General features: G+C 71.5%; 41 protein-coding genes and 1 pseudogene (1 of these 42 running past the window's edge). 14 read left to right on the plus strand and 28 right to left on the minus strand.

The genetic code is table 11. The annotated features are described in order from the left end of the window. Nucleotides 1-211: 211 nt before the first annotated feature. Nucleotides 212-1,276, minus strand: a complete 1,065-nt coding sequence (gene hemE, locus ACFWP3_RS24055) for a uroporphyrinogen decarboxylase (RefSeq protein WP_384224602.1) — start codon at nt 1,274-1,276, stop codon at nt 212-214. Between the two features lie 91 nt (nt 1,277-1,367). Here hemE and ACFWP3_RS24060 point away from each other — a divergent pair, with 91 nt between their 5' ends. The 6 genes from ACFWP3_RS24060 (at nt 1,368) to ACFWP3_RS24085 (ending at nt 9,098) form a co-directional block, all read left to right on the plus strand. Further along, nucleotides 1,368-2,024, plus strand: coding sequence for a DUF3000 domain-containing protein (locus ACFWP3_RS24060; RefSeq protein ID WP_384224605.1), 657 nt, complete (start codon nt 1,368-1,370; stop codon nt 2,022-2,024). A 274-nt stretch (nt 2,025-2,298) separates the two neighbouring features. Beyond that, nucleotides 2,299-2,961 (plus strand): response regulator transcription factor, encoded by a 663-nt coding sequence (locus ACFWP3_RS24065; RefSeq protein ID WP_069922445.1) that lies wholly within the window; start codon nt 2,299-2,301, stop codon nt 2,959-2,961. A gap of 124 nt (nt 2,962-3,085) precedes the next feature. Beyond that, on the plus strand, nt 3,086-4,369 hold the full coding sequence (locus tag ACFWP3_RS24070; RefSeq protein ID WP_384224607.1) for an HRDC domain-containing protein: 1,284 nt from the start codon (nt 3,086-3,088) through the stop codon (nt 4,367-4,369). Between the two features lie 244 nt (nt 4,370-4,613). Next, nucleotides 4,614-5,840, plus strand: a complete 1,227-nt coding sequence (locus ACFWP3_RS24075) for an acetyl-CoA C-acyltransferase (RefSeq protein WP_069922442.1) — start codon at nt 4,614-4,616, stop codon at nt 5,838-5,840. After that, nucleotides 5,837-7,966: a 3-hydroxyacyl-CoA dehydrogenase NAD-binding domain-containing protein gene (locus tag ACFWP3_RS24080; RefSeq protein ID WP_384224610.1), complete on the plus strand. Its 2,130-nt coding sequence runs from the start codon at nt 5,837-5,839 to the stop codon at nt 7,964-7,966. Before ACFWP3_RS24075 ends, ACFWP3_RS24080 begins: the two co-directional genes overlap by 4 nt. A 91-nt stretch (nt 7,967-8,057) precedes the next feature. Then, nucleotides 8,058-9,098: an LCP family protein gene (locus ACFWP3_RS24085; protein WP_384224612.1), complete on the plus strand. Its 1,041-nt coding sequence runs from the start codon at nt 8,058-8,060 to the stop codon at nt 9,096-9,098. A 1-nt stretch (nt 9,099) separates the two neighbouring features. On the opposite strand, the gene ACFWP3_RS24090 is transcribed toward ACFWP3_RS24085, so the two are convergent. From ACFWP3_RS24090 to ACFWP3_RS24115, 6 genes are all read right to left on the minus strand, one after another. Continuing rightward, nucleotides 9,100-10,596 (minus strand): amino acid permease, encoded by a 1,497-nt coding sequence (locus ACFWP3_RS24090; RefSeq protein ID WP_384224614.1) that lies wholly within the window; start codon nt 10,594-10,596, stop codon nt 9,100-9,102. A gap of 116 nt (nt 10,597-10,712) precedes the next feature. Continuing rightward, complete coding sequence (gene dxs / locus ACFWP3_RS24095; RefSeq protein WP_384224617.1) at nt 10,713-12,629, minus strand: 1-deoxy-D-xylulose-5-phosphate synthase; 1,917 nt, start codon at nt 12,627-12,629, stop codon at nt 10,713-10,715. A gap of 251 nt (nt 12,630-12,880) precedes the next feature. After that, complete coding sequence (locus ACFWP3_RS24100) at nt 12,881-14,194, minus strand: sugar ABC transporter permease (RefSeq protein WP_384224619.1); 1,314 nt, start codon at nt 14,192-14,194, stop codon at nt 12,881-12,883. Next, nucleotides 14,191-14,979: an ATP-binding cassette domain-containing protein gene (locus ACFWP3_RS24105; protein WP_069922436.1), complete on the minus strand. Its 789-nt coding sequence runs from the start codon at nt 14,977-14,979 to the stop codon at nt 14,191-14,193. The genes ACFWP3_RS24100 and ACFWP3_RS24105 overlap by 4 nt, the downstream gene beginning before the upstream one ends. Nucleotides 14,980-15,149: 170 nt before the next feature. After that, on the minus strand, nt 15,150-16,262 hold the full coding sequence (locus ACFWP3_RS24110; protein WP_384224622.1) for a sugar ABC transporter substrate-binding protein: 1,113 nt from the start codon (nt 16,260-16,262) through the stop codon (nt 15,150-15,152). A 118-nt stretch (nt 16,263-16,380) separates the two neighbouring features. Then, entirely contained in the window at nt 16,381-17,595 is a 1,215-nt protein-coding gene (locus ACFWP3_RS24115) for an ROK family protein (protein WP_384224624.1), read from the minus strand. A gap of 625 nt (nt 17,596-18,220) precedes the next feature. Between ACFWP3_RS24115 and mgtA the strand changes: the two genes are divergently transcribed. Beyond that, on the plus strand, nt 18,221-20,941 hold the full coding sequence (mgtA, locus tag ACFWP3_RS24120; protein WP_384224627.1) for a magnesium-translocating P-type ATPase: 2,721 nt from the start codon (nt 18,221-18,223) through the stop codon (nt 20,939-20,941). A gap of 28 nt (nt 20,942-20,969) precedes the next feature. Beyond that, on the plus strand, nt 20,970-21,692 hold the full coding sequence (locus tag ACFWP3_RS24125; protein WP_384224629.1) for an MgtC/SapB family protein: 723 nt from the start codon (nt 20,970-20,972) through the stop codon (nt 21,690-21,692). 30 nt (nt 21,693-21,722) lie between these two features. Here the strand turns inward: ACFWP3_RS24125 and ACFWP3_RS24130 are convergent, their stop codons facing one another. From ACFWP3_RS24130 to ACFWP3_RS24150, 5 genes are all read right to left on the minus strand, one after another. Then, nucleotides 21,723-22,658 (minus strand): carbohydrate ABC transporter permease, encoded by a 936-nt coding sequence (locus ACFWP3_RS24130; RefSeq protein ID WP_384224632.1) that lies wholly within the window; start codon nt 22,656-22,658, stop codon nt 21,723-21,725. Between the two features lie 13 nt (nt 22,659-22,671). Then, complete coding sequence (locus ACFWP3_RS24135) at nt 22,672-23,616, minus strand: carbohydrate ABC transporter permease (protein WP_384224634.1); 945 nt, start codon at nt 23,614-23,616, stop codon at nt 22,672-22,674. A 19-nt stretch (nt 23,617-23,635) separates the two neighbouring features. After that, nucleotides 23,636-25,060, minus strand: coding sequence for an N-acetylglucosamine/diacetylchitobiose ABC transporter substrate-binding protein (gene ngcE / locus ACFWP3_RS24140; RefSeq protein WP_384224691.1), 1,425 nt, complete (start codon nt 25,058-25,060; stop codon nt 23,636-23,638). Between the two features lie 313 nt (nt 25,061-25,373). Beyond that, the gene (gene acnA / locus ACFWP3_RS24145; protein WP_384224637.1) at nt 25,374-28,103 is read right to left on the minus strand and encodes an aconitate hydratase AcnA; all 2,730 of its coding nucleotides are present in this window, start codon (nt 28,101-28,103) and stop codon (nt 25,374-25,376) included. A gap of 140 nt (nt 28,104-28,243) precedes the next feature. After that, nucleotides 28,244-29,248 carry a LacI family DNA-binding transcriptional regulator gene (locus tag ACFWP3_RS24150; protein WP_384224639.1) on the minus strand — a complete coding sequence of 335 codons (1,005 nt, stop codon included), beginning with the start codon at nt 29,246-29,248 and terminating at the stop codon, nt 28,244-28,246. Between the two features lie 432 nt (nt 29,249-29,680). On the opposite strand from ACFWP3_RS24150, the pseudogene ACFWP3_RS24155 reads away from it, so the two are divergent. The 4 genes and pseudogenes from ACFWP3_RS24155 to ACFWP3_RS24170 all read left to right on the plus strand — a co-directional run. Continuing rightward, nucleotides 29,681-30,013: pseudogene (locus tag ACFWP3_RS24155) on the plus strand (amidohydrolase family protein); the annotation flags it as partial. A gap of 74 nt (nt 30,014-30,087) precedes the next feature. After that, nucleotides 30,088-31,119 carry an amidohydrolase gene (locus ACFWP3_RS24160; protein ID WP_384224642.1) on the plus strand — a complete coding sequence of 344 codons (1,032 nt, stop codon included), beginning with the start codon at nt 30,088-30,090 and terminating at the stop codon, nt 31,117-31,119. A gap of 163 nt (nt 31,120-31,282) precedes the next feature. Further along, the gene (locus ACFWP3_RS24165) at nt 31,283-32,812 is read left to right on the plus strand and encodes a helix-turn-helix domain-containing protein (RefSeq protein WP_384224644.1); all 1,530 of its coding nucleotides are present in this window, start codon (nt 31,283-31,285) and stop codon (nt 32,810-32,812) included. A gap of 192 nt (nt 32,813-33,004) precedes the next feature. Next, on the plus strand, nt 33,005-34,387 hold the full coding sequence (locus tag ACFWP3_RS24170; protein ID WP_384224646.1) for a cytochrome P450: 1,383 nt from the start codon (nt 33,005-33,007) through the stop codon (nt 34,385-34,387). Here the strand turns inward: ACFWP3_RS24170 and ACFWP3_RS24175 are convergent. Both ACFWP3_RS24175 and ACFWP3_RS24180 read right to left on the minus strand, forming a co-directional pair. Continuing rightward, complete coding sequence (locus ACFWP3_RS24175) at nt 34,332-35,435, minus strand: amidinotransferase (RefSeq protein WP_384224693.1); 1,104 nt, start codon at nt 35,433-35,435, stop codon at nt 34,332-34,334. The genes ACFWP3_RS24170 and ACFWP3_RS24175 overlap by 56 nt on opposite strands. Nucleotides 35,436-35,566: 131 nt before the next feature. Beyond that, nucleotides 35,567-37,120 carry an MFS transporter gene (locus tag ACFWP3_RS24180; RefSeq protein WP_384224648.1) on the minus strand — a complete coding sequence of 518 codons (1,554 nt, stop codon included), beginning with the start codon at nt 37,118-37,120 and terminating at the stop codon, nt 35,567-35,569. An 83-nt stretch (nt 37,121-37,203) separates the two neighbouring features. Between ACFWP3_RS24180 and ACFWP3_RS24185 the strand changes: the two genes are divergently transcribed. Further along, nucleotides 37,204-39,387, plus strand: a complete 2,184-nt coding sequence (locus tag ACFWP3_RS24185) for a prolyl oligopeptidase family serine peptidase (protein ID WP_384224651.1) — start codon at nt 37,204-37,206, stop codon at nt 39,385-39,387. 62 nt (nt 39,388-39,449) lie between these two features. Here ACFWP3_RS24185 and ACFWP3_RS24190 read toward each other — a convergent pair whose 3' ends face one another. From ACFWP3_RS24190 to ACFWP3_RS24210, 5 genes are read right to left on the minus strand one after another with little or no spacing between them, the layout of a single operon-like run. After that, on the minus strand, nt 39,450-40,442 hold the full coding sequence (locus tag ACFWP3_RS24190) for an ABC transporter ATP-binding protein (protein ID WP_384224653.1): 993 nt from the start codon (nt 40,440-40,442) through the stop codon (nt 39,450-39,452). Continuing rightward, nucleotides 40,439-41,464, minus strand: coding sequence for an ABC transporter ATP-binding protein (locus tag ACFWP3_RS24195; protein WP_384224655.1), 1,026 nt, complete (start codon nt 41,462-41,464; stop codon nt 40,439-40,441). Before ACFWP3_RS24195 ends, ACFWP3_RS24190 begins: the two co-directional genes overlap by 4 nt. Further along, nucleotides 41,464-42,450, minus strand: a complete 987-nt coding sequence (locus ACFWP3_RS24200) for an ABC transporter permease (RefSeq protein WP_384224658.1) — start codon at nt 42,448-42,450, stop codon at nt 41,464-41,466. Before ACFWP3_RS24200 ends, ACFWP3_RS24195 begins: the two co-directional genes overlap by 1 nt. Further along, entirely contained in the window at nt 42,447-43,634 is a 1,188-nt protein-coding gene (locus tag ACFWP3_RS24205; protein WP_384224660.1) for an ABC transporter permease, read from the minus strand. Before ACFWP3_RS24205 ends, ACFWP3_RS24200 begins: the two co-directional genes overlap by 4 nt. Nucleotides 43,635-43,655: 21 nt before the next feature. Further along, entirely contained in the window at nt 43,656-45,401 is a 1,746-nt protein-coding gene (locus tag ACFWP3_RS24210) for an ABC transporter substrate-binding protein (RefSeq protein ID WP_384224663.1), read from the minus strand. 547 nt (nt 45,402-45,948) lie between these two features. On the opposite strand from ACFWP3_RS24210, the gene ACFWP3_RS24215 reads away from it, so the two are divergent. Beyond that, nucleotides 45,949-46,518: a hypothetical protein gene (locus tag ACFWP3_RS24215; RefSeq protein ID WP_384224665.1), complete on the plus strand. Its 570-nt coding sequence runs from the start codon at nt 45,949-45,951 to the stop codon at nt 46,516-46,518. A 232-nt stretch (nt 46,519-46,750) separates the two neighbouring features. Here ACFWP3_RS24215 and ACFWP3_RS24220 read toward each other — a convergent pair whose 3' ends face one another. The 9 genes from ACFWP3_RS24220 to ACFWP3_RS24260 form a co-directional block, all read right to left on the minus strand. After that, on the minus strand, nt 46,751-47,464 hold the full coding sequence (locus ACFWP3_RS24220; protein ID WP_384224668.1) for a GntR family transcriptional regulator: 714 nt from the start codon (nt 47,462-47,464) through the stop codon (nt 46,751-46,753). Between the two features lie 54 nt (nt 47,465-47,518). Continuing rightward, a complete protein-coding gene (locus ACFWP3_RS24225) occupies nt 47,519-48,439 on the minus strand; it encodes an ornithine cyclodeaminase family protein (protein WP_384224696.1) in 921 nt (306 codons plus the stop codon). 107 nt (nt 48,440-48,546) lie between these two features. Then, nucleotides 48,547-49,566: a proline racemase family protein gene (locus ACFWP3_RS24230; protein ID WP_384224671.1), complete on the minus strand. Its 1,020-nt coding sequence runs from the start codon at nt 49,564-49,566 to the stop codon at nt 48,547-48,549. Then, a complete protein-coding gene (locus ACFWP3_RS24235; RefSeq protein ID WP_384224674.1) occupies nt 49,563-50,567 on the minus strand; it encodes a proline racemase family protein in 1,005 nt (334 codons plus the stop codon). The genes ACFWP3_RS24230 and ACFWP3_RS24235 overlap by 4 nt, the downstream gene beginning before the upstream one ends. A gap of 18 nt (nt 50,568-50,585) precedes the next feature. Continuing rightward, nucleotides 50,586-51,449 carry a dihydrodipicolinate synthase family protein gene (locus ACFWP3_RS24240; RefSeq protein ID WP_384224699.1) on the minus strand — a complete coding sequence of 288 codons (864 nt, stop codon included), beginning with the start codon at nt 51,447-51,449 and terminating at the stop codon, nt 50,586-50,588. A gap of 168 nt (nt 51,450-51,617) precedes the next feature. Continuing rightward, nucleotides 51,618-53,090, minus strand: a complete 1,473-nt coding sequence (locus tag ACFWP3_RS24245; RefSeq protein WP_384224702.1) for an FAD-dependent oxidoreductase — start codon at nt 53,088-53,090, stop codon at nt 51,618-51,620. A 361-nt stretch (nt 53,091-53,451) separates the two neighbouring features. Then, a complete protein-coding gene (locus ACFWP3_RS24250; protein ID WP_384224677.1) occupies nt 53,452-53,763 on the minus strand; it encodes a (2Fe-2S)-binding protein in 312 nt (103 codons plus the stop codon). A 515-nt stretch (nt 53,764-54,278) separates the two neighbouring features. Beyond that, a complete protein-coding gene (locus ACFWP3_RS24255) occupies nt 54,279-55,415 on the minus strand; it encodes an NAD(P)/FAD-dependent oxidoreductase (RefSeq protein ID WP_384224680.1) in 1,137 nt (378 codons plus the stop codon). A 69-nt stretch (nt 55,416-55,484) separates the two neighbouring features. Continuing rightward, a protein-coding gene (locus ACFWP3_RS24260; RefSeq protein WP_384224683.1) for a collagenase crosses the window boundary here: on the minus strand, nt 55,485-57,671 show its 3' portion. It continues 237 nt past the right edge of the window; only the last 2,187 of its 2,424 coding nucleotides appear in the window; its start codon lies beyond the right edge, outside the window — the gene reads right to left on this strand; it ends in the stop codon at nt 55,485-55,487.

Here is a 57,671-nt window from a genome sequence, read left to right on the forward strand (position 1 = left end):
GCGGGGGGTCCCCTTTTGGGGGCGGGGGTTTTTTTTTAAAACTAATTTTGCCGCCCGGGGGTTGTGGGGGGGGGGGGGGGGCCCCCGGGGGGGGGGGGGGGGGGGGGGGGGGGGGCCCCCCCCCCCCCCCCCCGCCACCCCGCCGCCGTGCACCCGGACTCCGTCCGGTACGTCTCCTCGACCGGGTCCGCGGCCTCGGGAGGCCTTCGGCTCAGCGGGCCGTCTTGGTGTGGACGTAGTCCACCAGGCGGGTCAGGGCGTCCGGGTCCGTCGTCGGGAGGACGCCGTGGCCCAGGTTGAAGACGTGGCCCTCCAGGCCGGCGGCGGCCGCGAGGACCTCGTCCGCCTTGGCCTCGACGGCCTCGGTGGTGGAGAAGAGCACGGCGGGGTCCAGGTTGCCCTGGAGTGCCTTGCCCGGGCCGACGCGGCGGACGGCCTCGTCCAGCGAGACCCGGTAGTCGACGCCCATGACGTCCGCGCCGGCCTCGCCCATCAGGCCGAGGAGCTCGCCGGTGCCCACGCCGAAGTGGATGCGCGGGACCCCGTACGAGGCGACGGACTCCAGGACCTTCGCCGAGGCCGGCATCACCGAGCGGCGGTAGTCCGCCGGGGAGAGCGCGCCGACCCAGGAGTCGAAGAGCTGGATCGCGGAGGCGCCGGCCTCGATCTGGACCTTGAGGAAGGCGGAGGTGATCTCCGCGAGGCGGTCCAGCAGGTCCGCCCACAGCTCCGGGTCCCCGTACATGAGGGCCTTGGTGTGCTCGTGGTTCTTGGAGGGGCCGCCCTCGACCAGGTAGCTCGCGAGGGTGAAAGGCGCGCCCGCGAATCCGATCAACGGCGTGGCGCCCAGTTCACCCGTGAGCATGCCGATCGCCTCGGTGACGTACGTGACGTCCTCAGGGGTGAGGTCGCGCAGCTGTGCGAGGTCCTCGCGGCGGCGGATCGGCTGGGCGACGACCGGGCCGACGCCCGGCTTGATGTCCAGGTCGACGCCGATGGCCTTGAGCGGGACGACGATGTCGGAGAAGAAGATCGCCGCGTCCACGTTGTGGCGGCGGACGGGCTGGAGGGTGATCTCGGTGACCAGGTCGGGCCGCATGCACGACTCCAGCATCTGGGTCCCCTCGCGCACCTTGCGGTACTCGGGGAGGGAGCGCCCGGCCTGCCGCATGAACCACACCGGGGTGTGCGGCACCGGCTCCCGCCGGCACGCCTTCAGGAAGGCGGAATCGTACGTCTGACTCGGCTGGCCCGTGGGGCGGTCGTTGGCGCTCACGACCCAAATCTTCGCACGTATGAAGAGTTGCCCGGCCCGGTGCGGGTGTCCCTGCGCCGTACGGGCGCCCGTTCCGCCTAGTCTTCCCCGCATGGCTGCGGCTCAGGGACGATTTTCAGATGGCGCTGACGGTATGGACAGCGCGGAGGAGAGCTCCGTCCCGCTCCCGTTCCGGCGGGCGGTCGACGGCTTGAAGAAGGCCCGGCTGCGTCCGGGGATCGAGATCGACCCCACCAAACCGCCCCAGAGACTCGCACCGTACGCCTACGCCCTGGAGGCGGCGGTCGTGGACGGCGAGGAGGACCTCGCCGACGGCCGGCTCATCCTGCTCCACGATCCGGCCGGGCACGATGCCTGGCACGGGACCTTCCGGCTGGTGACGCTCGTACGGGCGGAGCTGGAGCCGGAGATGGCCGTGGACCCGCTCCTGCCCGAGGTGTGCTGGTCCTGGCTGACCGGGGCGCTGGAGGCGCGCGGGCTGGCGTACGGGGAGGCGAGCGGGACCGTGACCATGGCGAGCTCGCACTACTTCGGCGGGCTCGCGGAGCGGCGCCCGGCCACGCAGATCGAGATCAGAGCCTCCTGGACGCCGCGCGAGGGCGTGGGCGGGGTGCCGGACACCTCGGCGCACCTGGCGGCCTGGTGCGAGCTGCTGTGCCAGATCGCGGGGCTGCCGCCGGTGGGGCCGACCGACAGCGTCACGGGCGTGGTCTCCCTGCCACAGCGGCGCGGTCCGCACCACCCGTAGGGCAGGGGCCGTCCGGCCGACGGGCCGGTCCCGACGGCGGCGAACGCGTGGGCGAACCCCGGCACGGAGTGTCGGAACGGGGCGTCCGTTGCGGGCTTCTGATCACCCTATGATCGATCGTGCGTCCGAATTGCCCGAATTGTTACTCACCAAATCGTGATCATTCCCTAAAGCCGGGCGGGTGACGTGCCGAAGGAGTCAGTGACCATCCGCACGGTTCGCACCGGCTTCCTTCCCCGAGCCGGCCGTCCCGCCACTCCCCCAGGAGGCCTAGGTGTCCGTTCTTCTCGAGCAGCCCGCAAGCCTGGTCGCCTACCGCCCGAACAAGCCGACGGCCATGGTCGTCGTGGCCGACCCGCGCGTCCGTTCCACCGTGACCCGCCATCTGTGGGCCCTCGGAGTACGTGACGTGATCGAGGCGTCGTCCATCGCGGAGGCCCGCCCCCGCGTCGGCAGCCCGCGCGACATCTGCGTGGCCGACGTACACCTGCCCGACGGTTCCGGTCTCACCCTGCTCTCCGAGACCCGCGCCGCGGGCTGGCCGAACGGCCTGGCCCTGTCCGCCGCCGACGACATCGGCGCCGTACGCAACGCCCTCGCGGGCGGGGTGAAGGGCTACGTCGTCACCGGCACGCGGACCAACATCGGGCTCCCCAGCCGGCCCGGCGCCGCCCCCATCGGCGCTGCCGCCGCCCGTATGCACCGCCGCCCCCCGGGTGCCCCGAGCCACCCGGGCGGCTACCGGGAGCTCTCCGGCCGCGAGGTCGAGGTCCTGCGCCTCGTCGCGGAGGGCCAGTCCAACAAGGCCATCGGCGTCTCGATGGGCCTGTCCGCCCTGACCGTCAAGTCCCACCTCGCCCGGATCGCCCGCAAGCTGGGCACCGGCGACCGGGCCGGGATGGTCGCGGTCGCCCTGCGGACCGGGATCATCCACTGACCCGACTCCGAGGCTCCCGGGCGAATGCCGGGGAAACCCCGGGAAACGTCCGCCTTCCCCTCCCGCGCCCGTCGACGGATCGTTCCGGCGACGGGCGCGTCGCATCCACGGATACCCTTGACCGGTGACCGACGCCCAAGAGACCGCAGCAGACCTGCGCACCACCACCGGGGGCGGCCCCCCGGACGATGTCGTCAGTTCGTCCGATGGGCCGCCGATTCCGTTGCTGGAACCCCGTGAGGGGATCCCCCCGGTCGTCGCCGACGCCGACTCCCTCGCCGAAGTGGTCGCGGCCTTCGCCGCGGGCACCGGCCCCGTGGCCGTCGACGCCGAGCGCGCCTCCGGATACCGCTACGGCCAGCGCGCCTACCTGGTGCAGCTGCGCCGCGAGGGCGCGGGCTCCGCGCTCATCGACCCGGTGGGCTGCCCCGACCTCTCCGCACTCGGCGAGGCCCTGTCCGGCACCGAGTGGATCCTGCACGCCGCCACCCAGGACCTGCCGTGCCTGCGCGAAATAGGCATGGTGCCCACCTCCCTGTTCGACACCGAGCTGGCCGGCCGCCTCGCCGGCTTCCCCCGGGTCGGACTGGGCGCGATGGTCGAGAGCGTGCTCGGCTACGCGCTGGAGAAGGGCCACTCCGCCGTCGACTGGTCGACCCGCCCGCTCCCCGAGCCCTGGCTGCGCTACGCGGCCCTGGACGTGGAGCTGCTGGTCGACCTGCGGGACGCGCTGGAGAAGGAGCTGGACCGGCAGGGCAAGCTGGAATGGGCCCACCAGGAGTTCGAGGCCATCGCCGCCGCACCGCCCGCGCCGCCGCGCAAGGACCCGTGGCGCCGCACCTCCGGCATGCACAAGGTGCGCCGCCGCCGTCAGATGGCGGTCGTGCGCGAGCTGTGGGAGTCGCGGGACCGGATCGCCCAGCGGCGCGACGTGTCCCCCGGCAAGGTGCTGGGCGACGCCGCGATCGTCGAGGCCGCCCTGGCTCTGCCGGCGAACGTGCAGACCCTGTCAGCCCTCCCGGGCTACGGGCAGCGCATGGGCCGGCGCCAGCTGGAGCAGTGGATGGCCGCCGTGGACCGGGCCAAGGCCCTGCCCGAGAACGAGCTGCCGCAGCCCGGGGCGACCCCGGCCGGTCCGCCGCCCCCGCGCTCCTGGGCCGACAAGGACCCGGCGGCCGCGGCCCGGCTGTCGGCGGCCCGCACGGCCGTCTCGGCGCTGGCGGAGGAGCTGAACCTGCCCCAGGAGAACCTGATCACCCCGGACACCGTCCGCCGGGTGTGCTGGGAGCCGCCGCAGCGGCTCGAGGCGGACGCCGTGGCCCAGGCCCTGGCCGGCTACGGCGCCCGCCCCTGGCAGATCGAACAGGTCACCCCGGCGCTGGTCACGGCCCTGGCCGCGACCGCCTGACCCGCGTCACCGCCCGCAGAAGACCCCCGGCCCGCGCCGGGGGTCTTCTCGTTTCCCGCTCACGGCAGGGGCGGCGGGGGCCCGCGGCGGCGGCCTGGGCAGTGTGACCTTCGCCGCTCCTCGGGGAGGGGGTGTGCACACGGGTTACCCGCAAGTAGCATGGGCCGGGTGAGCGGGCGCTCAGCAATGCGTGCCGAGCCGCCCCCGCGCAGCAGTGCACACCCGCACCTGGAGGAGAGCCAACGTGCCTCGTACCGTCAGGGACGTCGTCTTCGTCGACGGCGTCCGCACCCCGTTCGGCAAGGCGGGCCCGAAGGGCATCTACAACGGGACCCGCGCCGACGACCTCGTCGTGAAGGCGATCCGGGAGCTGCTGCGCCGCAACCCGGACCTGGACCCCAAGAAGATCGACGAGGTCGCCATCGCCGCGACCACGCAGATCGGCGACCAGGGCCTCACGCTGGGCCGTACCGCGGGCATCCTCGCGGGCCTCCCCCAGTCCGTCCCGGGCTACTCGATCGACCGCATGTGCGCCGGCGCGCTGACCGCCGTGACCGCCGTCGCGGGCGGCGTGGCCTTCGGTGCGTACGACGTCGCCCTCGCCGGCGGTGTCGAGCACATGGGCCGCCACCCCATGGGCGAGGGCGTCGACCCGAACCCGCGCTTCGTCTCCGAGAAGCTGGTCGACGAGTCCGCCCTGTTCATGGGCATGACCGCCGAGAACCTGCACGACCGGTACCCGACGATCACCAAGCTCCGCGCCGACGAGTACGCCGTGCGCTCGCAGGAGAAGGCCGCCAAGGCGTACGCCGACGGCAAGATCCAGCAGGACCTGGTGCCGATCTCGGTGCGCAACACCAACGAGGCCGCGGGCGAGACGGGCTGGGGCCTGGTCACCACCGACGAGCCGATGCGCCCGGGCACCACCCTGGAGAACCTGGCGAACCTGAAGACCCCGTTCCGTACGCACGGCCGGGTCACCGCGGGCAACGCCGCCGGTCTCAACGACGGTGCCACCGCCGCGATCATCGCGTCCGAGGACTTCGCCCGCGAGAACAACCTCCCGGTCAAGATGCGCCTGGTCTCGTACTCCTTCGCGGGTGTCGAGCCCGAGGTCATGGGCTACGGCCCGATCCCGGCCACCGAGAAGGCCCTCGCGCAGGCCGGCCTGTCCATCGAGGACATCGGCCTCTTCGAGATCAACGAGGCCTTCGCGGTCCAGGTGCTGGCCTTCCTGGAGCACTACGGCATCGCCGACGACGACGCCCGCGTGAACCAGTACGGCGGCGCCATCGCCTTCGGCCACCCGCTGGCCTCGTCCGGCGTGCGCCTGATGACTCAGCTGGCCCGCCAGTTCGAGGAGCAGCCGCACGTCCGCTACGGCCTGACCACCATGTGCGTCGGCTTCGGCATGGGCGCCACGGTCATCTGGGAGAACCCGAACTTCAACGCCGAGGGAGACTCCAAGTGAGCACCACCGCTGAGCTCCTGAAGGGCGCGGCCGAGCTGTTCCCGGACGAGGTCGTCACGTCCGCGCACGTCCGCCACCTGGACCTGCCGTTCGGCGCCGGGCGCTTCGCGCTCATCACGCTGGACAACGGCTTCGACCACACCAAGCCGACCACCTTCGGCCCGCAGTCCCTCGCCAACCTGAACGCGGCGATCGACCAGGTCGAGCAGGAGGCCACCGCCGGCTCCATCGTCGGCGCGGGCATCACCGGCAAGCCGTTCATCTTCGCGGTCGGCGCCGACCTCAAGGGCGTCGAGCTGCTGAAGAAGCACGACGAGGCGCTCGCCATCGGCAAGGGCGGCCACGACGTCTTCAAGCGCCTGGCCGCGCTGGCCGTCCCGACCTTCGCCTACTACAACGGCGCGGCGATGGGCGGCGGTGTCGAGGTCGGTCTGCACTGCACCTACCGCACCGTCTCGAAGGCCATCCCGGCCTTCTCGCTGCCCGAGGTCTTCCTCGGCCTGGTTCCCGGCTGGGGCGGCTGCGCCCTCCTGCCGAACCTGATCGGCGCCGAGCGCGCGGTCTCGGTCATCATCGAGAACTCGCTCAACCAGAACCGCCAGCTCAAGGGCAAGCAGGTCTTCGAGCTCGGCATCGCCGACGCGATCTTCGAGGGCGCGGACTTCCTGGAGCAGTCGCTCCTGTGGACCGCGCGCGTCCTCACGGGCGAGACCGAGGTCGTGCGCGCCGAGGTCGACCGCGGCGAGGCCTGGGACGCGGCCGTCGCCAAGGGCCGCTTCATCGCGGACTCCAAGGTGCATGGCGCCGCTCCGGCCGCCTACCGCGCGCTGGACATCATCGCCGCGGCCAAGGACGGCGACCTCCAGGCCGGCTTCGACGCCGAGGACACGGCCCTGGCCGACCTCATCATGGGCGGCGAGCTGCGCTCGGGCATCTACGCCTTCAACCTGGTCCAGAAGCGCGCCAAGCGCCCGGCCGGTGCCCCGGACAAGTCGCTGGCCCGTCCGGTCACCAAGGTCGGCGTCGTCGGCGCGGGTCTGATGGCCTCGCAGCTGGCGCTGCTGTTCCTGCGCCGCCTGGAGGTGCCGGTGGTCCTCACCGACATCGACCAGGAGCGCGTGGACAAGGGCGTGGGCTACGTCCACGCCGAGATCCAGAAGCTGCTCGGCAAGGGCCGCATCAACCAGGACAAGGCCAACCGCCTGACCGCCCTGGTGACCGGTGTCCTGGACAAGGCCGAGGGCTTCGCGGACGCGGACTTCATCATCGAGGCCGTGTTCGAGGAGATGTCCGTCAAGCAGAAGGTGTTCGCGGAGGTCGAGGCGGTCGCCCCGGCGCACGCGATCCTCGCCACCAACACCTCCTCGCTGTCGGTGTCGGAGATGGCCTCCAAGCTCCGGCACCCGGAGCGCGTGGTCGGCTTCCACTTCTTCAACCCGGTCGCGATCCTCCCGCTGCTGGAGATCGTCCGCGGTGAGCAGACCGACGACGCCTCGCTGGCCACGGCCTTCGGTGTCGCCAAGAAGCTGAAGAAGACCGCGGTCCTCACCAAGGACGCCCCGGCGTTCGTCGTGAACCGCATCCTGACCCGCTTCATGGGCGAGATCCAGAACGTCATCGACGAGGGCACCCCGGTGGTCACGGCGGAGAAGGCCATCGAGCCGCTCGGCCTGCCGATGTCCCCTCTGGTGCTGCTGGAGCTCGTGGGCCCGGCGATCGGTCTGCACGTCTCCGAGACCCTGAACCGCGCCTTCCCGGAGCGCTTCACCGTCTCCCCGAACCTGGCGGCCGTGGTCAAGGCCGGCAAGCGCGGCTTCTACGTCTACGATTCCGGCAAGCCGGAGCTGGACCCCGAGGTCGCCGCCCTCCTCGTCCAGGGCGACGCCGTCCTGACGGAGGAGCAGGTCCGCGACCGCGTCCTGGACGCGGTGGCGCAGGAGATCGGCCTGATGCTGGAGGAGGGTGTCGTGGCCGAGGCCCAGGACATCGACCTCTGCCTCATCACGGGCGCCGGCTGGCCCTTCCACCTGGGCGGCATCACGCCGTACCTGGACCGCGAGGGCGTCTCGGAGCGCGTGAACGGCAAGAAGTTCCTCGCCCCCGGCATCGCGAGCGTCCCGGCCTAGTCCGGGTCGCGGACCGGTAGCGCACGGCGTGGCCCGCCCCCTTCGGGGGGCGGGCTTCGGCCGTTCGAATATCTGTCTAAGATTCACCCCCATGACGGACACGCACGCGCGGCCCAGGCGCCGCCGACGCCGCATTCTGCGGATCACCCTGCTGCTGGTAGCCGTGCTGATCCTGGGCTCGGCCGGGGCCGGCTGGTGGGCGTACAGCCACCTCGACGGCAACATCTCCAGCGTCGACCTGGATCAGGCGATCGGCGACAACCGGCCGCCGAAGGTGGTCGCGAACGCGCAGAACATCCTGGTGCTCGGCTCCGACTCGCGGGCCGGAGCCAACGGCGACCTCGACCACGGCGACGTCGGCGGGGCCCGCTCGGACACCGCGATGCTGGTGCACATACCCGAGGGCCGGGCCAAGGCGACCGCGGTGAGCATCCCCCGCGACACGCTGATCACCCGGCCCGAGTGCAAGGACCGCGACGGCAAGACCGTGCCGTCGGCGAAGCGGGTCATGTTCAACTCCGTCTACTCGCTCGCCGGTCCGGCCTGTGTGGTCAACACCGTGGAGCAGCTCTCCGGAATCCGCGTGGACCACTTCGTCGAGGTGGACTTCGCCGGCTTCAAGGGGCTGGTCGACGCGCTGGGCGGGGTCACCGTCACCCTCGACAAGCCGATGAGCGGCGCCAAGGGCGGCCTGAAGCTGGACGTGGGCACGCACCGGCTGAACGGCTCCGACTCGCTGAAGTTCGTCCGTACCCGCTACGGCTACGGGGACGGCAGCGACCTCGGACGCATCGGGCTCCAGCAGCAGTTCATGATGGCGATGCTGTCCGAGATAAAGAAGCAGGACGCCTTCGGGAACCCGGCGCGCCTCTACAAGCTCGCCGACGCCGCGACCAAGTCGCTGACCACCGACTCCGACCTGGCCTCGCTCACCGCGCTCTCCGACTTCGCGCAGAGCATGAAGGGCGTGGACCCGGAGACCATGGAGACGATCATGCTGCCGGTCGCCTACGACAAGGTCGACCCCAACCGCGTGGTCGTGGCCGAGCCGCAGGCGACCCAGCTGTGGGAAGCCCTCCGCAAGGACCAGAAGATCCCGGCCTCCGCGAAGGACTCCCCGGCGAAGGGCTGAGCTAGTACTTGGCGTCGGGGCCGCTGCGGCCCAGCCGGCTGTGGCTGCGTCCGTACGCGTAGTAGACGATGATGCCGAGCGCCATCCAGGCGGCGAAGCGCGCCCAGGTCTCGGCCGGCAGGTTGAGCATCAGCCAGACCGAGGCGGCGATCGACAGGATCGGCACCACGGGCACCCACGGGGTGCGGAAGGACCGGTGCAGGTCGGGGCGGGTGCGGCGCAGGATGATCACGCCGAGCGCCACGACCACGAAGGCGAAGAGCGTGCCGATGTTCACCAGCGTCGCCAGTTCGTTGATGCTGGTGAACCCGGCGACGATCGCGATGACCACGCCGAGCAGGATCGTCGGACGGTACGGGGTGCGGAACTTCGGGTGGGTCACCGAGAAGAAGCGCGGCAGCAGGCCGTCGCGGCTCATGGCGAAGAACACGCGGGTCTGGCCCAGCAGCAGGATCATGCAGACCGTGGTGAGGCCCACCGCGGCGCCGAAGCTGATGATGCCGCCGTACACGGGATGCCCGGCGGCCTTGAACGCGTCCGCCAGGGGCGCGCTCACCGACAGTTCGCTGTAGTGCTGCATGCCGGTGACCACGAGCGAGACCGCCACGTACAGCACGGTGCAGATCAGCAGCGAGCCGAGGATGCCGCGCGGCATGTCCCGCTGCGGCAGCTTGGTCTCCTCGGCGGCCGTGGCGACCACGTCGAAGCCGATGAAGGCGAAGAACACCACGGAGGCCGCGGTGAAGATGCCCATGATGCCGAAGTTGGTGGGCTCGTAACCGAAGATCAGCTGGACCAGCGGGGCGTCGAGCCCCGCGCCGCCCTCCTGTTTGACCGCCTCCGGGATGAAGGGCTTGTAGTTGCTGCCCTTGATGAAGAACAGGCCCGCGAAGATCACGATGAGCACCACCGTGACCTTGATCGCGACGACCAGGGCCGTGATCCGGGCGGACAGCTTCACCCCGACCACCAGGACCACGGTCAGCACCAGCACGAGGATGAAGGCCAGCAGGTCGAAGGTGCCGCCCTTGACGTCCGGCCCCTGGAGCGCGACGGGCAGATGGATGCTCGCGTTGTCCATGAGCGAGCGGACGTACCCGGACCAGCCGACGGCGACCACCGCCGTGCCCAGGGCGAATTCCAGTACGAGGTCCCAGCCGATGATCCAGGCCGGGAGCTCGCCGATCGAGGCGTAGGAGAAGGTGTAGGCCGAACCGGCGACGGGGACGGTCGAGGCGAACTCCGCGTAGCAGAGCGCGGCGAGCGCGCACACCACGCCCGCGGCGACGAAGGCCAGGGCGGTGGCGGGGCCGGCGGTCTCCTTGGCCACCTTGCCGGTGAGGACGAAGATGCCGGTGCCGATGATGACGCCGACGCCGAAGACGGTCAGGTCCCAGGCCGAGAGCGACTTCTTGAGCGAATGCTCCGGCTCTTCGGTGTCCCGGATGGACTGCTCGACCGACTTGGTGCGGAATGGACTGTTCAGATCCGTACTCACCAACGCACCTCCGAACAAGGTGACGCACGCGAACGGGCCGGGAGGCCCACCCCTTCAAGGGTGATCTCCCGGCCCGTGCCGTGCAACCGCGCGTCGACCCAGTGGCCGATAGCCGTCTAGTCGACGGCGGCGGCCGGCTCGCTGTCGTAGCGCCCGTCCAGCTTGGCCACCAGGCCGGTGACCTGCCGGGCGATGTCCGGAGCGGTCAGTCCGATTTCGGCCATGACCTCCTTGCGGGAGGCGTGGTCGAGGAAGCGCTGCGGGATGCCGAAGTCGCGCAGCGGCACGTCGACGCCCGCGTCCCGCAGGGCTTGCGCGACGGCGGAGCCGACACCGCCGGCCCGGCTGTTGTCCTCGACCGTGACGACCACGCGGTGGCGGTCGGCGAGCGGGGCCAGCGCCTCGTCCACCGGCTTGACCCAGCGGGGGTCGACGACGGTGGTGGAGATGCCCTGCTTGTCCAGCAGATCGGCGATCTCCAGGCACATCGGGGCGAGTGCGCCGACCGAGACGAGCAGCACGTCCGGCCGGGTGACCTCGGGGGCCGGTACGCGCAGCACGTCCATGCCGCCGATGCGGCCGACGGCCGGGACGGCCGGGCCGACGACGCCCTTGGAGAAGCGCACCACGGTCGGCGCGTCCTTGACCTGGACGGCCTCGTTCAGCTGGGCCCGCAGCTGCTCCGCGTCGCGCGGGGCGGCCAGCCGCAGGCCGGGGACGACCTGGAGGATGGACATGTCCCACATGCCGTTGTGGGAGGCGCCGTCGGTGCCGGTGACGCCGGCGCGGTCCAGGACGAAGGTGACGCCGCACTTGTGCAGGGCCACGTCCATCAGGACCTGGTCGAAGGCGCGGTTGAGGAAGGTCGCGTACACCGCGAAGACCGGGTGGGCGCCGCCGGTGGCCAGACCCGCCGCCGAGGTGGCGCCGTGCTGCTCGGCGATGCCGACGTCGAAGATCCGGTCCGGGTAGGCGTCCGCGAACTTCTTCAGGCCGACCGGCTGGAGCATGGCCGCGGTGATCGCGACGATGTCCTTGCGCTCCTTGCCGAGCTTGACCATCTCGTCGGCGAAGACCGAGGTCCAGCTGGCCGCGTCGGTGGAGACCGGCAGGCCGGTGTCCGGGTGGATCACGCCGACCGCGTGGAAGCGGTCCGCCTCGTCCTGGACGGCGGGCTCGTAGCCGCGGCCCTTCTGGGTGAGGCAGTGCACGATGACCGGGCCGCTGAAGCGCTTGGCGCGCGTGAGGGCGGACTCCAGGGCCTCGATGTCGTGGCCGTCGATGGGGCCGATGTACTTCAGGCCCAGGTCCTCGAACATGCCCTGCGGGGCGATGAAGTCCTTGAGGCCCTTCTTGGCCCCGTGCAGGGTCTCGTAGAGCGGCTTGCCGACGACCGGCGTGCGCTCCAGGAGGTCCTTGCCGCGGGCCAGGAAGCGCTCGTAGCCGTCCGTGGTGCGCAGGGTCGCCAGGTGGTTCGCGAGGCCGCCGATGGTGGGGCCGTACGAGCGCTCGTTGTCGTTGACGACGATGACCAGGGGGCGGTCCTTGGCGGCGGCGATGTTGTTCAGCGCCTCCCAGGCCATGCCGCCGGTCAGCGCGCCGTCGCCGATGACGGCGGCGACGTGGTGGTCCTCGCGGCCGAGCACCTCGTTGGCCTTGGCGATGCCGTCGGCCCAGCCCAGCACGGTGGAGGCGTGCGAGTTCTCGATCACGTCGTGGTCGGACTCGGCGCGCGAGGGGTAGCCGGACAGGCCGCCCTTGGAGCGCAGGTTCCCGAAGTCCTGGCGGCCGGTGAGCAGCTTGTGGACGTAGGCCTGGTGGCCGGTGTCGAAGAGGACCTTGTCCTTGGGCGAGTCGAAGACCCGGTGCAGGGCGATCGTCAGTTCGACCACCCCAAGGTTGGGGCCGAGGTGCCCGCCGGTCTTGGAGACGGCGTCGACGAGGAAGGACCTGATCTCTGCGGCGAGCTGGTCGAGCTCCTCCTGGCTGAGCCGGTCCAGATCGCGCGGTCCCTTGATGCGGGTCAGCAGCACCCGTGCCTCCTTGCAGTTGCTTGCTGGTCTGTCGAGTCTAATGTTCCGTCGGCGGGCGCGGTCATCGGGCCGTCCCGGCTGGGTCACACCTTTGTCATACATGTACGCACCGCCACGGGGTCACACATCACAAACGGGCGTATACCCGCACAGGCGTACGCGGCCGCGCACGCACGGATGCCCGGCGCCACGCGAAGTGGCACCGGGCACTGTGACGGGTCTTACCGGCGACCCGGGCGACCGGGCAGGCGTCAGGCCCGTCCGGCCGTCTTCTGGGTCTTGCGCGTGACCGAGTCGATGACCACGGTGGCCAGCAGTACGGCACCCGTGATCATGTACTGGATCGGAGTCGCGATTCCCTCCAGGGCCAGACCGTACTGGATCGAGGTGATGACCATGACGCCGAGGAGGGCGTTCCAGGTCCGGCCCCGGCCGCCGAAGAGGCTGGTGCCGCCGATGACGGCCGCCGCGATCACGTTCATCAGCAGGTCGCCGGCGCCGGCGCTCTGGTTGGCCGCCGCGATCTTGGAGGCCCAGAAGAGCCCGCCGATGGCGGCGAAGGTGCCGGCGATGGCGAAGACCGCGATGCGGATGCCGGTGACGTTGATGCCCGCGCGGCGGGAGGCCTCGACGCTGCCGCCGAGTGCGAAGACGTTCCGGCCGAAGGTCGTGCGGCGCAGCACGAAGTCCGTGGCGACCAGGGCCAGCACGAACAGCACCACCGCGAGCGGCAGGCCCTTGTACTGGTTGAACACCATCGCGGGCCCGAAGGTGAACACCGCGAGCAGGCCGGTGCGCAGCAGGATCTCGCCGAGCGGCCGGGAGGGGACCCCGGCGGCCTCGCGGCGCCGGTTGTCGAAGAAGGTGGCGAGGAAGTACCCGGCCACCGCGACCGCCGCCAGGCCGTAGCCGACCGCGACGTCCGAGAAGAAGTAGGTGGTCAGCTGCCCGACCACGCCCTCGGAGTCGAGGTTGATCGTGCCGTTGCTGCCGAGGATCTGCAGCATGGCGCCGGACCAGAAGAGCAGGCCCGACAGGGTGACGGCGAAGGCCGGGGCGCCGATCTTGGCGAAGAAGAAGCCGTGGATGGAGCCGATCAGGGCGCCGCCGGCGATGGCCGCGAGGATGGCGAGCCATTCGTTCACGCCGTTGGTGACGGCGAGGACGGCGACGATCGCGCCCGAGACGCCGCTGACCGAGCCGACCGAGAGGTCGATCTCGCCGAGCAGCAGCACGAAGATGATGCCGACGGCCATCATGCCGGTGGCGACCATCGTGATGGCGATGTTGGAGAGGTTCTCCGGGGAGAGGAAGTTCGAGTTCAGGCCCTGGAAGATGGACCAGATGATGATCAGGCCGATGACGACCGGGATGGAGCCCAGGTCGCCGGCCTTCATCTTGCGCCCGAACTCGCTGAGGTAGCCGGACAGGCCCTGCTCGCGGACGAGCAGGCGGGGGTCCACGGCCGGGATGGCGTCTGCCGCCGCGGCCGGGTTGACGACCTCGTGCTCGGCGGCGTCCGACGCCTTGTCGAGCGGGACGGCGGGTGGGTTGTCGGTGCTCACTTGCGAGCCTCCCCGGTACGGGCCGCGCGGCGGGTCACGGCGTTGTCCGTGGCTCCCGTGATGGCGGAGATGATCTCTTCCTGCGAGGTGTCGGCGACGGTGAAGACGCCGTTGTTGCGGCCCAGCCGCAGGACCGCGACCTTGTCGGCGACGGCCTTCACATCGGCCATGTTGTGGCTGATGAGGATCACGGCGTGGCCGCGCTCGCGCAGCCGTTCCACCAGGTCGAGGACCTGTGCGGTCTGCTCGACGCCGAGGGCGGCGGTGGGCTCGTCGAGGATCACGAGCTTGGGCTCGCCGAGCATCGAACGGGCGATGGCCACGGTCTGGCGCTGGCCGCCGGAGAGCGAGGCGATGGGGATCCGGACACTGGGGATCCGGATGGACAGCGTGGTCAGGAGCTCGCGGGCGCGGCGCTCCATCTCCACCTCGTCCAGGACACCGCGGCGCTTGAGCTCGCGGCCGAGGAAGAGGTTGCCGACGACGTCGATGTTGTCGCACAGCGCGAGGTCCTGGTAGACCGTCGCGATGCCCAGGTTCTGGGCGTCGTGGGGCTTGCCGATGGAGACCGGGCGGCCCTCCCACTCGATGACGCCGTCATCGATGGGGTGCACGCCGGCGATCGTCTTGACCAGCGTGGACTTGCCGGCGCCGTTGTCGCCGACGAGGGCGACCACTTCACCGGAGTGGATCTCGAGTTCTACGTCGGTCAGGGCCTGAACGGCGCCGAACCGCTTCGAGACCCCTCGCAACGCCAGCACGGGCGCAGCGGACACATGAACCATCTCCTTCGCCGCCTGACCGGCGGGGATGTCGTGCAAAAGAGCAGGAGCGGGGCGAATGGGGGAAGTAAAGGCTGGGGGGAACGTTTCTGCCCGGCGCCCCGCGGGTGGCGGGGGAAGAAGGGGCGGGGCGCCGGGCAGGCGCGGGGGCCGCCTCGTGGGCGACGGGGGCCTTACTTGAGGCCGAGGGCGGCGCAGGCGGCCGCGTACTTGTCGGTGCAGATCTCGTCGGCCGTGTAGACGCCGTCCTTGATGACGGTGTCCTTGATGTTGTTCTTGGTGAGCGAGACGACCGGGATCAGCACGGACGGGACGCCCTTGGTGGTCGGGCTGTCGACCGTGGAGGTGGTGACGCCGGTGACCTTCTCGCCCTTGGCGAGGGCGACGGCCATCTTCGCCGCGGCCTCGGCCTCGGGGGCGTACGGCTTGTAGACGCTCATGAACTGCTCGCCCGCGACGATGCGCTGGACTCCGGCGAGTTCGGCGTCCTGGCCGGTGACCGGGGGCAGGGTGGAGAGGCCGGCGGCCTTGAGGGCGGTGATGATGCCGCCCGCCATGCCGTCGTTGGCGGAGTAGACGCCGATGACCTTGTCCTTGCCGAGCGCCGAGAGGGCGGCCGCCATGTTGGTGTTGGCGTTCTCCGGCTTCCACTCGACGGTGTCGTACTCCTTGCCGATGTTCACCTTGCCGTCGAGGACGGAGTGCGCACCGGACTTGAAGAGCTTGGCGTTCGGGTCGGTGACCGAGCCGTTCATCATGACGATCTGGCCGTCCTTGGCCTTGTCGCCCAGCGCCTCGAGCAGCGCCTTGCCCTGGACCTTGCCGACCTCTTCGTTGTCGAAGGAGGTGTAGGCGTCGATCGGGCCCTCGGCCAGGCGGTCGTAGGCGACGACCGGGATGCCGGCCTCCTTGGCCTTCTTGACCGAGCCGGCGATGGCCTTGGAGTCCACCGCGTCGATGATGAGGACGTTCACCTTGTTGGTGATCATCGTGTCGACCTGGGAGTTCTGGGTGGTCGCGTCCTGCTTGGCGTTCGCGTAGACGACCTGGCCCTTGCCGCCGGTGAGTTCGGCGACCTTCTTCTCGATGAGCGGCTTGTCGAACTTCTCGTAGCGCGCGGTCTGGTTCTCCGGGAGCAGGAGACCGACCTTGATGGCGTCGCCCGCGGCGGCTCCGGTCTCCTTGGTCTTGTCGCCGGCCTCCTTGGCACTGCCACAGGCGGCAAGCGAAACGGCCATCGCACCGGCAGCTACGGCTACGGCGGCTCTGCGCATACGCGTGTTCATTACTTGAACCTCCCTGACGAGGCCGCAACACTGCGGCCGAGGTGGGTGTGAGTCAACCCCGGCCGCAAGTTTGCCGTCAAGGAGTGAATCCTTAACGAGATGACAACGGTGCCATCCGTTATCTAACTGAAGACATGGCGGCTGGAGTTCGCACTCCACTTCCATGGTCTGACAAAAGCGTCGAATCGCCCATCTCGCTGAGCACCAGGGCGAGTGCGCCCAGCACTTCGGCCCGTCCGCCCAGCGAACCCGTCAGCACCGACAGCTGGCGGGCGGCGCTCGGGATCGCGTACCTCCCCACGGATTCACGGATGGGAGCCAGGACGAGTTCACCGGCCTCCGCGAGCGAGCCGCCGAGGACCACCCGGCTCGGGTTCAGGAGGTTGCACAGACTGGCCACTCCGCTGCCGACGTGGCGCCCCACATCGGTGATGACGCGGCGGCAGCCCGGGTCCCCGTCGCGGGCCAGCTCCACCACCCGTTCCATCGTCAACTCCGGTCCGTGGCTGCCCTGGAGGAGGGGGAGCACGTACCGGGCCGCCGCGAAGGTCTCCAGGCAGCCGCGGTTCCCGCAGCGGCAGACGGGGCCGGACTCGTCGAGGGTGATGTGCCCGATCTCGCCGGCCGTACCGCCCGGGCCGCGGTAGATCTGACCGTTGATCACCAGCCCCGCGCCGACGCCGCTGGCCACCTTGATGTAGGCGAGGTCCTTCACCCCGCGACCGCTCCCCCACACGAGCTCGCCGAGGGCCCCGAGGTTCGCGTCGTTGTCCACGTACACGGGCACGCCGAGGCGCCGCGAGAGCTCCTCGCGCGGGTTGATCCCGGCCCAGCCGGGCAGGATCGCGGTCGAGCCGAGGGTCCCCGACTCCACGTCGATCGGGCCGGGCACGCCGAGGCCGACGCCGATGGCCTTGTCCAGGCTCACCCCGATGCCCGCGATCAGCCGTCCGACCAGCGCTTCCGCCCGGTCGAAGCCGTCCACCCAGGAGGCGTCCACGTCCAGCGGCTCGGCCTCCTCGGCCAGCACCTGGTGGGCGAGGTTGCCGACGGCCACCCGCAGGTGGGTGTGGCCGAAGTCCACGCCGATCACGATGCCCGCGTCCCCGCTGAGCGACACGCTGCGGGCCCTCCGGCCGCCCGCCGAGGTGTCGGTGACCTCGACGGTCCCGCCCTCCTTGAGCTCGCGGACGATGTTGGAGACCGTGGCCGCCGACAGTCCGGTGGCACGGGCGATCTCCGCCTGGGTCAGCGAACCCGCGAGCCGCACCGCCCGCACGACCCGTTCGAGATTCGCGCGATGCAGCGAGGACTGCGATCCGGGAGTCTGCACGACTCATCCACTCCTGCCCATAAGCGACGGCCAGCCGTCGCCCCCCGGCCGGGGGAACGGCGCTGCGCGCTCCGAGACCCCGGCGTCTCTCCAACTTGTGAACCTTAAGTCGAGCCTTTGCGCATCCAGACGTCAAGAGGCTGACACAGGACCAAACCACCACATCGGCCATAAGAGGGAGAGAACGGTCGCGTAGATCGTGCTACGGTCGCTGAGGCGCCGGTCCTCTGCGGCCTTTCCGGCCGGACCGCGCCCCGTAATGACAGCGCTACGCGAGGAGGTGTTCGGGATGAGTCCCGATCGAAGTCCTTGCCGCGCTCTCGCTCTCGCCGTCTGATCCGTCGGCCCTTTCCGATCCACCGGGCCGGCGATCCGCTGTTCCCCCGATCCGCTGATCGGTCGGCTTTTCCCTGAGCGCGCACGGCCGCGGCCGTCCGCGGCGGCTCCGTGCGTTTCGCGTTTCTCCTTTTCCTTCCGCATGTCCTGATTCTTCTGTCAGGCATACGTCATCCATGCCCCCGGCGCATCCCGTGGCCCGTCCGCGGCACCCTGCGCCGACCCATGATCACTCCACGTGACCGCGCGGCTCCGTGCTGCCCGGACGCAGTGGAGGGAGGTATTCGTCATGACCATGCTCACCCCTCGCACCCCCACGAAGCTCGCTCCGCCGGGCCGGACCCGCCGCGAGCGCAAGGCCGCCGAGCTGGAGTCCCGTACCCGCCTCGTCGGCGAGCGGCTCTCCGGCCTCAGCACCCGCCCGGGCACCCACGCCCTGCAGTCCGTCGACGCCTCGCGCAACGGCCTGACCCACGCCGAGGCCGCGCTGCGCCTGGAGCGGCACGGCCGCAACGTCGTCGCACAGGAGCGCGCGCCGTTCTGGTTCGTCCAGCTGGCCAAGGCCTACTGGAACCCCTTCATCGCCGTCCTGGTCTTCCTGGCCGCCGTCATGTACTGGCAGGACCCCGAGGACCCGGGCGTCGTCATCCTCTCCGTGATGGTGGGCATCAGCGGGCTGCTGCGCTTCTGGCAGGAGTACCGCTCGGGCCGCGCCGCCGACGCGCTGAAGAAGCTCGTCACCACCACCTGCGCGGTGCAGCGCCGGGCCGGCAGCGGCTCCGGGCCCACCACCTTCGAGGTGCCCATGGACCAGGTGGTCCCGGGCGACGTGGTCAAGCTGGCCGCCGGCGACCTGATCCCGGCCGACCTGCGGCTGATCACCTCCAAGGACCTGATGGTCGGCCAGGCCGCGCTCTCCGGCGAGTCCCTGCCGGTCGCCAAGGCCGACACCCGCGCGGAGGACCTCGGCCAGCAGGAGACGACCGACCCGGTCGAGGCCGACAACCTGTGCCTGATGGGCACTTCGGTCACCTCCGGCACCGCCACCGGAGTCGTCGTCGCCACCGGCGCCGACACCTACTTCGGCTCGATGGCCGGCTCGCTGGTCGGCGAGCGCCCGCAGACCAACTTCGACAACGGCGTGCGCAAGGTCAGCTTCCTGCTGATCCGCTTCATGCTGGTCATGGTCCCGGTGGTCTTCCTGGTCAACGGGCTCACCAAGGGCGACTGGAACGAAGCCTTCCTCTTCGGTATCGCCGTCGCGGTCGGCCTGACCCCCGAGATGCTGCCGATGGTGGTCTCCGCCAACCTGGCGCGCGGCGCGGTCGCCATGTCCAAGCGCAAGGTGGTCGTCAAGCGGCTGGGCGCCATCCAGAACCTGGGCGCCATGGACGTGCTCTGCACGGACAAGACCGGCACCCTCACCGAGGACCGGATCGTCCTCGACCGCTACCTGGACGTGCACGGCAACGAGGACAACGAGGTGCTGGAGTACGGCTACCTCAACTCCCACTTCCAGACCGGTCTGAAGAACCTGATGGACCAGGCGGTCATCGACCGCGTCAACGAGGCCGAGGAGGTTGTCGTCGACGCACGGTTCTCGATGGTCGACGAGATCCCCTTCGACTTCGCCCGGCGCCGGATGTCCGTGGTCCTGGGCCGCAACAGCATCGTGGGCGACCTCGGCCGCTCCGAGCACGTCATGATCACCAAGGGTGCGGTCGAGGAGGTCCTCGGCCTCTGCACGCACATGACGGACCGCGGCGAGAAGGTCGAGCTCACCGAACAGCTGCGGTGGCACGCCACCCGCATCGCCGAGGACAACAACCGCAAGGGCCTGCGGGTCCTGGCCGTCGCCACCCGCACGATCGCCGTGCCGCGCGACACCTACACGGTCGCCGACGAGGACGGGCTGACGCTGATCGGCTTCCTCGCCTTCCTCGACCCGCCGAAGGCCGACGCCGCCCGGGCGCTCCAGGGCCTGGCCGACAAGGGCATCGCGGTCAAGGTGGTCACCGGCGACAACGACCTCGTGGCCGCCCGGGTCTGCGCCGACGTCGGCATCGACGTGGGCCACGTGGTCCTCGGCTCCGAGACCGACGCCCTCGACGAGCCGGCGCTGCGCGCGCTGGCCGCCCGTACGACCGTGTTCGCCAAGGTCAACCCGGTCCAGAAGGCGCGGATCGTGCGGGCCCTGCAGGCCGACGGGCACACCGTCGGGTTCCTCGGCGACGGCATCAACGACGCCGCCGCGCTGCGCGACGCCGATGTCGGCATCTCCGTGGACACCGCCGTCGACATCGCCAAGGAGTCGGCCGACATCATCCTGCTGGAGAAGGACCTGACCGTCCTGGAGCAGGGCGTGGTCCAGGGCCGGACCACCTTCGGCAACACGATCAAGTACATCAAGATGACGGCGTCGTCGAACTTCGGCAATGTCTTCTCGGTGCTGGTGGCGAGCGCGTTCATCCCCTTCCAGCCGATGCTCGCGATCATGCTGCTGGTGCAGAACCTGGTCTACGACATCTCCCAGCTGGCCACCCCGTGGGACCGGATGGACGAGGAGTACCTGCGCAAGCCCCGCAACTGGGACGCCAAGGGCATCTTCCGCTTCATGGTCACCATCGGACCCGTCAGCTCCATCTTCGACATCTCGATGTTCCTGATCATGTGGAACGTGTTCGCCGCCAACAGCGAGGCGAGCCAGTCGCTCTTCCAGTCCGGCTGGTTCATCGAGGGCCTGCTCTCGCAGACCCTGATCGTCCACATGATCCGTACCCGGAAGATCCCCTTCATCCAGTCCCGGGCCTCCTGGCCGGTCATGGTGATGACGGTCCTCGCGGTGCTGACCGGCCTCTACCTGCCGTTCTCCCCGCTGGCCGGCTCGCTGGGCTTCGTGGCCCTGCCGGCGAGCTACTTCCCGTGGCTGATCGGCGTGCTCCTCGCGTACTGCACGCTCACCCAGCTCGTGAAGACCTGGTACATCCGCACGTTCAACACCTGGCTCTAGGGCCCGAGGAAAGAGAAGGGAGAGGCCGATGCAGCTCACCGAATGGGACATGGCCGCGCACCTGGCCGCCGCGCTCGGACTCGGAGCCGTCATCGGCCTCGAACGGCAGTGGCGGGCCCGCCTCGCGGGACTGCGTACGAACGCCCTGGTGGCGGGCGGGGCGGCGCTGTTCGTGCTGCTCTCGCAGTACGGGTTCCTCAGCGCGGCCTCGGAGGTGAACTACGACGGCTCCCGGGTCGCCGCCCAGATCGTCTCCGGGATCGGCTTCCTCGGGGCCGGCGTGATCATGCGCGACGGGCTGAGCGTCCGGGGCCTGAACACGGCCGCCACCCTGTGGTGTTCGGCGGCCGTGGGCTGCCTGGCGGGCGTGGGCCTGTTCGTGCTGGCGATCTGCGGCACGGCGGGCGTGGTCGGGGCCAACCTGGTCCTGCGCCCGCTGGGCCGGCGCCTGGACCGCGAGCCGCGCGGCGGCGCCGAGGTGGCCACCGACTACCACTTCGAGGCGGTGTGCCTGGAGGAGGAGGAAGCCCACATCCGCCACCGGCTGGTGGACGCGCTGGCCCGGCCCGGCTACCAGCTCCGGGAGATCCGCAGCCAGGACGGCCCGGTGCCGGGCCGGGTGACGGTGTCGGCGCTGCTGACCGCCGAGGGCGAGAAGGGCAAGGCGCTCGAGGACGCCGTCAGCAACCTCTCGCTCGACCCCTCGGTCTCGGCGGTCAGCTGGTCGGTGGTGCCTGACCCGGCGGCCTGAGCCGGGCCGGGCCGGCCCGGCCCGGCCCCGCTACTTGAGGGTGGCGGAGGTCAGGCCGGCCTGGATCTGGCGCTGGAAGGAGAGGTAGACCGCCAGCATCGGGATGACGGCGATGGTGGCGCCGGCGAACAGCACCGGCAGGTCCGTCTCGTAGCCCATCTGGTACTGGAGCTGGATGAGCCCCTGCGTGAGCATGTAGCGCTCGGGCTCGCCGCTCGTCTGCGGCTGCATCAGCACGGCGGGCAGGATGTACTGGTTCCATTGCCCCAGGACATTGAATATCCCGACGCTGATCAGGCCGGGCTTGGCCATCGGCAGCATCACCTGGAAGAAGATGCGCGTGTCGGAGGCCCCGTCGATGACCGCCGCCTCGTGGATCGCCGTGGGCAGCGTCCGGAAGAAGGAGTGCATGAAGAAGACGGTGAACGGCATCGAGTAGGCGACGTACACCAGGATCAGGCCCTGGTAGGTGTTCAGCATGTCGAAGCGCTTGACCATGAAGAACAGCGGTACGAGCGCCAGGAACACCGGGAACATCGCCCCGCTGACGAAGAAGTAGTAGATGACCCGGTTGCCCTTGAAGGGGTAGCGGGCCAGTACGTAGGCGGCCATGGAGCCGAACAGCATGGTCAGCGGCACCGAGAACACCAGCACGATGAGGGTGTTGGCGAAGTAGCCGCCGATGCCCTTGTCCCAGGCCCGGCCGAAGGCGTCGAAGTTCCAGTTCGAGGGCCAGGTGAGGGCCGAGCCGCCGATCTGCGCGTCGGTCTTGAAGGCGCCGAGCGCCAGCCAGACCAGCGGAAGCACGATCATTATCGCCCAGAGGACGAGGAATCCGTGCGAGAAGACGTTGAGGACCACGCCCTCGGAGCGGCGCTTGTCCCCCTCCCCCGGCCGGCCGGCCTTCCCGGACCGCTCCGCGGCCTTCTCGCCCGGAGCCTTGATCACTGTGGACTGTGCAGTCATCGTGGAACTCCGCTCAGAACTCGATGCGCTCGCGGCGGGTGGCACGCAGCGTGATGACAGAGAGGATCATGGTCAGGACGAGCATGACCACGCCCATGGCGCAGGCGTAGCCGCTCTTGCCGAAGTACAGGAAGTTGCGCATCAGCACCGTGGCCATGACCTCGCTGTGGTGGTCGGGTCCGCCGCCGAACTGGCCCGAGGTCATGGTCGACACGAGGACGAACATGTCCATCGCGGCGATGCCCAGGTAGACCGCGGAGGTCTGCACAGAATCCCACAGGAGCGGCAGCGTGACCTTGAAGAAGGTCTGGGCGCGTCCGGCGCCGTCGAGCAGGGCCGCCTCGTAGATGTCCTTGGGTACGGACTGCATGGCCGCCGAGAACAGGACGAGGTAGAAGCCGACCCCGTGCCAGACGACCACGAAGAGCAGGCACCAGAGCACGAAGTTCGGTTCGTTGAGCCATTCGACCGGGTGCTGCGCGGAGATCAGGCCCGTCTTGATGAGGAAGCCGTTGAGCAGGCCGCCCTCGTCACTGCGGTAGATCGCGCCGAAGAGGACGGCGAGGATGGCGAGCGAGAGGACCTGCGGGAAGAAGTAGACCACCTTGTAGAAGCGCGAGCCGCCGACGCCCTGCACCCCGCCCGCCCCGCTGCGCCCTCCCGCGTTCACCATGAAGGCGAAGAAGAGGGCGAGCAGGATGGTGATCACCGGGACGAACACCAGGAGCAGCAGGTTGTGCCAGAGCGCGCCGCGGAACACCTCGTCGTTCAGCAACGTCGCGTAGTTGTCCAGGCCGACGAAGTCGAACGTCGGGGACTGGCCCGTCCAGTTGGTGAACGAATAGCCGAACGTCTGCACGTACGGCCAGATGACGAAGGTCAGATACAGCGCGAGGGGCGCGAAGAGGAAGCCGGTGATGAAGCCGGCCCGCCCCTTGCTCTGGGCTACGTGGCTCATGGTGTCCGTCCCTGCGGTGTCAGCTGCGGCGGTTGTTCTTGGCGTTCGGGTCCTTGGCCGCCTTGTCTACCGCAGCCTGGGCCCGCTTGATCCACTCCTTTGGCTGGATCCGCTGCGCCATCAGCTCATTGGACGCGTTCTGGATCTCGGTGTCCATTTCGCTGTACCAGTCGGGGTAGCGGTAGCTGAAGGTGTTGGTGTCCGCGGCCTTGAGCGCGTCCACGGCCGACTGGGTGCCGGGCCGCAGCTTGACGCTCGGGTCCACGCCGTCCTTGACGACGGTGAGCGAGTTGGCCTGCTGGGCGAAGATCGTCGACCATTCGCGGGACAGCATCGAGCGGAGGAACTCCAGGCCTCCGGCCTTGTTGGCGGCCTTCTCGGGGACGATGAAGGGCTCGTCGACGCCGGCCCGGATGGCCTCGCCGGGCAGCTTGCTGTCGGCGAGCAGCGGCACCGGCAGGAACTTCATGTCGAAGTCCTCCGGGGTCTGCTTCAGCTGCTCGTTCTCGAGCCAGGAGCCGGAGGGGATGAAGGCCGCCTTGTACTGGTTCCAGGCGGTCTGGGACTCCGTGTGGGTGAGGCCGTTGGTGCCGGGCATCAGCAGGCCCTTCTCCACCACCTCGTAGACCGCCTCGACCGCGGCGAGGGCGGCCGGGTTGCCCTCGAAGGCGTTCGGCTCGAGGTGGTCGATCGCCTTGATGGCGTCGAGGCCGCCCTTCTTGGCGATCAGGTCCATGATGACCACGTTGATGTAGTACGGGTACTTGCCCTGGTGCGCGAGACCGCCGATGCCCGCCTCCTTGGCCTTGGTGCAGACGGCCAGGAACTCGTCCCAGGTCTTGGGCGGGGTCCAGCCCTTCTCCTTGAAGAGCTTGCCGGAGTACCAGAAGCCGAACACGGCGTACACGTACTTCAGGGCGACGAACTTGCCGCCCAGCATGCCCTGTTCGATCGCCCCGGCGACCAGCGTGTCGCGCACCTTCTTGGTGGGGTCGTCGAGGGAGGGCGCGTCGAGCACGGCGGTGAGGTCGGCGAGCTGGTTGCCCTTGGCGAGCACGTCCAGCTTGATCTGCTGGGCGCCGGAGTCGTCGACGACGTCCGGCGGGTTGCCGCCGTTGAAGCGCGGCTGCAGCTTGGCGGTGATCTCCTGGGTGCCCAGGTGGGAGCTGGTCGTGCCCCACTTCTTGTCGAAGGCGGCCTCCCAGGCCTTGGCGTAGTCGTCGCCGAAGCCGCCCTTGAAGACCACGACGTCCAGCTTGCTGCCCTTGGCGACGCCGAAGGGGTTCTCCTTGGAGACGACGCCCTTGTCCGGGCCCTTCGTGCTCTCCTCGCCGCCGGAGGCGCAGGCGGACAGGAAGCTCATCGTCGGCACCGTGATCAGTCCGAGTGCTGCGGAGCGCTTGATCAGATCACGGCGCCCGAGGCCTTCACCAGTGGATCCCATGCTCATGTCCTCGCCTTCGTCAGAAGTGTGAAGGAGGCCGGGAATTCACGGCGGCTGCCGTGCATGCGGACATCGCCGCAGGTCCCCGCCCATCCCCCCGGTCCGGACCGCTCGTCGCGCGGTGATCCGGACGGGCACAGGTATAGTCCACTTCCGCTCACGTGAGCAAGATCATGCACACGGATGGCGGTCAGCTTTTCCGAGTTGAGACCTGGCCGTCATCTGCGCCGGCCGCCGGACAAGCGGAAGGGCCGTACCCCCTTTCGGGGATACGGCCCTTCGGCGCCGGTTCGCGGCCGGCCCGCGGTGGTGCTTAGCCGCGGATCAGGTTGCGCAGCACGTACTGCATGATGCCGCCGTTGCGGTAGTAGTCCGCCTCACCCGGCGTGTCGATGCGGACGACCGCGTCGAACTCCACGCCCGTGTCGGTGGACACCTTGACGGTGCGCGGGGTGGTGCCGTTGTTCAGCTCCTCCACACCGGTGAAGGAGAAGGTCTCCTCGCCGGTGAGGCCCAGGGAGGCCGCGGTGGCGCCCTCGGGGAACTGCAGGGGCAGGACGCCCATGCCGATCAGGTTGGAGCGGTGGATGCGCTCGTAGGACTCGGCGATGACGGCCTTGACGCCGAGCAGCGCGGTGCCCTTGGCCGCCCAGTCGCGGGAGGAGCCGGAGCCGTACTCCTTGCCCGCCAGGATGGCCAGCGGGATGCCGGCGGCCTGGTAGTTCTGGGAGGCGTCGTAGATGAAGGAGACGGGTGCGCCCTCGACGGTGAAGTCGCGGGTGAAGCCGCCCTCGGTGCCCGGCGCGATCTGGTTGCGCAGGCGGATGTTGGCGAAGGTACCGCGGATCATGACCTCGTGGTTGCCGCGGCGGGAACCGTACGAGTTGAAGTCGCGGCGCTCGACGCCGTGCTCCGTGAGGTACTTGCCGGCCGGGGTGTCGGCCTTGATCGCACCGGCCGGGGAGATGTGGTCGGTGGTGACCGAGTCGCCCAGCTTCGCCAGCACGCGGGCGCCGGTGATGTCGGAGACCGGGGTGGTCTCCATCGTCATGCCCTCGAAGTAGGGGGGCTTGCGCACGTAGGTGGACTGCGGGTCCCACTCGAAGGTGTTGCCGGTCGGGATCGACAGCGCCTGCCACTGGGCGTCGCCCGCGAAGACGTCCTGGTAGGACTTGCTGAACATGTCCTCGCCGATGGCGTTCGCCACGACGTCGTTGACCTCGGCCTCGGAGGGCCAGATGTCCTTGAGGAAGACCGGGTTGCCCTCGGTGTCGGTGCCGATGGCCTCGGTGGTGATGTCCACCTTCATGGAGCCCGCGATGGCGTACGCGACGACCAGCGGCGGGGAGGCCAGGTAGTTCATCTTGACGTCGGGGTTGATCCGGCCCTCGAAGTTGCGGTTGCCGGAGAGCACCGAGGTGACCGCGAGGTCGTGCTCGTTGATCGCCTTCGAGATCTCCTCGTCCAGCGGACCGGAGTTGCCGATGCAGGTGGTGCAGCCGTACCCGACGAGGTTGAAGCCCATCTTGTCGAGGTACGGGGTCAGGCCGGCCTTGTCGAAGTAGTCGGTGACGACCTTCGAACCGGGGGCCAGGGTGGTCTTGACCCACGGCTTGCGGGACAGGCCCTTCTCGACCGCCTTCTTGGCCACGAGCGCCGCGGCGACCATGACGTAGGGGTTCGAGGTGTTGGTGCAGGAGGTGATCGCGGCGACGGTGACGGCGCCGTGGTCGATCTCGAAGGAGGTGCCGTCGGCCAGGGTGACCTGGGTCGGGCGGCTCGGGACGCCGTTGGCGGAGGCCGGGGCGTCGGAGGCCGGGAAGGACTCCTTGCCCGCCTCGTCGTCGTCCTCGACGTAGTTGCGCACGTCGAGCGCGAACTGCTGGGAGGCGTTGGCGAGGACGATGCGGTCCTGCGGGCGCTTCGGGCCGGCGATGGAGGGGACGACCGTGGAGAGGTCGAGCTCCAGCTTCTCGGAGAAGTCCGGCTCGGCGGCCGGGTCCAGCCACAGGCCCTGCTCCTTGGCGTACGCCTCGACGAGCGCGACCTGCTGGGCGTCGCGGCCGGTCAGGCGCAGGTACTTCAGGGTCTCGTCGTCGATCGGGAAGACGGCGGCGGTCGAGCCGAACTCCGGCGACATGTTGCCGATGGTGGCGCGGTTCGCGAGGGAGGTGGCGGCGACGCCCTCACCGTAGAACTCGACGAACTTGCCGACGACGCCGTGCTTGCGCAGCATCTCGGTGATGGTCAGCACCAGGTCGGTGGCGGTGGTGCCGGTGGGCAGCTCGCCGGTCAGCTTGAAGCCCACGACGCGCGGGATCAGCATGGAGACCGGCTGGCCGAGCATCGCGGCCTCGGCCTCGATGCCGCCGACGCCCCAGCCCAGCACGCCCAGGCCGTTGACCATGGTGGTGTGCGAGTCGGTGCCGACGAGGGTGTCGGGGTACGCCTGGCCACCCCGGACCATGACCGTGCGGGCCAGGTGCTCGATGTTGACCTGGTGCACGATGCCGGTGCCCGGGGGGACGACCTTGAAGTCGTCGAAGGCGGTCTGGCCCCAGCGCAGGAACTGGTAGCGCTCCTTGTTGCGGCCGTACTCCAGCTCGACGTTCTGCGCGAAGGCGTCCTTCGTGCCGAACTTGTCGGCGATGACCGAGTGGTCGATGACCATCTCGGCGGGCGAGAGCGGGTTGATCTTCGCCGGGTCGCCGCCGAGGGCCTTCACGGCCTCACGCATGGTGGCGAGGTCCACGACACAGGGGACGCCGGTGAAGTCCTGCATGATCACGCGGGCCGGCGTGAACTGGATCTCCTGGCTGGGCTGAGCCTGGGAGTCCCAGCCGCCGAGCGCCCGGATGTGGTCGGCGGTGATGTTCGCGCCGTCCTCGGTACGGAGCAGGTTCTCCAGCAGCACCTTCAGGCTGTAGGGCAGGCGGGCCGAGCCCTCAACCTTGTCCAGCCGGAAGATCTCGTACGACTCGTCGCCCACCTGCAGCGTGCTGCGGGCGTCGAAGCTGTTCGCCGACACGACAGTCTCCTTCATGCATGAATTTCGCGCGTATGACCGCATCCTGCCGCCAAGCCCCTTGGCCAATCCGCTAAGGTAAGGCTAAGTTAGGTAACCCTTACCAGCGGGGGCGGCTGCGGTACGCCTTCGGCAGATATCTCGATGTCGAGATAACTCTAGTACATGTCCGGGGGCAGGGACGAGGCACGCACCCGTAGGGATGCGGGGACGGTGTACTGCCCTGGCGATTCCGCATGCCCCGATTCGATCAGCTTGACCAGGGCGGACACCGCCGCATCGGCAATCCGTTCGGGGTGGAGGGTGACGGTGGTCACGGGAGGCTCCGCCTCCGCGTACGCCGGATCCTCACTCGCGCAGACCAGCAGGAGGTCCCCGGGCGTACGGATCCCGTGCCGCGCGGCGGCCGCCAGCACCTGGCGGCCGCCCGGATCGTAGAGGCTGTAGACGGCGTCGGGGCGGTCGGGCGCGGCGAAGGCGGGGTCGAAGGCACGGCCTTCGCAGTCCCCGGGATCAAAGGGAACCACGAGCGGACGTTGACCGCGATCCGAGCACCAGCGGGCGTAGGCGGCGGTGACGGCGGCGGTGTAGAACTCCCGGCCGAAGGCGGAGTGCAGGGCCGTGCGGCGGGCCCCGGACGCGGCGAGGTGGTCGAGCACCTCCCGGGTGGTGGCCTCGTGGTCGTTGTCCACCCACACGTCCTCGGGCCGGGGCGCGGCGGGCCGCCCGTCGAAGACCACCGGCAGGCCGCGCGCCCGCAGCGCCCTGAGCACCGGATCGCCCTCCGGGCTGTCGAGCAGCAGCATCCCGTCGACCGCGAGGGTGTGCCACAGGGGCTCGGCGCCGCGGTCGGCGGGCAGGGTGGTCAGGGCGTAGCCGCGGGCGTGGGCGGCGGAGGTGGCGGCGGTGAGCAGCCGGGAGAAGTACGCGACGCCCGCGAAGTCCCAGGTCCAGCCCGCGTGGGTGGTGACCGCGAAGCCGAGGGTGCGGGTGCGCGGGCCGCGGTGTGCGCCGTAGCCGAGGGCCGCGGCCACCTCCCGGACCCGGCGGCGGGTGCCGTCGCCGAGGCGTCCGGTGCCGTTGAGGGCGTGCGACACGGTCGCGGTGGAGACCTCCGCGGCGCGCGCGATGTCGGCGATGGTCGGTCCGGGCACGCGGGCCATCGTACGGATTCCGTCGTGCGGGGTGGGTTCCGGTTACGGGCTTAACCAAAGAGTGTCCTCGCCACACCGACGATCGGATGGGTGATGACGCCTCCTGCTTCTCCTTCTTCTCCCTCTCCTGCTGCTTCTCCGTCCTCCTCCCCCTCTGTTCCCCTGTCCCGGCGAGGGCTGCTCGCGGCGGCCGGGGCCGCCGGGGCGGCGGGGCTGCTCGGCGCGGGGGCCGGCAGCGCCTCGGCGGCGCCCTCGGGGCGCGGGCCGGCCGCGCTGGTCATCCACAACGCGCGGGTGTTCAGCGGTGTCGACCACGGCCGTCCGGCGCGGGCGGTGGCCGTCGGCCGGGACGGCAGGATCCTGGCCACCGGGCAGGACTCGGAGCTGCGCCGGTTCGTGGGCCGGGACACCGAGACCGTCGACGCCTGCGGCAACACCGTGATGAGCGGCATCCACGACGGGCACGTGCACCCGCTGGGCGCCGGGGACCGCTCGCTGCGGCCCTCGCTGGACGGGGCCGAGACCACCCAGGCCGAACTGCGCGCCATCCTCACCGGATTCCTCGCCGACACCGGGGGCGCGGAGGCCGAACCGGACCGCTGGCTGGTGGTGGAGGACTGGAATCCGGTCGGGCTGCTGCCGACGGGGACCGTCCCGAACCACTCGATGCTGGACGCGCTGGCGACCCGGCGCCCGATCGCCCTGGTCGGCGGCGACGGGCACAACATGTGGGTCAACCGGCGGGCGCTGGACATCGCGGGCATCACGGCGGCCACCCCCGACCCGGTGGGCGGCCAGGTCGTGAAGGGGCCGGACGGGCAGCCGACGGGCGTGCAGGCGCCGGGCAGTTGCCGCAGCGGATCGTGCCCGCGATCCGGCTGGACGCCGAGCAGGCCAAGGACCCGGCGGGCGCGCTGGAGTACGCGCGCGGACTGCGCCGGGAGTACGGGGGGACGTCCGGGCTGCGCTTCGGGATGCTCAAGGTGTTCCTGGACGGGGTGATCGAGTACCCGGCGCAGACGGCCGCGCTGCTGGAGCCGTACCTGGACGGGAACGGCAAGCCGACCGGGAACCGCGGCGAGCTGTACACCTCGGCGGCCGAGTACGGCCGGCTGACCGCGGCCTTCAACCGGGCCGGCTGGCAGATGCACGCGCACGGGCTGGGCGACCGGGCCGTGCGCACGGCCCTCGACGGGTACGCGTACGCCCGCCGGGCCACCGGGCAGCGCGACCCGCGCAACGCCGTCGCCCACCTCCAGCTCGTGGACCCGGCGGACCTGCGGCGGTTCGCGCAACTCGGGGTGGCGGCCTGCATGCAGCTCCAGTGGGCGGCCGAGGACACCTGGACGATGGAGGCCCTGCTGCCGTACATCGGGCCCGGGCGGCACCGCTGGATGTACCCGGCGCGGAGCCTGGAGCGGGCGGGCGCGCGGCTGGCCGGGGGCTCCGACTGGCCGGTGGACGCGCTCCAGGTGTGGAACCAGCTGCGTACGGCCGTCGACCGGCAGGGCGCGCACGGCGAGGGCGGGCTGTACCGGGAGCTGGAGGGCCTGAGCCGTACGTCGGCCCTGCGGATGCACACCGCGGGCACGGCCTGGCAGCTGCGCCAGGAGGGGCTGACGGGCACGGTGGAGCAGGGCAAGGCCGCGGACCTGGTGGTGCTGGACCGGGACGTGACCCGCTGCCCGGTGGCCGACATCAGCGGTACGGAGGTACGGCTGACACTGGTCGGCGGGCGGGTGGTGCACGACGCGGAGTCGGCGACGGGCAGGGCCGCTTCGGCCCGGGCCGCGCGTGCGGTGCCGGGGCCGCGCCCTGCCTCGTACGCGGCGGTGCACGGCGGCAGGCACCGCGCGTGCGGGTGCGCCGGCGGGGCCTGAGCGGGCCGGCGGGGCCTGAGCGGGCCGGCGGGGGACGAGTCGGACAGAAAGCCATAAATGGCACCACCCACCCCCCGGCCCCACCATGGGACCTGACGGTCGGTAACACCCGTTCGGCCTACACCGCGCGATCAACATCTCATATCTGAGATACGGTGCAGCCATGGCAGACGACTACCTCGTACGCATCGGCAAGCTCATCCGTGACGCCCGGCAGCACCGGGGCTGGACACAGAGTCAGCTCGCCGACGCACTCGGCACCAGCCAGAGCGCCGTGAACCGGATCGAGCGCGGCAACCAGAACATCAGCCTTGAGATGATCGCCCGTATCGGCGAGGCGCTCGACAGCGAGATCGTCTCTCTCGGCTACGCCGGCCCGATGCACCTGCGCGTCGTCGGCGGCCGCCGGCTGTCCGGTGCCATCGATGTCAAGACGAGCAAGAACGCCTGTGTCGCCCTGCTGTGCGCCTCGTTGCTCAACAAGGGCCGTACGGTCCTGCGGCGCGTCGCCCGCATCGAGGAGGTCTACCGCCTCCTCGAAGTCCTCGGCTCCATCGGTGTCCGCACCCGCTGGATCAACGACGGCGTCGACCTGGAGCTGATCCCGCCGGCCCGCCTCGACATGGAGTCCATGGACGCGGACGCCGCCCGCCGGACCCGCAGCATCATCATGTTCCTGGGCCCCCTGCTGCACCGGATGGACCAGTTCCGCCTCCCGTACGCGGGCGGCTGCGACCTCGGCACCCGCACCATCGAGCCGCACATGATCGCCCTGCGCCGGTTCGGCCTGGACATCACCGCGACCGAGGGCATCTACCACGCGCGGGTCGCGACCGGGGTCTCCCCCGACCGCCCGATCGTGCTGACCGAACGCGGGGACACGGTCACCGAGAACGCCCTGCTCGCGGCCGCCCGGCACGACGGCGTGACGGTCATCCGCAACGCCTCCTCCAACTACATGGTCCAGGACCTGTGCTTCTTCCTGGAGGCGCTGGGCGTCAAGGTCGAGGGCATCGGCACCACGACCCTGACCGTCCACGGCATCCCGAACATCGACGTGGACGTGGACTACTCGCCCTCCGAGGACCCGGTCGAGGCGATGAGCCTGCTCGCCGCCGCGGTGGTCACGGAGTCGGAGCTGACCATCCGCCGGGTGCCGATCGAGTTCATGGAGATCGAGCTCGCGGTCCTGGAGGAGATGGGCCTGGACCACGACCGCTCGGCGGAGTACAGCGCGGACAACGGCCGCACCCGCCTGGTCGACCTGACGGTCCGCCCCTCGAAGCTCGAAGCCCCGATCGACAAGATCCACCCGATGCCGTTCCCCGGGCTGAACATCGACAACGTCCCGTTCTTCGCGGCCATCGCCGCCGTGGCCCAGGGCCAGACCCTGATCCACGACTGGGTCTACGACAACCGCGCCATCTACCTGACCGACCTCAACCGCCTCGGCGGCCGCCTCCAACTCCTGGACCCCCACCGCGTCCTGGTCGAGGGCCCGACGCGCTGGCGGGCCGCGGAAATGATGTGCCCCCCGGCCCTCCGCCCGGCGGTGGTCGTCCTCCTCGCGATGATGGCGGCGGAGGGCACCTCGGTCCTGCGCAACGTCTACGTCATCAACCGCGGCTACGAGGAACTGGCCGAACGCCTCAACTCGGTGGGCGCCCAGATCGAGATCTTCCGCGACATCTAGCACCGGCCGTCGGCGATACGCCGGGCCGGCCGGAGGCCTCCCTCTGCTCCTCACCAGGAGCCGGGGGAGGCCTCTTTCCGTTCGCCGCGTCATCCGCCGTCGGTATTCGGCCCTCTCGGCCGGAGTTGCTCGCCTTCGGGGGGCTCGGAGCGGCAGAATCGGGGATTCGGTGTGGGAACGAGGGGGATCGTCATGGTTGTTGGGGCCGGCGCGGGTTCGGGCGTGGAGGTGCCCGCTCTGGGCGGGGCGCCGTTGGTGGGGTCCTTGTTCGAGTTGAAGTCGGACTCGCTCGGCACCTATCTGCGGGCCCGGCAGGAGCACGGGGACGTCGTGCGGATCGTCGCCGGGCCGCCCGGGCTGCGGGCCGAGTTGTACTGCGTGTTCTCCGCCGAGGGGGCTCAGCAGGTGCTCGCCTCGGAGTCGGCCAACTTCCGCAAGGACAACCCCTTCTACCAGGAGATCCGGGACTCCTTCGGCAACGGGCTGCTGACCAGCCAGGACGAGGACTACCTGCGCCAGCGGCGGCTGGTCCAGCCGTTGTTCACGCGGCGGCGGGTGGACGGGTACGCGGAGGCCGTCGCCGCCGAGACCGAGGCGGTTGTCTCGGCCTGGGAGCGGGCTCCGGGTGGCGTGGTCGACGTGTCCGGGCAGATGATGCACCTGGCGCTGCGCACGGTCGCGCGGATCCTGTTCGGTACCGACGTGGAGGCCACGGTCGACGTCGTGGACCGGTGCTTTCCGGTCATCACCGAGTACGTGCTGCGCCGCGGCTACTCCCCCGCCAACATCCCGCGCAGCTGGCCGACCCCGGCCAACAAGCGGGCGGCCGCGGCGATGGACGAGCTCTACGCGGTCTGCGACGAGATCATCGTGGAGCGGCGCACCCGCCCGGCGGGCGAGGCCGGTGAAGATCTGCTGGCCCTGCTCGCCGCCGCCAAGAGCGCGGACGACGCGGAGTTCGACGTCACCGAACTGCGCGACCAGGTGCTGGTCTTCCTGCTCGCCGGGCACGAGACCACCGCCACCTCCCTCGGCTTCGCCCTGCACCTGCTGGCCCGGCACCCCGAGGAGCAGGACCGGGCCCGGGAGGAGATCGGGCGGGTCCTGGGCGACCGTACGCCCGAGGCCGCCGACCTGGAGCGGCTCCCGTACCTCACGCGGGTGCTGAAGGAGACGATGCGGCTCTACCCGGCCGCCCCGGTGATCGGCCGCAACGCCGTCGCCGCGACCGAGGTCGACGGGCACGCCATCCCGGCGGGTGCGAACGTGATCCTGGCGCCCTGGGTGACGCACCGCCATCCGCTCCACTGGCCGGACCCGGAGCGCTTCGACCCGGAGCGCTTCACCCCGGAGGCGGAGGCCGGCCGGCCGCGCTACGCCTGGTTCCCCTTCGGCGGCGGGCCGCGCGCGTGCATCGGGCAGCACTTCTCGATGCTGGAGTCGGTGATCGCGCTGGCCATGATCCTGCGGGCGTACGAGTTCGAGGCCGTGGACACCGAGGTCCCCGTCAGCGCCGGCATCACCCTGCGGGCGGAGGGCCCGGTGCGCTGCCGGGTGCGCCGGCTGGACCGCTAGGGGCCGGCGGCCGGCAGTACGACTCGAGGGTGCCGCGGCGGCGGACGTCGAGCGTCGCGCAGTGGAAGGAGCCGGCGAACGGCGCGTAGTGCAGCAGGTCGCAGGGGATCGGTTCGAAGCCCCAGCGTTCGAGTGCGCGCAGCATGCCGGTGTGGTGCCGCTCCGCGATCACCCGGTGTCCGTCGAGGACCAGCACGTTCATGCTGAGCCACTTGCCGCACATCGAGGTGATCCTGAGCAGGTGGTCGTCGATGGGGTCGGGCTCGGGGGCGATCAGTACGTCCCACGAGTCCAGCGCCTCGGGCAGGCGGTCGACGTCGACGTATTCGGGGTTGACCAGCACCTTGCCGGGGGCGAGCGGGACGAACGTCGTGTCGATGTGCATCGGCGTGCGGCAGCGGCTCTCGATCTCGTGGACGCGGTAGCCGGGTCCGAGGTGGCGGCGCAGCCAGTCGATGCCCATGCGGTTGGTGACGTTGCTCCGCGTCACGAACAGGTCGCGTCCCGCGCGTACGAAGTCCGCCGCGTCGAAGACCGGTTCGAACTCGGTGAGGATGTAGCGCATGGGCTCGCCGGGCCGGGGGATGCGGAAGTCCTCGTCGAACAGGGCGTCGGTGAGCTGCGGCCGGGGTGCGGCCGTCCAGCGCGCGCCGCGCCGGAAGTAGTCCTTGAGGATCGTGCGGTAGGCGTGGGTCTCGAAGTACCGGCACGGCCACGCCATCGGGGTTTCGATGATCTCGTCGCCGATGACGAGCATGCTGTCCCGCGGACAGGAGTTGGTGAATCCGCGCGAGGACCAGTCGGGCGTGCCGAAGCGGTGTCCGTGGTCGAGCACGTCCGGGCGCCTGACGGTGATGCCGAGGCCCTGGAGGAGGTCGACGAACCGGTCGAGTTCGTGCTGGGCCGGCCCGACCAGCGCGCGCGGGTACTTCATGCCGGAGGCCAGGCCCTGCAGCCTGGCGCCCCAGGGCGGGATGTTGCAGGCGACGACGGGGTGTTTGGAGGGGATGGTCGCGCCGTCGAGCCGCCCTACGATGACCTCCTCCAGGGGGTCCCACTCGTTGTGGGAGCTGACGGGCGAGACGAGCGGTTCCGGGAGTTCGGTGTGGGGTTCCGGGAGGGGTTCCGGGCCCGTCTCGGCTCCTGCCCCCGGCCCCGCGAGAGGTTCCGTGGCCACGGCTAGACCTTGGCCGCGTTGTGGTTGCCCTGCAGACGTTCGAGGTCGGAGGGCCGGACCTGGATGGCGAAGAGGGCGATCACGGCCCCGACGAGGGTGAACAGGGCGGCCACGATGAACGCCGCGCTGATGCCCGAGGTCAGCACCTGGTCGCTCCACGGTTTCGGGAACTGCCCGGTGCGCTCGAAGGCGGCCCGCTGTTCGGGGCTCGCCGTGCGCAGGAAGCCCGGCACCTGGTCCTCGGCCTCGTTGCGGCTCGCCGTGCCGAAGACGGTCACCAGGATCGACAGGCCGAGCGAACCGCCGACCTGCTGCGTCGTGTTGAGCAGCCCGGACGCCGCGCCGGACTCCCGGTCCGGGACGCCGGACAGGGCCATCAGCGTCAGCGAGACGAACTGGAGGCCCATGCCGAGGCTGAAGAGGAGCATCGGGCCCAGGATGCTGCCCAGGTAGGTCGAGTGGACGTCGGTCAGCGTCAGCCAGCCGAGTCCGGCCGCGGAGCACAGCGCGCCCCCGACCATGAACGGTTTGGGCCCGTACTTCGGCAGCAGCTGCGAGGTGATCGCGGCGCCCACCGCGATCACCGCGCTCACCGGCAGGAAGGCGAGGCCCGCCCGCAGCGGGCTGAAGCCGAGCACGATCTGCACGAAGAGCGTCAGGAAGAAGAACATGCCGAAGATCGCGCAGGCGAGGAACAGCATGATCCCGTACGTCCCGGCCCGGTTGCGGTCGGCGAACATGTGCAGCGGGGTGATCGGCTGGGGCGACTGCCGTTCGTTGAGGACGAAGAGGGTCAGCAGGACCACGGCGGCGCCGAAGGAGCCCAGCGTCCAGGGGTCTCGCCAGCCGTCCTGGGCCGCGCGGATGAACCCGTACACGAGCGAGACCATGCCCAGGGTGGACAGCAGCGCGCCCGCGAGGTCGAAGTGTCCGGGGTGGCGTTCGGACTCGCGGATGACCTTCGCGGCCAGCAGGACGATGAGCACGGCGATGGGGACGTTGACGAAGAGCACCCAGCGCCAGTCGAGCCAGGTGACCAGCATGCCGCCGGCGAGGAGCCCGATCGCGCCGCCGCCGGCCGAGACCCCGGCGAAGACGCCGAACGCCCTGTTGCGGGCGGGGCCTTCGGGGAAGGTGGTGGTGATCAGTGCCAGGGAGGTCGGGGAGGCGATGGCTCCGCCGACGCCCTGGAGGGCGCGGGCGCCCATCAACTGGCCGGCGTTCTGGGCGAATCCGCCGAGGAGGGAGGCCAGGCCGAAGAGCAGGATGCCGAAGATGAAGACCCGTTTGCGGCCGAGGATGTCGCCGGCGCGCCCGCCGAGCAGCAGCAGTCCGCCGAACGTGAGCGTGTAGGCGTTGACCACCCAGGACAGGCTCTCGGTCGAGAAGTCGAGCGCGGTCTGGATGTGCGGCAGCGCGATGTTCACGATGGTGATGTCGAGGACCACCATGAGCTGGCAGGAGGCGATCACGAACAGGGCGAGTCCGTTCCCGTTCCCGCTTCCTCGGACCTTGCCGTCGGTCCCGTTGCTGGTCGGCGATGCATTCGGGTCCACCCTGTCGACGCTAAGCCCGGACACAGGGGGTCACCACTCGAACGGCCTAGTCGATGTGATATTTCACATGTCACACTACGATCATGGATGACTTCCTCAGGCTCTCCGCGAGCACCGCCCGGTACACGTACGGCGCCCCGCGCGCCTTTGCCTTCGGGGACGAAGGGCGGCTGCTCTGGTTCCTCCGGTCCACCGGCCCCACCGACCCCGTCGACGCCCTCTGGGTCCTCGACACGGCCACCGGCACCGAATCCTGCCTTGCCGACCCCCGCGACCTGTGCCCCGAGCCCGGCGAGCTGTGCTCCGACCCCCGCGACCTGTGCTCCGAGCCCGGCGAGCTGTGCCCCGACCCCCGCGACCTGTGCTCCGAGCCCGGCGAGCTGTGCTCCGACCCCCGCGACCTGTGCCCCGAGCCCGGCGAGCTCCCCGCCGCCGAGCGCCGGCTGCGCGAGCGGATCCGGCTCGTCGCCGCCGGGATCGGCTCGTACGCCCTCTCCGGCGACGGCCGCGGCGCCGCCTTCGCGCTCCACGGACGGCTGTACGAGGTCACCGCCGACGGCGCCGGCCGGCCCGCGACGCCCGTCCCGGCCGCCGGCCCCGCCCTCGACCCCCGCCCCAACGCCGACGGCTCGCGCACCGCGTACGTCAGCGCCGACGCCCTGTACGTCGCCCCGGGCGGCCGGATCAGCCCCGACGACGGGGCCCGCTGGGGCCTCGCCGAGTTCGCGGCCGCCGAGGAGCTGGGCCGCTCCCGCGGCCACTGGTGGTCCCCGGACGGGGTCACCCTGCTGGCGGCCCGCGTCGCCGAAGGCGCCCTCCAGCGCCGGTACTTCACCGATCCCGCGCATCCGGAGCGCCCGGCCGAGGACTTCGCGTACCCGGAGGCGGGCGGGCCCAACGCCGACGTCCAGCTGTGGGTGCTGGGCCCGGCCGGGGAGCGGATACGGCTCGACTGGGACGCCGGGACCTACCCGTACGTGTCCGACGCCGGCTGGGAGTCGCCCGGGGAGATCCTGCTGACGGTCCAGGACCGGCTCCAGCGCAACGTCCTGCTGCTCTCCGCCGACCCGGCCACCGGCCGCACCCGGGAGCTGTCGCGCACCACGCACCCGCAGTGGGTGGACCCGCTCCCCGGCACCCCCGCCCGGCTCCCCGACGGACGGATGCTGACCTCCGCCGACACCGAGGCGGGCGCCGCCCGCGCCCTCGCGGTCGGCGGCCGGCTGCTCACCGGCGACGGGGTCCAGGTCCGCCGCGTGGCCGGCGTCCACGAGGGCCGGCTGCTGGTCGAGGCGGGACTGCGCGACCCCGCCGAGCAGCAGGTGCTGCTGCTCGACCCGGCGACGGGCGAGGCGGTCCCGCTCGCCGACGGGCCCGGCGTGCACAGTGTCCAGGCCGGCGCCGGGACCCTGCTGCTGACCTCCGCCGACGCCGACGGGGTACGGCGCCTCGTACGGACCGCCGACGGGCGGGAGTTCGTCCCCGCGGACCTGTCCCAGCCCCTGCCGTACCGGGTGGTGCCGGCCTTGGAGCGGGTCACCGAGCACGCCGTCCCGACCTCCCTGGTCCTGCCCCGCGGCCACGTCGCCGGGCGGCGGCTGCCCGTCCTGATGGACAGCTACGGCGGCCCCGGCGCCCAGGACGTGTCCGCCGAACCGCGCCGCTGGCAGGCCCGTCAGTGGTGGGCCGACCAGGGCTTCGCCGTGGTGACGGTCGACAACCGCGGCACCCGGTACGTCTCCCCCGCCTTCACGCACGCCGTGTACCGCGGCTTCTCCGAGGTCACCCTTGAGGACCAGGTCGCGGCGCTGCGGGCCCTCGGCGCCCGCCACCCCGACCTCGACCTCGGCCGGGTCGGCATCCGCGGCTGGTCGTACGGCGGCTACCTGTCGGCCATGGCGGTGCTCCGCCGCCCGGACGTCTTCCACGCGGCGGCCGCCGGCGCGGCGCCGACCGACTTCCGGCACTACGACACGGCCTACACCGAGCGCTACCTGGGCCTCCCGCAGGACAACCCGGAGGTCTACGACCGGGACTCGCTCCTCCCCGACGCCCCGAAACTGACCCGCCCCCTCCTCCTGGTCACCGGCCTGGCCGACGACAACGTCCACCCCTCCCACACCCTGCGCCTCTCCCGCTCCCTCACGGACGCGGGCCGCCCGCACCAACTCCTGGCCCTGCCGGGCGTCACCCACATGACCCCGGGCGGCACCCGCGAGAAGATCATGGCCCTGGAACTGGACTTCTTCCGCCGCGAACTGTCCTGACCGGCACCGAGGGGCCCCGGAGACTTCGTTGTCTCCGGGGCCCTCGCTTCCCGTGATCCCCGTCAGTCACCCGGGAAGTGGCAGGCCGCCTCTCTGCCCGCGGTGAGCTGGAGGAGGGGGCGGTCGGTGCGGCAGATCTGTTGGGCCTTCGGGCAGCGGGGGTGGAAGGTGCAGCCCGGGGGTGGGGCGGCCGGGCTCGGGGGGTCGCCGAGGAGGACGATGCGCTCGCGGCGGCGTTCCGCGGCCGGGTCGGGGAGGGGGACGGCCGACAGCAGGGCCCGGGTGTAGGGGTGCTGGGGGTTCTCGTAGAGGGAGCGTTTGTCGCCGATCTCGACGATCCTGCCGAGGTACATCACGGCGACCCGGTCGCTGACCCGTTTGACGACGGACAGGTCGTGCGCGATGAACACGTAGGCCAGGCCCAGTTCGGTGCGCAGCCGTTCCAGCAGGTTGACGATCTGGGCCTGTACGGAGACGTCGAGGGCCGAGACCGGCTCGTCGGCGATGACGAGGCGGGGGCTGGTGGCCAGGGAGCGGGCGATGCCGATGCGCTGGGCCTGGCCGCCGGAGAACTCGTGCGGGTAGCGGTCGATGTGCTCGGGGATCAGGCCGACCAGTTCCATCAGCTCGGCCGCCCGGCGGCGGGCGGACGCCGCGCTCCAGCCCTGGACCAGGAGCGGGTCGGAGATGACGCGGGCGACGGTCTGGCGGGGGTTGAGGGAGGAGTGCGGGTCCTGGAAGACCATCTGGATGTTCTTGCGCAGGGGGCGCAGGGCTCCCTGGGAGAGGCGGCTGATGTCCTTGCCTTCAAAGGTGACGCTGCCGGAGGTGGGCTCCAGGAGGCGGACCAGCATGCGGCCCGTGGTGGATTTGCCGCAGCCCGACTCCCCTACCAGGCCGAGGGTCTGACCGGCCGCCAGGTCGAAGGTGACCCCGTCCACGGCGCGCACGGGCGCCCCCCGGCGCCCGGTCGCGGACCGCTTCCCGGGGAAGGTCATGGTGAGGTCCCGTACGGACAGGAGCGGTTCCGTTTCGGTGGCGGTGGTGGTGGTCATCGGGCCGCCTCCTCGACGGTACGGGCGCCGGCGAAGTGGCAGGCCACGGTCCGCCCCGGCGCGTCCCCGTACGCCTCCGGTTCCGGGCGTACGCCGGTGCAGAGTTCGGCGGCGCGCGGGCAGCGCGGGGCGTAGGCGCAGCCCGGGGCCGGGGCGAGGAGGGAGGGCGGGGAGCCGGGGATGGACGGGAGCGGTCGGTCGTCGGGGGTGTCGAGGCGGGGCAGCGAGTCGAGCAGGCCGCGGGTGTAGGGGTGGGCGGGGTCGGCGAACAGGGCGTCGACCTGGGCCTGTTCGGCGGCCCGGCCGCCGTACATGACCAGCACCTCGTGGGCGACGCGGGCGACCACCCCCAGGTCGTGGGTGATCATCACGACGCCGAGGCCGCGCTCCTGCTGGAGCCTGGCGATCAGCTCCAGGATCTGGGCCTGCACGGTGACGTCCAGGGCGGTGGTGGGCTCGTCGGCGATCAGCAGGTCCGGTTCGCAGGCCAGGGCCATGGCGATCATCGCGCGCTGGCGCATGCCGCCGGAGAACTGGTGCGGGTACTCCCCCGCACGGCGGGCCGGCTCCGGGATGCCGACCTCGCCGAGCATGTCGACGGCCCGCTTGCGCGCGGCGGCCCGTCCGGACTTGAAGTGCACCCGGACGTGTTCGGCGACCTGCTCGCCGACCGTGTAGTAGGGGTGGAGGCTGGAGAGCGGGTCCTGGAAGATCATCGCCATCCTGCGGCCGCGGATCGCGGCCAGCTCGCGTTCGGGCAGACCGGTCAGCTCGCGTCCGGCCAGCGCCACCGAGCCGGTGACCTCGGCCGCGCCCCGGTGCAGGCCCATCACGGCCAGCGAGGTGACGGACTTGCCGGAGCCGGACTCGCCGACGATGCCGAGGGTGCGGCCCGCCTCGACGGTGAAGCCGAGCGAGTCGACGGCCCGTACGGGGCCGCGCGGGGTGGTGAAGGTGACGCCCAGATCGCGTACGCGCAGCAGCGGGGCGGCGGTGTGCGGGGTGTTGGTTGCGGCGGCCATCAGTACCTCACCCTCGGGTCGACGACGGCGTACAGGAGGTCGACGACGAGATTGGCGACGACGATGAAGAAGGCGGCGAGCAGGGTGACCCCGAGGACCACGGGCTGGTCCGAGCTGACCAGCGCCCCGTAGAACAGCCGCCCGATGCCGGGGAGTCCGAAGATGGACTCGGTGATCACGGCTCCGGCGAGCAGTCCGCCGAGGTCGATGCCGAAGATGGTGAGGATGGGGGTCATTCCGGAGCGCAGTCCGTGCTTGAGGACGACGGTGCGCTCGGGCATGCCCTTGGCGCGGGCGGTACGGATGTACGGCTCGGCCATCGCCTCGATCATCGAGCCGCGGCTCTGGCGGGCGTACATGGCGGCGTAGAGCAGCGCGAGCGCGGTCCAGGGCAGCAGGAGGTTGGCGGCCCAGCCGAGCGGGTCGTCGGTGAAGGCCTGGTAGGTGGGGTAGGGCAGCAGGCCGGCGATGCGGATGACCCCGTAGATCAGCATCACGGAGGTGAAGTAGACGGGCAGGGAGGCGGCGGCGACCGCGCCGACCATCAGGGCCTTGTCGGTGGCGGTGTCCTTGCGCAGGGCGGCGGTGACCCCGGCGCCCAGGCCGAGGACGAGCCAGAGTACGGCCGCGCCGACGGCGAGGGAGGCGGAGACCGGGAGCCGGTCCATGAGCAGGTCCCAGACGGGCAGGGAGTTCTCGTACGAGTAGCCCAGGCAGGGGAAGCCGCACTCGACGGCGTACGGGCCGCTGCCGAGGGTGCGGCCGGTGAAGATGCCGGTCAGGAAGTCGGCGAACTGCTTCCACAGGGGCTGGTCGAGGCCCAGGTAGGCCCGTACGTCGGCGAGGCGTTCGGCGCTGCAGGTCTTGCCGCAGGCGGCCGCGGCCGGGTCGGAGGGCAGGACGTAGAAGATGAGGAAGGTGACGGCGGCGATGGCGAGGAGCACGCCGGCCAGGGCGAGGAGCCGGCGGGCGAGGTAGAGGATCAACTGCGGCCGCCCCTCGGGTCGAGGATGTCGCGCAGGGCGTCGCCGAGCAGGGTGAAGGCGAGCACGGCGAGGAAGAGGAAGACGCTCGGGATGACGAAGTACATGGGGTCGGTCTCGTAGAAGGCGACGGACTCGGCGATCATCTGGCCCCAGGAGGGGGTGGGCGGGCGGACGCCCACGCCGAGGTAGCTGAGGGCGGCCTCGGTGCTGATCATGCCGGGGATGAGCAGGGTGGTGTAGGCGATGACGGGGCTGGAGACGCCGGGGAGGATGTCGCGGGTCAGGATCCGCCACGAGCTCGAGCCGCCGACGCGGGCGGCGTCCACGTACTCGCGGTGTTTGAGGGAGAGGGTCTGGCCGCGGACGACGCGGGCGACGCCGGGCCAGCCGAAGACCCCGATGACGGCGGTCATGAGGACGATGCGGTTGACGTCCTTGGCCACGGACAGCAGCGCGATCATGAAGATGAGGGACGGGAAGGACATGGTGAGGTCCATCAGCCGGGACAGCACCGTGTCGGTGCGGCCGCCGAAGTAGCCGGCGGCGATCCCGGCGGCGGTGCCCGCGAGCACGACGATGGCGGTGGCGGCGAAGGCGATGAGCAGGGAGACCTGGGCGCCGTGGACGACGCGGGCGAACAGGTCGCGGCCGGTGACGGGTTCGACGCCGAGCCAGTGCTCGGCGCTGATCCCGCCGAAGGAGCCGAGCGGCAGGCCGCCGAGGTACGGGTCGACGGCGGTCTTGTCGAACTCCTCCGGTGACCAGCCGCCGAGCGCGCCCAGCCAGGGGGCGGTGACGGCCATGAGGACGAAGAGCAGGACGAGGCCGAGGCTCACGCGGACGGCGGGACGCCGGCCAAGCTCCCGCCGGGCGAGCTGCCAGGGGCTACTGCCGGTCGCTGCCGCGGGCGGGGCTGGGGAGGCGGTGGGGGCAGGTGCGGTGCCAGGGGCGGGGGCGGCGGCCGGGGCTGGGGCGGCGGCCGAGGGTCGTGTGGTGTCGGTGGTCCGGGGGCCGTCGGGGCCGGGGGCTGGCGCGGCGGCCGGGGGCCGTGTGGTGGCGGTGGTCGGGGGGCCGTCGGGGCCGGGGGCCGGTGCGGCGGCCGGGGCTTGTGGGGTGTCGGTGGTCCGGGGGCCGTCAGGGCCGGGGGCTGCCCGGTTGTTCGGGGTTGGTGGGGTGGTGGTCATGGTGTTCGGGCTCCGTCTTCCTCAGCCCTGGCTCTTCGAGGGGTCCTTGAGGCCGACCGTCGCGTAGTCGATGGTGCCGGTCCACACCGGGTGGCCGTAGGCGCCCGCGATGTTGGGGCCGATGAGCAGCGGCTTGCGCTCCAGCAGGATCGGGACGGAGGGGGACTTCTTCATCAGCTCGGCGTCGAGGTCGATCCAGGCCTGGTTGGCCTGCCGGGCGTCGGCCATGGCGTTGATCTCGTCGATCCGCTTCATGGTCGCGTCGTCGCGGAACTGGCTGTAGTTGCCCTGGTTGCCCTTGTCCTTGATGGTGCGGCCGTCGAAGACGAAGGGGATCCAGGTGGAGCCGGAGGGGTAGTCGGGGCACCAGCCGGTGAGCGTCATGTCGGGGGTGGTGGACAGGTCGCCGATGACGTCGTAGTACGCGCCGGGGTCGACGGTGTCGACGACGACCTCGATGCCGGCCCGGGACAGGCCCTGCTGGATGGCCTCCGCCTTGCCCTTGTCGCCGGTGGAGACGGCCAGGGAGACCTTGAGCGTCTCCTTGCCCGCGGCCTTGAGCAGTTCCTTCGCCTTGGCCGGGTCGCCCGCCGGGGCGATCCGCAGGGTGTCGGCCTGCTTGCCGCCGGACAGCGCCGGGGGCAGGTAGGCGGTGGCGACCTCGTTGAGGGCCGGGCCGCCGCCCGCGGTGATCACGGCTTCCTTGTCGACGGCGTACTGCATGGCCTCGCGGACCTTGGGGTCGTCGAAGGGCGCCCGGGAGTTGTTCAGGTAGAGCATCTCGGTGCAGCCCTGGGACTCGGCGAGCAGCCGCGCCTTGACCTCCGGCTTGGGGAGCACCTTCGGCGCGCTCTCGGGCCGCATATCGGCGTACTGGACGGCGGAGGCGTCCGCGCCCTCGCCGGCGATGATCCGGTCGTCGATCTGGCCGCCCTTGAGGCCCATGACGACCACGAACTTGTCCGGGTAGGCCTTGCGGACCGGGTCGGTCTTGGCGTCCCAGTGCTCGTTGCGGACCAGGACCAGCTTCTTGTCGCGGTCGTACGACTCGATCTTGTACGGGCCGGAGGAGAACGGGCGGGCGTCGTACTGGGTGCCCTTCTCCTGGGCCTGCGGTACGGGCGCGAAGGTGGGCAGGGTGGCGGTGGCGGAGAACTCGGCGACGGGCCGCTTGAGTTCGAAGACGATGGTGCGGTCGTCGGGGGTCTTGACCGAGTCGAGGTGCTGTCCCTGGAGCGGGCCCTTGTAGCCCTCGGTGCCGGCCAGGTACTGGGCGGCGTAGTCGGGGCCGCCGGTGAGGTCGGGGGCGAAGGAGCGCTCGACGTTGTACTTGATGTCCTGGGCCTTGACCGGCGAGCCGTCCTCGTACTTGACGCCTTCCTTGAGGGTGAAGGTCCAGGTGCGGCCGCCGTTGGAGGGGGTGCCCAGGTCGGTGGCGAGGTCGGGGACGAGCTCGCTGCCGGCCTTGCCCGGTTCGGCCTTGAAGGTCACGAGGGTGCGGTAGAGCAGCCGGGTGCCGAAGTCCATGGTCGGCATGACCCAGTTGCGGGCGGGGTCGAGGTGGGCGAAGTCCTGGTTGGACAGGACGGTGAGGGTGCCGCCCTTGACCGGGGTGCCGCCGAGGATCTTGCCGTCGTTGGCGGCCGCGGGGTTCTCGGCGGAGGCGCCGCCCTTGTCCTTCTTCGCGGTGTCGGAGCAGCCCGAGACGCCGAGTGCGAGAGCGGCCACCAGGGCGGTGGCGAGGGCGAGTTGGGTGCGCTTGGTCATGGGTCACTCCAGTGAAGGGCCGCGCTCTATGATGTGACCGGTAACATAGTAATGTGAAATTGCACTGACAAGGGGTTGGTGCCGCCGTTATCCAGCCGTGTCCCAAACGGCCTCGGCGGCGCGTCACCACGACGCCCGGCCCGGCGGGCGGGAACATGCCGGGTGTGATCACACAGGCCAAAGCCATGCAGCGGGACAGGAGTTCACGGCGCCGGGATGCGGGGCGGCCGGACGCGAGACCGCCGGAGCAGGCACGGCCGGAACCCGGGCGGCGGGACTTCCTCACCGCGATGGGAGCGGCGGCGACCTTCGCGCTCGGCTGTCCCGCACGGGCCACCGCCTCCGGCCGGGACGCCGCCACCGCCGTCGATTACGTCGACGTCCAGTTGCTCCGGCTGGGAGTTCGACGCCGCGGCCTTCGCCGACGAGCCGACCATCGAGGCCCTCAACCGGATGGGGCTCCCCCGGCTCCTACCAGCCGGGCCTCGCCACCCTGGACGAGGTCGCCACCGCCGACCACTACGCGGCGCTGCTCAAGAGCCAGGGCGTGGGCGCGATCGTGCTCAGCATGCACGACGGGGCGGTGGCGGGAGGCGACTTCAACAGCGGCGCCAACCCCTCGGGGCCGGCCCTCGACCTCGCGCTGCGGGTCTCGCCGGACATCGACGCGATCGTCACGGGGCACTGGCACACCCGGTTCACCATGATGCTCCCCGACCCGAACGGCGTCCCCCGCCCGTTCGTCGAGGCCGGCTGCTACGGACAGGTCATCAACGAGATCAACCTGCGGCTGGATCCGCTCACCGGCCGGGTGGTGCGGGAGCTGACCGTCTCCACCAACCATCCCAACACCCGTGACATCGCGCCCCATCCCGAGCTGAAGGAGGTCGTCGACTACTGGGCCGGGCAGGCGGCCGAGCGTGACCGGAGCCGCATCGGACGGCAGACCGGCACGGCAACCCGCTCGACCTCGGCCGCAGTTACCGGCTGGCGGCTCCCTCGTACACGCTCCTCGCGAGCGACGGCTACCCGGCGCTGTCCGAGTACCAGGAGCCCTACCGGCACCAGCGCGACTTCGAGAGCTTCGTGGCGTACATCCGCGAGACGGGGGTGCTGAGCCCGCTGCCCGGGGAGCGGGTCACGGGGCGAGCACGAACAGCGCGGCGGCCGAGGTGGGCACCGTGGTGGATCCGCCGGTCCTGCTCCTGCCCGACGGCACGCCCGTGCCGCGCGCGGAGGCGGCGATCATTGCGGCGGACCGGCCGCTCGCTGCCGACGGCGAGGGCCGGCCGCCCTGCTGATCGCCCGCTGACCGCCCTCTGATCGCCCTCTGATCGCCCGCCCGGGGCCTACTGGAGGCCGGAGCCGAGGCCGCCCGGGGTGCGGCCCACCGGTTCGTCGCGGCCCTGGGCCCAGAGGGAGCGGACGTGGCCGAGGTGGCGGACCATGCAGGCCTCGGCCGCCGCGGCGTCGCCGGAGATCATCAGGTCGAGCAGTTCGAGGTGCTCCTCGGCCGAGGACACCAGCTTGCCGGCCTCGTCCAGGCCGGTCAGCCCGTACAGCCGGGAGCGCTTGCGCAGGTCGCCGACCGTCTCGACGAGGCGGTCGTTGCCCGCGAGGCCGAGCAGCGTGAGGTGGAAGCGGCGGTCCGCCTCCAGGTAGCCGATGAGGTTGTGCTCGCGGGCGCTGGTGACGATCTCCTCGGCGATGGGGCGCAGCGCCTCCAGCTGCTCGGCCGTGGCGATCTTCGTGATGCGGCCGATGGTCGGCACCTCGATCATCGTGCGCAGCTCGGTGTACTGGTCGAGGTCGCGCTCGCTGACCTCGGTGATCCGGAAGCCCTTGTTGCGGACCGGCTCGACCAGGCCTTCGCGGGCGAGGTCGAGCATGGCCTCGCGCACCGGCGTGGCCGACACGCCGAGTTCGGCCGCGAGGCCGGGCGCCGAGTAGACGCTTCCGGGGCGCAGCTCACCCGCTATCAGGGCTGCTCGGAGGGCGTGGCCGACCTGGTCGCGGAGCCGTTCCTGAGCCTTGATGAGACTGTGCTGCTTCAGGTCACCCATTGCTTTTCCTCCGAGACGCCCGACACCCGACGAGCAGAGGAACAGCGTACAATGTCACGTTTCTCTGCTGGCCCCAGCCGCCTCGAACAGAGCGGCCGCCACCGCAAGATCTTCCCAGGCCATGCCCACACTCTTGAAGAGCTGTGGACAACCCGGCGTCCCGCCCGCCGGCATCCGGCCCGTGACGAGGTCGGCGAGGGTGCCCGTGATGTGGCCGGGCCCGATAGCCCCCTCGGCCTCCGGGACCAGCAGGTCCCCCGCCTCGCGCAGGGCCGCCGCCCGCGACTCCACGTACACCGCCGCGCGTCGCACGAGGGCGGTGTCCGTCTCCCGGGCCGTCGGCTCGTGCGAGCCGACGGCGACGACCGTGGCCCCGGGACCCGCCAGCCGCCCGTCGAAGAGGGGTTCGCGGGCGGTGGTGCAGCAGATGACGAGATCTGCGCCGGCCACGTCCTGCGCGGTGCCGGTACGGGCGGCCGGGCCCAGGGTGCGGGCGTACGCGGCGAGCTCCCGCGCCCCCTCCGGCCGCCGGGCGACGACCACGACCTCCGCCAACTCCCGCACCGCGAGGGTCGCTTCCAGGTGCCCGTACGCCTGCGGTCCCGAGCCGAAGAGCACCAGCCGCAGCGGCCGCCCGGCCGGTGCCAGGTGGCGCAGCGCCAGCGCGGAGACCGCCGGTGTGCGCAGGGTGGTGAGGGCCGCGCCGTCGAGCAGGGCCAGCGGGCGCAGGGTGGGCCCGTCCAGCAGCAGGTAGGAGCCGGTGATCCGGGGCAGCCCGCGGGCCGGATTGTCCGGTGCGACCCCGGCGATCTTCACCCCGGCGTACGCGGCGGACGCGGCGGGCATCAGCAGCAGTTCCCCGCCGCCGGGTGCGGCAAGCGCCGTGCGCGGCGGGCAGCCCTCCGGATCGAGGCCGCCGCGCAGGGCGTCGGCCAGGGCGTCGGCGGCGGCCGCCGGGGTCAGCAGCCCCGCCATGTCGGCGCCGCTGAACTGCGGGATCCCGCCTCCGGCCGGCGTCCGCGGCGCGGAGGCCCGCGGCCCGGCAGCCCGCGGCAGCGGGCGGCTCCCCGCTCCGGGCCCGCTCACAGCGCGAACCCCGTCCCGAGCGGGTCGTACGGGTCCACCGTGAAGGTGTGCTCGCCGGTGCGGTAGGCGGTGCCGGTGACCTCGGTGACGCCGCCGGCGAGGATCCGCCCGGTGAACACCGTGCCCGTCACCGACTCGTGCAGCAGGTCCTCGCCGGGACCGAGCCGCCCGTCCTCCGCGAGCAGCGCGAGCCGGGTCGAGGTGCCGGAGCCGCAGGGCGAGCGGTCGATCTGCCCGTCGGCGAAGACGGTGACGTTGCGCTGGTGCGGTCCGAACGGAGTGCCGGGGAGCTCCTCGTGGAGGATCACCCCGTAGACCCCGGACAGCAGCGGGCCGTCGGGGTGCCAGGTGGCGGGGTGGGCGGCCAGCGCGGCCCGGATCTCCTGCCCGGCCCGCACCAGGCCGGGCAGCGCGGCCCGGGAGACGTCGAGGCCGAGGTCGCGGGCGGCGACCGAGGCGTAACAGGCCCCGGCGTGCGCGATGTCCACCTCCGCCATGCCGAGGGTGGTCGCCACCGGCACCTTGCGGGCGGCTACCCGGGCCGGGACGTTGCGGAAGGTGACGCCGGTGGTGCGGCCCGCATCGCGGTGCACGGTGGCGGTGACCCGCCCGGACGGCACGTCGATGCGCACGTGGGCGTCCCCGTCGTCCGGGGCGGCGACCCGGCCGGTCTCCACGGCCCAGACGCCGAGGGCCATGGTGCCGTGGCCGCAGGCGGTGGAGTAGCCGTCCTTGTGCCAGAACAGCACCCCGAAGTGGGCCCCGTCGTCATCGGGCGGGACCACGAAACCCCCGTACATCCCGGCGTGCCCGCGCGGCTCCCGCACGAGCATCCGCCGTACGTCGTCCAGCGCGCCCCGGCGCGGCGCGGTCCCGGAGCCCCCCGGACCGATGGCGGTGGCGCAGCGCTCGGCGACGGTGTCCCCGGGGACGGGCGGGATCCCCGCGGTGGCGGCGTCGACGATCCGGAAGGGCTCGCCGGCGGTGTGGTAGTCCGTGGTGCGGACGGTGATCACAGGAGGAAGCCTCCGGGGAAGGGGTCGGCGGGGTCGAGGAAGTACTGGGCGGTGCCCGTGATCCACGCCCGGCCGGTGACGGTGGGGACCACGGCGGGGCGGCCGCCGACGGTGGTCTCGGCGACCAGCCGGCCGGTGAACTCGCTGCCGATGAAGGACTCGTTGACGAAGTCCGTCCCGAGCTCCAGGAGGCCGCGGGCGTGCAGCAGGGCCATGCGCGCGCTGGTGCCCGTACCGCACGGCGAGCGGTCGAACCAGCCGGGGTGGATGGCCATGGCGTGCCGGGAGCGGCGGGCGTCGGAGCCGGGGGCGGCCAGGTAGACGTGTTTGACCCCGGCGATGGAGGGGTCCTCGGGGTGGACGGGGCGGTGCTCGGACGCGTTGACCGCGTCCATGACCGCGAGACCGGCCGCGATCAGGTCGTCCTTGCGGGCGCGGTCGAAGGGCAGGCCGAGGTCGTCGAGTTCGACGAAGGCGTAGAAGTTGCCTCCGTAGGCGAGGTCGTAGGTGACCGTGCCGAAGCCGGGGACCTCGGCCTTCAGGTCGAGGCCGACGCAGAAGGACGGGACGTTGGTGAGGGTGACGGCGGTGGCCGCGCCGTCCTCGACCCGGACGTCGACGCTCACCAGTCCGGCCGGGGTGTCGAGCCGGACGGTGGTGACCGGCTCGACGACGGGCACCAGGCCGGTCTCCACCAGGACGGTGGCGACCCCGATGGTGCCGTGCCCGCACATGGGCAGCAGGCCCGACACCTCGATGTAGAGCACCCCGAAGTCGGCGTCGGGCCGGGTGGGGGGCTGGAGGATGGCTCCGCTCATCGCGGCGTGCCCGCGCGGCTCGTACATGAGCAGGGTCCGTACGTGGTCCATGTGCTCGATGAAGTGCAGCCGTTTCTGCGCCATGGTGGCGCCGGGGATCACCCCGATGCCGCCGGTGATGACGCGGGTGGGCATGCCCTCGGTGTGCGAGTCCACCGCGTGGTAGACGTGTCGCGTGCGCATGGGGTCTCCCCGATCTGTCTAGTTGAGGCCCTCGGCCAGGGCCTTCTCGGTGGCGGCGCGGACGGCGGCCTCGGTGTCGCCGGTGAGCGGGAAGCGGGGCGGGCGGGTGGCTCCGCCGGGGCGGCCCGCCAGGTCCATGGAGAGCTTGATGGCCTGGACGAACTCGGTCTTGGAGTCCCAGCGCAGCAGCGAGTGCAGGGACTTGTAGAGCGGGAGCGCGGTGTCGAGGTCGCCGGCGACGGCGGCGCGGTAGAGGGTGGCGCAGGACTGCGGGAGGGCGTTGGGGTAGCCGGCGATCCAGCCGACGGCGCCGGCGAGGGCGAGTTCGAGGAGGACGTCGTCTGCGCCGATCAGCAGGTCGAGGCCGGGGGCGAGTTCGGCGATCTCGTAGGCGCGGCGCACGTCCCCGCTGAACTCCTTGACGGCGACGACGGATCCGTCGGCGTGCAGGCGGGCCAGCAGGGCGGGGACCAGGTCCACCTTGGTGTCGTACGGGTTGTTGTACGCGACGACGGGCAGCCCGGCGCGGGCGACCTCGGCGTAGTGGGCGCGTACCGTCCGCTCGTCGGCCCGGAAGGCGTTGGGCGGCAGCAGGAGTACGGAGCCGGCCCCGGCCTCGGCGGCCTGCTCGGCCCAGCGGCGGGCTTCGGCGCTGCCGTAGGCGGCGACGCCGGGCATGACGCGGGCGCCTTCGCCCGCGGCCTCGACGGCGGTACGGACGACACGGGCCCGCTCCTCGTCGGTGAGGGTCTGGTACTCGCCGAGGGAGCCGTTGGGGACCACACCGTCGCAGCCGCTCGCGATCAGCCAGGCGACGTGTTCGGCGTAGGCGTCGTAGTCGACGCTCAGGTCCTCGCGCAGCGGGAGCGCGGTGGCGACCATGATTCCGTGCCAGGGGCGGGTGCGGGTGTCCGGGCCGGAGGTCGTGCGGGGCGCGGGGGTGGGCGCGGGCGCGGGGTTGGGCGCGTCGGTCATGAAGAGACTCCCTAGTGTGGTGTGTGACATTTTACTAGCGGGTGTGAGTCGGCCACAAGGGCCGGGGCGGTCCGATCAGCCCGCGTCCGGGGGAAGTTCGGCGAGCAGGCGCAGCGGGACCGGGCAGGACAGCGGCCGCCGGTCGGGGGCCGGGGCCTCGCCGGCGAGGGCGGCCACGGCCGGGCCGCACATCCGGCCCTGGCACCAGCCCATGCCGGCGCGGGTGAGGAGCTTGACCGTACGGGCGTCCCGCGCGCCGAGTTCGCCGGCGGCCTCGCGGATCCGGCCGGCCGGCACCTCCTCGCAGCGGCAGACGACGGCGTCGTCCCGGAGCCAGTCCGTCCAGCCGGGGCCCGGGCGGTGGGCGGCGGCCATCGCGTCGGCGAAGGCGCGGAGGCGGGCGCGGGTGCGGAGGAGTCGGGGGGATGGGGTGGCCAGGGGGGATTGGGCGGATTCGGTGGCCAGGGGGGATTGGGTGGCGGGTGTTTCGGCTGTCGCCGCCGGGGTGCGGGTGGGGCGGCGGCGCAGGGCCTGCGCGATGGAGTGGGCGGCCAGTTCGCCCTCCACCAGGGCCAGTCGGGCCCCGCCGATGCCGCCGGTCTCGCCCGCCGACCAGATGCCGGGGACGGAGGTCCGCTGTTCGGCGTCCAGGTGCAGGGCGACCGTGCCGTCGGGGCCGCGGCGGGTTGCGCAGCCGAGGCCGGTGGCGAGTTCCAGCTGGGGCACCAGGCCGTGGCCCACGGCGAGGGCGTCGCACGGGATCCGGCGGGCGGTGCCGGGCAGCGGGCGCCAGTCGCGGTCGAGGCGGGCGACGGTGACGGCCTCGACGCGGTCGGTGCCGTGGGCCTCGGTGACGGCGTGCCGGGTGAGCAGGCGGACGTGGTGCCTCGCCAGGGCCGCGCCGTGCACCGCGGCCTCGGCGAGCTTGCCGGGGTTGCGCAGCAGCGCCGGGGTCCGGGCGGCGTACGCGGTGTACGCGCCGGCCTCGACGACCGCGGGGACGGCGGCTCCGGCGGCCGCGAGCGACCCGGCCACGGCGAGCAGCAGCGGGCCGCTCCCGGCCACCACCACGCGCTTGCCGGGCAGGACCAGCCCGGCCTTGAGCATGGCCTGGGCCCCGCCGGCCCCGACGACCCCGGGCAGGGTCCAGCCGGGGAAGGGCAGTTGGCGTTCGTACGCGCCGGTGGCGAGGAGCACGGCCTCGGCGTGGACGGTCACGGCCAGGTCGGCTCCGCCGATGGCATGCAGGGTCCAGGGTGTCTCCCGGCCCCGGCCCCGGCCCGGGACCACCGTCCACACGTGGTGGAGCGGGAGGTACGTGATCCGGCCGGCCGACTCGTGGGCGCGCAGGGCGGCTTCGCGGGTGGCGAAGTCGGGCCAGGCGTGGTGCAGGGCCTCGGGACGGGCGGCGCCGAGGCCGGCCGCGGGCTGCCGGTAGAACTGCCCACCGGGCCGCTCCCCCGCGTCGAGCACGACCACCCGCAGCCCGAGCCCGGCGGCGGCAACGGCCGCGGCGAGCCCGGCGGGGCCGGCACCGACGATGGCCAGGTCGACGGGGCCTGGGCCTGCGGCGCCTGGGCCTGCGGCGCTTGGGCCGGCGGGGCCTGGGGCGGCGGGGCTTGGGCCGGCGGGACCTGGGGCGGCGGGGCTTGGCGCGGCGGGGCGGCCTTGCACGGCGGGGCCTAGGCCGGCGGAGCTTGGCGCGGCAGGGCCTGGGTCGGCGGGGCTTGGCACCGCGGGGTCTGGCGCGGCGGGGGCTGGCACGGCGGGACCTGGGCCGGCAGGGCTTGGCGCGGCGGGGCGGCCTGGCACGACGGAGCCTAGGCCGGCGGGGCTTGGCATCGCGGGGTCTGGCGCGGCGGGGCCTGGACCAGCGGGACTTGGGTCGGCGGGGGCGGGACCGGCGGGGTCAGATGGCGAGGTCGGCATGGCCGGTCCCTTCCTGGGTGGTGACGGTGTCGCCCTCGCGGGCGGGGACCAGGCAGGCGCGTTGGTTCGGGCGGCCGTTGACCGTGACGAGGCAGTCGTAGCAGCTGCCGATCCCGCAGAAGGCTCCGCGCGGGGCGCCGCCGTCGCGGGTGGTGCGCCAGGCGAGGATCCCGGCGGACCACAGCACGGCGGCGATGGACTGGCCCGCCTGCGCGGGGAGCTCGCGGCCGTCAAAGTCGATGCAGTACGTGGCCGAAGGGGTGCCGCCGACCAGTGAGCGGGGGGTGCGCATCGGATCCTCCTCGGGGGTGGGGCTGGCGGGATTGGCGGGCGGGCGGGTCGGGCCAGGGTGGTGGTGTCTTGGCCTGGGGTGCGGCGGGGCGGTGTCCCTGGTCAGGGGCTGCGAGTGGGGGGCGGGGGTGGGGTGGGGTGTTGTCCGGGACTCATGATTTATGGCGCCTTGTGCGGGGCTGCGTGGGCGGCGCCTGCTGCCGCGCCAACAAATCACGTTCTACGTCCCGGACAACACCCCACCCCACCCCCACCCCACGCGACCCCGACCGGGCCCCCCAGCGATTGCGGTACGGGGTACGAGGCGCAGCCCAGCATCCGAGCCTCGCCAACGATTGAGGCACAGGACTGAGCAGAGCCCAGGCATCCCAGCCCCGCCGGCGATTGAGGCGCGGGACTGGACAGAGCCCAGGCATCCCAGCCCCGCCGGCGATTGAGGCGCGGGTCTGGGCAGAGCCCAGGCATCCGAGCCCCGCCGGCGGTTGAGGTGGGGGGCTGGGCTGAGGTTTGGGGTGGTCATGGGAAGCGGGAGGGGGTGAAAGGGGTGAGGGGGAGGGCGGGGGTGGTGGACGTCAGGGTTGAGGTGATGAGGAGCGCCGTCGCCGGGGCCAGGCCGATGCCCGCGCCCTCGTGGCCACAGGCGTGGAGAAGGCCCGGCCGCCGCGGGTCGGGGCCGATCGCCGGGAGGTGGTCCGGCAGGTAGGGGCGGAAGCCGTGGTAGGTGCGCAGGACCCGCACGTCCGCCAGGACGGGGAACAGGGCCGCGGCCTGGGCGGCGAGGCGCCGCAGGGCCTCGGTGGACAGGGTGCGGTCGAAGCCGACGCGTTCGCGGGTGGCCCCGATCAGGACCGGGCCCGCCGGGGTGCCCTCGACCACGGCCGAGGACTGCAGGGCCGCGGAGCCGCTCGCGACATCCGCGATGTAGTCGGCGGCGTAGACCTTGTGCCGCACCACCCTCGGCAGCGGCTCGGTCACCAGGACGAAGCCGCGCCGCGGCAGGACGGGCAGGTGCACGCCCGCGAGTTCGGCCACGGCTCCGGCCCAGGTGCCCGCCGCGTTCACCACGGCGGGCGCCAGGAGTTCGCGGCGTGCGGTGCGGACCCCGCGGACCGTGTCCCCGGAGCGCACGAAGCCCGTCACCTCCTCGCCGAGGTGGACCTCGGCGCCCGACGCGGCCAGCAGCCGGGCCGCGGCATGGGCGGGCTGCACCTGGGCGTCCTGCGGGTAGAGGAATCCTCCCGCGAGGCCTCGTGCCAGATGGGGTTCCAGGTCGCGCAGGTCGTCGGGGTCCGCCTCGACCGGGTCGACCCCGGCCTTGCGCTGGCCTTCGGCGAAGGTCCGCAGGGCGTCGAGCGAAGCCTGGTCCGGGGCGACGACGAGCCCGCCCTTGGCCTCGTACTCGATCTCCCGCGGAAGGACGGCCGCCAGTTCGCGCCAGAGCCCGGCGGACAGCAGGGCGAGGTCGAGCTCGGGGCCCGGCTCCTTGTCGGAGACGAGCAGGTTGCCTTCGCCGGCGCCCGTCGTGCCGCCCGCGACCGGGCCGCGGTCGACCACGGCCACGGAGAGTCCGGCGCGGGCCGCGTAGTACGCGCACGCCGCCCCGACGACGCCGGCGCCGATGATGACGGCGTCCAGGGAGTGTCTCTTGAGCACGACAGTAATATGTCACATTCTTTAGTGGCTGCCCAGACCGGCCCCACGAGGGGGCCGGCCCGGTACGGATCAGCTGCGGAGCGGGCCCTCGCAGCTGTAACCCGACGTCCCCGCCGTCTTGTTCGACCAGATCTCCACCGGGCCGAAGGAGCAGTTCATGTCGGCCAGGTTGTTGGAGGCCGCGCCGGCCCGGTCGAGGATGAAGTAGTCGACCGTCTCCGACATGTCCTTGAAGTTCTGGTCCTCGCTGCGCCAGTTCTTCAGGTTCGCGGTGATCCGCCCGGTGCAGGTGAAGCGGCGCTTGCCGGGGTCGCCGTTCTCCACGCAGTCCGGGGTGTTGTACGTGGCCGTGGCGAACGAGGACTTCACCGAGGCCAGCGCCGCGTCGCGCAGCTGGTCGTTGGGGGTGAAGGAGGTGTTGGGGACGAAGAGCTGGCCCACCTTGGCGATCTGCGCGTTCAGGAAGCGGTCGTAGTCGCGCTGGAGGTAGGTGTCGGCGCCCAGCCGGTGGCGCCACTCGTCGTACGCCGCCACGTCGTTGGCCCGCAGGTGGGTGTACATCTCGCGCAGCAGCGAGGGCTTCTCGGTCCACAGGAACTCGAAGAACGTGCCCGCGTAGCTGTAGAAGCGGAAGCCGTCGCCCTCGTAGGTGGCGTTCAGCAGCTGCTCGACGGTCATCCGCGGACCGCCGTTCGCGGTGTCGCTGATGATGCTCTTGACCAGGGACTTGCGGACGGCGATGCCGTTGTCGCGGGTGGCGCCGTCGAAGAACTCGGCCGTGCCCTCGTCCATGGCGGTCGTACGGTCGCCCTCGTACCAGGGGCCTTCGCCGAAGAAGCCGGGGACGGCGAAGCGGCCGTTGAGGTAGTGGGTGTACTCGTGGCGGAAGAGCTCCTCGAGGGTGAGGGAGGAGTCCTGGGGGACGCGGCGCTGGTAGGTGTAGAAGGTGGCGCCGTTCTCGATGTAGATGCCGCCGTTGTTGGTGTCGTAGCCCGTCAGGATCGGGTGGTAGTTCTCGTAGTCGGCGCGGGAGCCGTACAGCACGATGTTCAGCGTGGTGTTGGGGTCGCCGGCCAGCGGCTGGTCGGTGCCGAGCACGCGGTGGAACTGGGACTTGACCTGCTTGCTCGCGTAGTAGAGCTGGTCGACGGTGGCCCGGTCGAGGCCGGTGCGGACCTTGATGGCGCCGTTGTCGTAGACGAAGGTGTTCGGGAAGATCTGCTTCTCGATGTCCTCCTTGCACACCCCGTACGGCTTGCACGCCTCGTAGAAGTTGAGCCAGGACACGACCTTGGCCCACGGCTCGGTGCCGAGCCCGGTCTTCACCGGCTCCAGCATCGCGCCGAGGTCGGCGACGACCTGCCCGCGCAGACCCTCGACCTGGCCGAACCGGGCGTACTCGCTGAGGGCGTCGCGCGCCACCCAGGCGTTGCCGGTGCCCTTGAGGTGGGTGTGGCCCGCGAAGGCCTTGAAGGCGGCGCGGTAGGAGGCGTCGCCCGCCACGGCGGCATGGAAGGCGGTGTCCTGGTTGCCCGGGTAGACGCCGAGGTAGTTGACGGAGAGGGCGGCGAGGGCGGCGCCCGCCCAGCCGGCGTCGAGGTGGGTGGCCGGGTGGGCCGGGTCCATGGTGGCCAGGACCCTGGTGATGAGGCCGAGCTGGTGCTGGCGCAGGCCGGGCGCGCTGGCCGCGTAGAGGGCCTCGCGCAGGGTGCGGGCGTTGGAGGCGGTCACCTCGAAGGTGCGGGCAGCGTTGCCGAAGTCGGCGATGGCCTGGCGCATGGCGCCCACGGTGGGCGCGTCGGTGACGTCGATCTCGGAGCGCGAGTAGTCGTGGTAGGCGACCGCGTGCAGGTAGGTGAACATCTCCTCCAGGTGGGAGGAGTTGCGGCCGTCGTGGGCGGCGGCCAGGGCGGATATCCGGCGCGAGACGGCCTGGACGTGCGCATCGGACATCACCGGGGCCAGCCGGGCGTCCCAGGTCCAGATCAGGCCGCGCAGACAGCCGTCGGCGAGGACGGCCTGGTCGGCGAGGAAGTCGGCGAACTGCTCCGGGGTGAGGCCGGTGATCCCGTCAAGGGTGCAGGGCACGCCCGCCGCGACTCCGCGGGCGACGGGGGCCGCCTGGGCGGCCGCCGTGCGGCTCTTCTCCGTGCGCTCGGCGGGCGCGGCGGCGGCCGTGGCCGCGCCGGGTACCTGCCCGGTGATGGCCTGCCCGCCGGGGGCCGGGGCGGGGGCGGGGGTCATCTCGGTCGCGTT

Source organism: Streptomyces sp. NPDC058525 (assembly GCF_042719495.1).
GTDB lineage: Bacteria > Actinomycetota > Actinomycetes > Streptomycetales > Streptomycetaceae > Streptomyces.

Bases quoted from the DNA above. Each gene is read 5' to 3' on its own strand.
- ACFWP3_RS24060 (WP_384224605.1), top strand. From the start codon at position 1,368: ATGGCTGCGGCTCAGGGACGATTTTCAGATGGCGCTGACGGTATGGAC.
- ACFWP3_RS24085 (WP_384224612.1), top strand. From the start codon at position 8,058: ATGACGGACACGCACGCGCGGCCCAGGCGCCGCCGACGCCGCATTCTG.
- ACFWP3_RS24105 (WP_069922436.1), bottom strand. From the start codon at position 14,979: ATGGTTCATGTGTCCGCTGCGCCCGTGCTGGCGTTGCGAGGGGTCTCG.
- ACFWP3_RS24110 (WP_384224622.1), bottom strand. From the start codon at position 16,262: ATGAACACGCGTATGCGCAGAGCCGCCGTAGCCGTAGCTGCCGGTGCG.
- mgtA (WP_384224627.1), top strand. From the start codon at position 18,221: ATGACCATGCTCACCCCTCGCACCCCCACGAAGCTCGCTCCGCCGGGC.
- ACFWP3_RS24125 (WP_384224629.1), top strand. From the start codon at position 20,970: ATGCAGCTCACCGAATGGGACATGGCCGCGCACCTGGCCGCCGCGCTC.
- ACFWP3_RS24130 (WP_384224632.1), bottom strand. From the start codon at position 22,658: ATGACTGCACAGTCCACAGTGATCAAGGCTCCGGGCGAGAAGGCCGCG.
- ACFWP3_RS24135 (WP_384224634.1), bottom strand. From the start codon at position 23,616: ATGAGCCACGTAGCCCAGAGCAAGGGGCGGGCCGGCTTCATCACCGGC.
- ngcE (WP_384224691.1), bottom strand. From the start codon at position 25,060: ATGGGATCCACTGGTGAAGGCCTCGGGCGCCGTGATCTGATCAAGCGC.
- acnA (WP_384224637.1), bottom strand. From the start codon at position 28,103: ATGAAGGAGACTGTCGTGTCGGCGAACAGCTTCGACGCCCGCAGCACG.
- ACFWP3_RS24150 (WP_384224639.1), bottom strand. From the start codon at position 29,248: ATGGCCCGCGTGCCCGGACCGACCATCGCCGACATCGCGCGCGCCGCG.
- ACFWP3_RS24165 (WP_384224644.1), top strand. From the start codon at position 31,283: ATGGCAGACGACTACCTCGTACGCATCGGCAAGCTCATCCGTGACGCC.
- ACFWP3_RS24170 (WP_384224646.1), top strand. From the start codon at position 33,005: ATGGTTGTTGGGGCCGGCGCGGGTTCGGGCGTGGAGGTGCCCGCTCTG.
- ACFWP3_RS24185 (WP_384224651.1), top strand. From the start codon at position 37,204: ATGGATGACTTCCTCAGGCTCTCCGCGAGCACCGCCCGGTACACGTAC.
- ACFWP3_RS24190 (WP_384224653.1), bottom strand. From the start codon at position 40,442: ATGACCACCACCACCGCCACCGAAACGGAACCGCTCCTGTCCGTACGG.
- ACFWP3_RS24195 (WP_384224655.1), bottom strand. From the start codon at position 41,464: ATGGCCGCCGCAACCAACACCCCGCACACCGCCGCCCCGCTGCTGCGC.
- ACFWP3_RS24205 (WP_384224660.1), bottom strand. From the start codon at position 43,634: ATGACCACCACCCCACCAACCCCGAACAACCGGGCAGCCCCCGGCCCT.
- ACFWP3_RS24210 (WP_384224663.1), bottom strand. From the start codon at position 45,401: ATGACCAAGCGCACCCAACTCGCCCTCGCCACCGCCCTGGTGGCCGCT.
- ACFWP3_RS24220 (WP_384224668.1), bottom strand. From the start codon at position 47,464: ATGGGTGACCTGAAGCAGCACAGTCTCATCAAGGCTCAGGAACGGCTC.
- ACFWP3_RS24225 (WP_384224696.1), bottom strand. From the start codon at position 48,439: ATGGCGGGGCTGCTGACCCCGGCGGCCGCCGCCGACGCCCTGGCCGAC.
- ACFWP3_RS24235 (WP_384224674.1), bottom strand. From the start codon at position 50,567: ATGCGCACGCGACACGTCTACCACGCGGTGGACTCGCACACCGAGGGC.
- ACFWP3_RS24240 (WP_384224699.1), bottom strand. From the start codon at position 51,449: ATGGTCGCCACCGCGCTCCCGCTGCGCGAGGACCTGAGCGTCGACTAC.
- ACFWP3_RS24250 (WP_384224677.1), bottom strand. From the start codon at position 53,763: ATGCGCACCCCCCGCTCACTGGTCGGCGGCACCCCTTCGGCCACGTAC.